Origin of the sequence: Ciceribacter azotifigens (assembly GCF_048159625.1) — a bacterium.
GTDB classification, from domain to species: Bacteria; Pseudomonadota; Alphaproteobacteria; order Rhizobiales; family Rhizobiaceae; genus Allorhizobium; species Allorhizobium azotifigens.
The window spans coordinates 57672-112477 of sequence record NZ_JBLQTA010000012.1 but is presented as its reverse complement, the minus strand read 5'-3'; the positions used below and the strand labels follow the sequence as shown (position 1 = coordinate 112477).

Here is a 54806-nt window from a genome sequence, read left to right as displayed (position 1 = left end):
TGGGCAGCCAGGTCTCGTAATACCGCGCGAGGTTCTTTGCCGGATGGACGTCCTTGAATGCGTCCGGATAAAGCTGCTTTGCCATGTACTGGACGTAGACGTAGTCGGAGAGCGTCCGCGTGCCGCCGTGATAGATGGCATGGACGTTGCCGGAGACGACCGCCGGCAATTCCGACCAGCCTGGCCGGCCGAGATAAGCCTTCATCCTTTCGCGTGTGACGACCGGATCTGCACCGAAGCCGACCAAGACGGCCTGCGGCTTGTTCAGCCATTCCGAACCGGCAAGAAAGATGATGTCGGGTTTCTGGGTCAGCACGTATTCCGGGCTGAGCGGTCCCCAGTTCTCGACCTGTCCCTTGGCGATGTTGAGGCCGCCGAGGGAGTCGACCAGTGTGCCCCACATGCCCTTGCCGTAACTGTTGCCGACTTCGGATGCTCCTTTCTGCGCGAGCTCCACATAGACTCTCTTGTTCGACGGGCCGGCAGCCTTGATCCGCGCTGCGATGTCGTCCATCGCTTCCTTGTAGTTGGCGACGAGCTTTTCGGCCCTGTCCTCCGAACCCATGACCTTGCCGAGAATGAGCGTCGACTGGATGTGCTTTTCGAGTGTCTGGGCGTTGTAGTCCAGTGTCACCACCGGAATACCAGCCTGCTCGATCTGCCGCACGGTGTCGCCCATGGCATCATAGGTCCAAGCTCCAAGAATCACGAGGTCGGGCTTGGCGGCGATGACCTTCTCCGCCGAAAAGGTTCCGTTCTCGGCATCACCCACGTCCGGGATGTCGGCGATCGCAGGAATGGCCTCGAGATACTTCTCGAATTGTTTCGGGCGCCAGTCTTTCCAGGTGGAAAGCGAAAGCGCCACGACCTTGTCCATCGCACCCGGCCCGACGACGGCGAGATAGTCCTCGTAGTAGAAATTGAGAACGACGCGTTTCGCCGGTGCGGCGAGCGTCACCTCGCGGCCCTTGACGTCCGTCACCTTGATCTCGGCCAGCGCAGGCCCGGCAAGGATCATCGCCAGCCCGGCGATTGCGCATTTGAGCAATGTCTTCATCAGAATAGTCCCCTGTGTTCGAAGTAGTGACAGGCACCGGTTTGATCCCGTTCCCCAACGGCGCTTCCCGCGTGCCGGATGGCGTTCTTGCTTTCGGCTATGTTCACATCGAGCGGCACGTGCTGCCGGCGTCGGCGGCCTCCATCAGCGCGTCCCGATCCAGGATCGTGACGATTTCCGGATGATCGAAATCGATCAGCCCCCCGCGTTTGAGCTGGTTGAGGCAGCGGCTGACCGTCTCGACCGTCAGCCCCAGCCAGTCGGCGAGATCGGCCCGGGTGAGATAGAGCGTGAAGGTCACGCGACGGCGTTTCGGCGATCTCGACGCTCGCGCGAACTGGCAGGAAAGATCGAGCACCGCGGAGGAGACCTTTTCCATGGCCGTCTTTCGACCGAGGAGAGTGGCGTGCGCCTGCGCCCGCCGCAGCATGAGGTGTATCTCCTGCTGGGCCTCGGCCGGTTCCAGATGCTCGTCCAGCTGTTCGATGTGGCTGTAGGTCAGGCTTTCTGCCGAGCAGGGATTGCTGTCGCCGAGGGAGAGGCCGAAGAGACGGCCGGGACCCAGAATGTCGACGATCTGCCGGCGACCGTCGCGCAGTGCCTGCGATATCGCCACGCAACCGTCGACGAGGCGGTATGCGGGCGAACGGCGAAAACCTTCAAAATAGATCGTCGTGCCGGGCGAAATGACCCGGCTTTGGGTGGAGCGAGCCTGCCGCGAGAACGGCATGACAAGTTCGGGCGGTGCCACGTGGGCCGCGTCCTTGGGAATGGAAATGTTGAGCATGGTGGTGATTCCGGTCTTGGCCGGTCACCGTTCTTTCCGCCCATGCGGAGTCTTGGGGATCGCCGGCCATGTTGATGAAATCCGGGCGCAAGCGCCGCGGCGTTCAGACAACGAGACCGGCAGGGGGTGCTCTTGGAGCTGCGTTTGGCGGATAGATCTGGCGATAGAACGCCTCGTACCGGACGGGAAGAACTGCGTCTCCGACCTGCCGCGACGGCTGGCCTGCGACATCGGTCGGCAGGGGCAGGATGATCGAGGCACTGATGATACAAGCCTCGCAGCCGCTGCCGATGACTGTGTCATGGTCATTACCGTCGCCGTCCGTGGATGGCAGGCAAAGATCGGGAAGTGAGCCGTCCGGCAAGGCATAGGCGGCCAGTTCCTGCGGCGAAGGGCTGCCGAGGACCGCGGGGGGCTTGTGCGCAAATCCGACGAACAACAGCGCGAGCGTGCACAGAACGTGCAGTAGCCCGCGTGTCATCTTGTGCCGGTTCGCCATCGCCCGTGAATCCTCGGTTCCGGTCAGGGATACCTCATAGACGGCCCCGAAGGCAACGGTGCTGCCTGCGGCGGTTTGTTCCACCTGGCGAGGTGGTCTCGGACTGTATGTGCGCCGTATGAGCCCCGCTAGCCGGTGACTTCCGGATAAAGGCGATCGAAGAAGGGCAGGCACTGCGCCCCGCGACGGCGCAGAAAGTCCTGGAACGCCGCCATGGCGGGCGAGAGGGTTCTGTCCGTGCGCATGACCGAAAACCACTGACGGCGGATCGGCATGCCGATGACGTCGAGCATCGTGAGCTTGCCGTATTCCAGCTCCATCGCGATCGTGTGGGCGGATATGAACGCGACACCCAGTCCCGCCATCACGGCTTGCTTGATCGTCTCGTTCGAGGCCATCTCGGTGCCGAGGTCGTCCAGTTTGCCCGGAATTTCGCTCAGGAATATCTCGAGTGAGATGCGGGTGCCGGAGCCCCGTTCGCGAATCAGGAAATGCTCCCGGGCGATCTCTTCCTTGGTAATGCCGCGCTTCTCGGCAAGCGGGTGATCCGGCGCCGCGACCATCACGAGGGGATGGTCGCCGAAGATCGACGAACTCAGCGGCAGGTCCTTCGGGGGGCGCCCCATCAGGGCGATATCGATCTCGTGGTTCTTGAGGCTCGAGATGACCTCCGCCCGGTTTCCGATCGAAAGCGTGATCGAGATGTCCGGATGCTCTTTCTTGAAAGTCGCCATCAGGTGAGGCGCGAAGTACTTCGCCGTCGATACGCAGCCGAGCGTCAGGGTACCTGCCCTCAGTCCCTTGATGGCATCGAGTTCGTCATCGAGAAGGCGCAGACGTTCTTCGATGGTCCGAGCCGCATCGACGAAGGCGTATCCGGCCGCGGTCGGGCGCAGTCCCTCATTCGTGCGGTCGAAGAGGAGCAGGCCCGCCTCCTCTTCGACCTGTTTCAATTGGATGGTGATCGCCGACGGCGTCAGACCGATCGCGTTCGCGGCACCGGCGATCGTGCCGTGCTTCAAGACGGCCTCTATGGCCCGTAGGTTCTTAAGGGTTAGATTGCGCATAACAAGGTAACTTAATTTTTCTTAGCTACTACGTAAATATAATAAATTTTACTCAGCGCAACATCTCTGTTTCGATACCTCCATGCCCGACAAGAGGAGTGGGCGGGAGGGACAGGACAATGGTTTCGGCGACCTTAGACGCCTTTCTGAGTTCCTACATTTCAAGCGAAGACCCTCTGAGGATCGCGGTCTCCCAGACGGTTCGGCAGCTTGCCCTGACCGCCGTAAGCATGCGCAAGACCATCAACCAGGGCGCGCTTGGCAGCGCGTTCGCCGGGCATCGCGGGCGCTCCAACAGCGACGGCGACGCCCAGAAGGACCTGGACGTCCATGCCGACGACATGTTCATCGAGGCGATGCGGCAGGCGCCGGTCTGCCTCTACGGTTCGGAAGAACTGGAACACCCCGTCGTCCTCGATCCGGGTGCACCGATTGCCGTGGCGATCGACCCGCTCGACGGCTCCTCGAATATCGACACAAACGTCTCGATCGGCACGATCTTCTCGATCCTCCCTGTGGTCGGTGAACCGGTCAGCGAGCGACACGCCTCCTTCTTCCAACCGGGAGGCGCCCAGCTCGCTGCCGGCTTTTTCATCTACGGTCCGCAGCTCGCGCTGGTGCTGACGGTCGGTAACGGTACGCACGTCTTCGTCTTCTCCTCGCGGCTTGGGACCTTCATGCAGGCCTATGAGAGCGTGGTGCTCGCGCCCAGAACCCAGGAATTTGCGATCAATGCGGCCAACTATCGGCACTGGGACGAGGCCGTCCGGCTCTACGTCGATGATTGCCTCAAGGGAGCGGAGGGCCCCCGGGAAAAGGAGTTCAACATGCGCTGGATCGCTTCTCTCGTTGCCGAAACCTATCGCATTCTGATGCGTGGCGGCGTGTTTCTCTACCCCGGCGATAGACGCAAGGGCTACGGCGAGGGCCGGATCCGGCTGGTCTACGAGGCCAATCCGATCGCCTTCCTGATTGAGCAGGCAGGTGGTGCGGCGACAGATACGGTCAGCCGGATCATGGATCTGACGCCGCAGAGCATGCATCAGCGCGTGCCGCTGGTGTTCGGCTCGGCGCGCGAAGTGCACCGGATCGCCCGCTACCACACGGAGCCGAGCTCCATCGGGGAGCGCGCGCCTCTCTTCAACAATCGCGGCCTGTTCAGGGCCTGACGGGAGGCGATGCGGATGTCGACCAAACACCCGATCATCTCGATCACCGGCTCCTCCGGTGCCGGCACGACCTCGGTGAAGCGGATTTTCGAGCAGATCTTCCGTCGGGAGAACATCGAAGCTGCCTTCATCGAAGGCGACGCCTTCCACCGCTACGACCGCCAGGCCATGAAAGTAAAGGTTGCCGAGGAGCAGGCGAACGGCAATCCCAACTTCACCCACTTCAACGCCGAGGCGAACGAGCTCGAAATTCTTGAGCAGGTCTTTGACGAATATTCCCGCCGCGGCTCGGGTCGGACCCGAACCTACATCCACGACGACGAGGAGGCCGCCCAATACAATGCGCCGGCCGGCACGTTCACGGACTGGCGGGAGTTCGGCCCGAGCGACCTCCTCTTCTACGAAGGACTGCACGGCTGCGCAGTAACGGAGAAGGTCAATCTCGCGCGCTTCGGAGACCTGAAGATCGGAGTCGTCCCTGTCATCAACCTCGAATGGATCCAGAAGATCCACCGGGATCGGGCGACCCGCGGCTATTCGACCGAGGCGGTCATGGACGTGATCCTGAGGCGGATGCCGGACTATGTACGCTACATCACACCGCAATTCACGCAGACGGATATCAACTTCCAGCGTGTACCGATCGTCGACACCTCCAACCCATTCGTGGCGCGCTGGATACCGACGGCTGACGAATCGATGCTCGTCATCCGCTTCGCGAAGCCGCGGGGAATCGACTTCCCGTATCTGCTTTCGATGATCCACGACTCTTTCATGTCGCGTGCCAATTCGATCGTCGTGCCCGGCAACAAGCTCGATCTCGCCATGCAGCTCATCCTGACGCCGCTCATCCTGCAACTGATCGAGCGCCGCAATCGCGCATCCTGAGGAGGAACCCATGCAAGAACGAGCCATGAAGACAAGCCTTGAGCCCTTGGAGGTGAGTGATCGCGACATGGCGAATGCCGTTCGTGCGCTGGCCATGGATGGTGTGCAGCGGGCGAATTCCGGTCATCCGGGAATGCCGATGGGCATGGCGGACGTTGCGACGGTTCTCTTTACCCGCTTTCTCAAGATCGACCCTGCTCATCCCGACTGGCCGGATCGCGATCGCTTCGTCCTGTCGGCGGGGCATGGCTCGATGCTGCAGTATGCGCTGCATTATCTCGTTGGCTATCCGGACATGACCATCGAGGAGCTCAGACGCTTCCGGCAGCTCGGTGCGCGGACGGCAGGCCATCCGGAATACGGTCATGCCCGAGGCATCGAGACGACCACAGGTCCTCTCGGGCAAGGCATCTCGACTGCCGTCGGAATGGCGATCGCCGAACGCCTCGCCAATGCCCGTTTCGGCGACGCTCTGGTCGATCACTACACCTATGTGATCGCCGGCGACGGATGCCTTCAGGAGGGGATCAGCCACGAGGCGATCGATCTCGCCGGTCATCTTCGGCTGTCGCGTCTGATCGTGCTCTGGGACAACAACTCGATCTCGATCGACGGCCCGACGAGCCTCTCCACGTCGATGGATCAGCTTGCGCGCTTCACAGCCGCCGGTTTCGATGTGCAGGAAGTCGACGGGCACGACTTCGAGGCGGTTGAACGGGCGATCGCGCGTGCGCGGCAATCCGATCGGCCATCGCTCATCTCCTGCCGAACGGTGATCGGCAAGGGCGCTCCGAACCTGCAGGGTTCGGAGAAGACCCACGGCGCGCCGCTCGGCGAGGCCGAGATTGGTGCCGCCCGCGAGGCACTTCAGTGGCCGCATGCGCCCTTCGAGGTGCCGGAAGCGATACTCGATCGCTGGAGCGAGGTCGCCGAACGCGGCGGCGAGGCCCGGCGGCGTTGGACAGCGCGGCTCGAAGCCTCGCCGGAGGCCGAGGCGTTCCAGCGAACGATTCGGAAGGAACTGCCGCAGACATTGTTCGAGGCGCTCGACGGCTTTCGCCGGGAGCATGTCGAGAAAGCGACCAAGGTTGCCACCCGCAAGGCTTCGGAGATGGTGCTTGGCGTTGTCAATGGCCTCACGGACCTGACGATCGGCGGCTCTGCGGATCTCACGCATTCCAACCTGACGGTCACCAAGGGAATGGAGGATGTGACGGCGAAGGACTTCTCCGGTCGCTACATCCACTACGGCATCCGCGAGCACGGCATGGCAGCGGCCATGAACGGCCTGGCGCTCCATGGCGGGTTCATCCCCTATGGCGGCACCTTCCTGGTCTTTTCCGATTACGCCCGCGGGGCCATGCGCCTTTCGGCACTCATGGGCCAGCAGGTCATCTATGTGATGACCCACGATTCCATCGGGTTGGGCGAAGACGGCCCCACCCACCAGCCGATCGAGCATCTCGCGATGTTGCGGGCGACACCCAATATCACCGTCTTTCGGCCCTGCGACATCGTCGAGACGGCCGAATGCTGGGAAATCGCACTGAGGCAACAGGACCGGCCGAGCGTGCTGGTATTGTCCCGCCAGAACCTGCCTATGCTGCGGCTCGGCCACAGCTTGACGGCCCTGTCTGTGCGCGGCGCCTACGTGTTGAGGGAGCCGGCAACGGCGCGGGACGTCACCCTGCTTGCGACCGGATCGGAGGTCGAGATCGCCTGCGCCGCAGCCGAGCGGCTTCTGGCCGATGACGGGATTGCCGCCGCCGTCGTGTCGATGCCTTCCTGGGAGCTCTTCGAGGAGCAGACGCCCGAATACCGCCGCTCGGTGCTCGGGACGGCGCCCCGCGTGGCGATCGAGGCGGCGTGCCGCCTCGGCTGGGATCGCTACATCGGCGAAGCCGGCGCTTTCATCGGGATGAACGGCTTCGGCGCGAGTGCGCCGGCGCCGGAGCTCTACCGTCATTTCGGCATCACCGCCGAGGCCGCGGTGGAGGCGGCTCGCAGGCTGGTGCGCTAGCCGATCGTCGCGCCGGCGCGTGCGTCGGCAGTTGAAACTCGCGTGAAAAGGATCACGAACCCATGGCAAGGATTACACTGCGACAATTGCTCGATCATGCGGCGGAATACGGCTACGGCGTGCCCGCTTTCAACATCAACAACATGGAACAGGGGCTTGCGGTCATGGAGGCGGCTGCCGCTTGCGACGCGCCGGTGATCCTGCAGGCGTCGAAGGGCGCCAGGTCCTATGCGCATGACGTGATGCTCGCGCGGATGATCGACGCGCTCGTTGAGATGTTCCCCGCAATCCCCGTCTGCATGCATCAGGATCACGGCAGCGACGAGGCGACCTGCATGAGCGCGATCCGCCACGGCTTTACGTCGGTGATGATGGACGGCTCTCTCGAAGCGGATGCAAAGACGCCTGCATCCTACGAATACAACGTCGCGATCACCGAGCGGGTCACCCGCATGGCCCATTGGGTCGGCGTCTCGGTCGAGGGAGAGCTCGGTGTGCTCGGCTCGCTCGAGACCGGCGAGGCGGAGGCAGAGGACGGGCACGGCGCAAGCGGCACTCTCAGTCATGACCAACTGCTGACCGACCCGAACCAGGCGGTCGATTTCGTGACTCGCACCGGGGTCGATGCCCTGGCGATCGCATGCGGGACTTCTCACGGCGCATACAAGTTCTCCCGCGCACCCGATGGCGACATTCTGGCCATGGGGGTGATCGAGGAAATCCACCGCAAGCTGCCGAACACGCATCTCGTGATGCATGGCTCGTCCTCCGTTCCGCAAGAGCTGCAGGAGATCATCAACCGCTTTGGCGGGAGCATGCCGCAGACCTATGGCGTGCCCGTCGAGGAAATCGAGCGCGGCATCCGCCACGGGGTGCGCAAGGTCAACATCGATACGGACTGCCGCATGGCCATGACCGGGCAGTTCCGGCGGATCGCCATGGAACATCCCGAGGAATTCGATCCCCGCAAGTTCCTGAAACCGGCGATGGACGCGATGCGCAAGCTCTGCCGCGACCGTTTCGAGCGTTTCGGGACAGCCGGGAACGCCTCTCGCATCAAGGTGGTCGGGCTCGACGACATGGCGCGCCGCTACGCAAGCGGGGCACTCGACCCGCGCATCGCTACTGCCAAGGCTGCCTAGTGCAGTCCCAGAATTCAAACCGGAAAGGAGGCTATCATGCCGCACAGGTCAGAAACGGTTACCGGTAAGGAACGCTACAAATCCGGAGTCATGGAATACAAGAAGATGGGGTACTGGGAGCCCGACTACGAGCCCAAGGACACCGACATCATCGCGGTCTTTCGTATAACGCCGCAGGACGGGGTGGATCCGATCGAGGCGGCTGCCGCGGTTGCCGGCGAGTCCTCGACCGCCACCTGGACGGTCGTCTGGACGGACCGACTGACGGCAAGCGAGAAGTATCGCGGCAAGGCTTACCGTGTCGATCCCGTGCCAAACGGCGAAGGCCAGTATTTCGCCTACATCGCCTACGACCTCGACCTCTTCGAGCCGGGCTCCATCGCCAATCTCAGCGCGTCGATCATCGGCAACGTCTTCGGGTTCAAGCCGCTGAAGGCACTGCGTCTGGAGGACATGCGTTTCCCGGTCGCCTATGTGAAGACGTTCCAGGGTCCGGCGACCGGCATCGTTGTCGAACGGGAGCGGCTCGACAAGTTCGGGCGGCCGTTGCTCGGCGCGACGGTCAAGCCGAAGCTCGGTCTTTCCGGCCGCAATTACGGTCGCGTCGTCTACGAAGCGCTCAAGGGCGGGCTCGACTTCACCAAGGACGACGAGAACATCAACTCGCAGCCCTTCATGCACTGGCGAGAGCGCTTCCTCTACTGCATGGAGGCGGTCAACAAGGCGCAGGCAGAGTCCGGGGAGATCAAGGGAACGTACCTCAACGTCACTGCGGCGACGATGGAGGACATGTATGAGCGTGCGGAATTCGCCAAGGAGCTCGGTTCGAACATCGTGATGATCGACTTGGTGATCGGTTACACCGCCATCCAGTCGATGGCGAAGTGGGCGCGCCGCAACGACATGATCCTGCATCTGCACCGGGCCGGCCACTCGACCTACACCCGGCAGAAGAGCCACGGCGTCTCCTTCCGCGTCATCGCCAAATGGATGCGGCTCGCCGGCGTCGACCACATCCATGCCGGCACCGTGGTCGGAAAGCTCGAGGGCGACCCGGCAACGACGCGCGGCTACTACGACGTCTGCCGCGAAGACTTCAATCCGATGCGGCTTGAGAACGGCATCTTCTTCGACCAGCATTGGGCGTCGCTCAACAAGCTGATGCCGGTCGCTTCCGGCGGCATCCATGCCGGACAGATGCACCAGCTCCTCGACCTTCTCGGCGAGGACGTCGTCCTGCAGTTCGGCGGGGGGACGATCGGCCACCCTATGGGGATCGCCGCCGGCGCCACCGCGAACCGTGTCGCACTCGAATGCATGGTGCTCGCCCGCAACGAGGGCCGGGACATCCTGCGCGAGGGGCCGGAAATCCTGAGAGCCGCCGCGCGTCACTGCCAGCCGCTCCAGCAGGCGCTCGACGTCTGGAAGGACGTCACCTTCAACTACACCTCGACGGACTCGCCGGACTTCGTTCCGACCGCGACCGCAGCCGAATAGGAGAACCGACATGTACATCACTCAAGGCGCCTTCTCTTTCCTGCCGCCGCTGACGGACGAACAGATCGCGAAACAGGCGCAATACTGCATTGACAAGGGCTGGGCGATCAGCCTCGAATTCACCGACGACCCGCATCCGCGCAACACCTACTGGGACATGTGGGGGCACCCGATGTTCGACAATCCGGACGCGGCGGCACTCCTGATGGAACTGCGGGAATGCCGGAAGGTCTATGGCGACCGCTACATCCGCTTCGTCGCGTTCGACAGCGGTCATGGATGGGAGTCGGTGAAGCTCTCCTTCATCGTCAACCGGCCGACGGAGGAGCCGGGCTTCCGCCTCGAAAGACAGGAATCCGCCGGACGTGTCATTTGCTACACGACCCGTCCTTATGCAACCGAACGGCCGGCGGGGCAGCGCTATGGTTGACCTTGTTCCGAACGACAATGCAGCCGATGGCGGTCTTCCGCCAACGGCCGTCGACCTGAAGGTCGAATACCAGCAGTCGGGCGTCAAAGACATTCTCGATGAGCTCGATCGTGAGCTCGTCGGTCTTGGCCCGGTCAAGCAACGGATTCGCGAAACGGCCGCCCTGCTGCTGGTGGAACGTGCGCGAAAACGCCTCGGACTGGCGCACGAGACGCCGACGCTCCACATGAGCTTTACCGGCAATCCAGGCACCGGCAAGACGACCGTTGCCCTTCGGATGGCCAATCTCCTGCATCGGCTGGGATACATCCGCAAGGGGCACCTGGTGTCCGTAACGCGCGATGATCTCGTCGGCCAGTACATCGGCCATACCGCGCCAAAGACCAAGGAGATCCTCAAGAAGGCGATGGGTGGCGTGCTGTTCATCGACGAGGCCTACTATCTCTATCGCCAGGAGAACGAGCGGGACTACGGCCAGGAGGCGATCGAGATCCTGCTGCAGGTGATGGAAAACCAGCGCGATGACCTCGTGGTGATTCTCGCAGGGTATGCGGACCGGATGGACCGTTTCTTCGAAAGCAATCCGGGATTTCGTTCCCGCATCGCTCATCACATCGACTTCCCCGACTACACGGATGACGAGCTGCTGACGATTGCGGAGATGATGTTGTCCGACCAGAACTACGGTCTGGACACGGAAGCACGCCGGGTGATGGCGCAGTACATTACGGCCCGCCGGCGCCAGCCGCACTTCGCCAATGCGCGCTCGATCCGCAATGCGCTCGACCGGGCGCGATTGCGGCAGGCGAACAGGCTGCTGGATGCCTCGGACGGTCCGTCGTCCGCTGCGGAATTATCCACGATCACAGCGGCAGATATCCGGACAAGCCGTGTCCTCGCGGCCGTTGCTGGCATGAAGGAACAGGCATCATGAAGAGGAAGACGATCATCGCTCCCTCCGTGCTTTCGGCCGACTTCTCCCGTCTCGGGGACGAGGTCGAAGCCGTCGTGCAGGCGGGCGCGGACTGGATTCACCTGGACATCATGGATGGGCACTTCGTGCCGAACATCACCTTCGGCCCACCGGTCATCAAGGCGATCCGCGACCGCACCGATGCGGTGTTCGACTGTCATCTGATGATCGCACCTGCCGATCCGTATCTCCAAGCTTTTGCCGAGGCCGGATGTGACGTCATCACCGTCCATGCCGAAGCAGGCCCGCATCTCGACCGCTCACTGCAGGCGATCAGGGCGCTCGGGAAGAAGGCCGGTGTTTCGCTGAACCCGTCCACGCCCGAAAGCGTCATCGAATACGTGCTCGACCGCGTCGATCTCATCCTCCTGATGACGGTCAATCCCGGTTTCGGCGGCCAGGCCTTCATTCCGGCGGTGGTCGAGAAGGTGCGTCGTGTGCGGGCGATGATCGGCAACCGGCCGATCCACATCGAGATCGATGGCGGGGTTACGCCTGCGACCGCTCCACTGGTGGCGGCGGCCGGCGCTGACGTACTGGTGGCCGGCTCGGCGGTCTTTAAGGGGGGTGACAAGGAGGCGTATCGGGAGAATATTAGTGTGATCCGGGCCACTGCGGATGCAGCGCTCGGGCAGAAAGCCGCCTGATCAAATCTCGATACTTTGTGAGGAGGCAAAATGGCTGCGACCGCTCCCCTTTGCGACTTCGGCTGGAAGGCTGTCGATGCGCGACTGCCCGGTGTCGATGGCCGCACTTCGTCCATCCTTGATCACGCAGGCCCGAGAGGGCTCGTCGTCGCCTTCATCTGCAATCATTGCCCGTATGTGAAGGCGGTGATCGCCCGCATCGTCCGCGACGCGCGCGATCTTGCCGGCGCGGGCATCGGATTCGTCGCGATCAACTCCAATGACGCGCTCACCTATCCGGAGGATTCCTTCGAAGACATGCAGCGCTTCTCCGCCGGGCATGCGCTGCCCTTTCCCTATCTGTACGACGAGGACCAATCCGTCGCACGGACTTACGGCGCCGTCTGCACACCGGATTTCTTCGGCTTCAATGCCGCTGGCGAGCTGCAGTATCGCGGACGTCTCGATGCGTCGCGGAAGGAGGCCGTCGATCAAGGCCTGCGCCGCGATCTCTACGAGGCGATGCTCGAGGTCGCGAGGACCGGGCGCGGTCCGGCGGAACAACATGCGTCGATCGGCTGTTCGATAAAATGGAAATCGCCGTCGTGAGGCGCCGCCGACCTTTCGGGTCGGCCCTGGTCGGTCGGCACCGCCCCCGTAGGACAATTGACGGGGGAACCGGATGCCTTTAACTTCGTCTCAGTTTCTTATCCGGGCACCGTGAGAAATCTGACGTGATGGCGACGGCCCTCTTCCGCGGGAGAGGTGACGGAGTTTGCCGTCGGGACGGAAGGTGCGACATGGATATCATCAATCTTGTTCTGACGATCTGCCTCGTAGCTTCGCCTGACGAATGCCGCGAACAGAGCTTGCACTTCGAGGCCTCCGGCGGTCTGCTGAATTGCCTGTTTCTCGCGCCGACGCATATCGCGAAATGGTCGGAGGAGCATCCAAACATGCGTGTCGTGAAGTGGCGGTGCGCCTATCCTTCACAGGACATCAACATCTAGCAACGGAAGTCTGTCTACTTGCTGGACAACAAGGGGTGAGGGGGGAATGCGGAATATGCTTTGCTGGTGCCGTCTGTGGCTGCTTGGCGCCCTGTTGCTCGTCGGTTTTATTCCATTCGCCGACGCAAGCGCTACCGAAACCGTGAGGGTCGGCGTCCTCAAGTTCGGAACGGTGAACTGGGAACTCGACACCATCAAGCACCATAAGATCGACGAAAAGCATGGTGTGAATGTCGACATCCGCTTTTTCGCCGGCGAGGATGCGACGAACGTCGCCCTGATGGCCGGCGAGGTGGACTTCATCGTCTCAGACTGGCTTTGGGTTTCTAGGCAGCGGGCGTCCGGCGAGGACCTGACGATGTTTCCGTACTCGACCTCTGTCGGCGCCCTGATGGTTCCGGCCGCGTCGCCGATCAAGACGCTTGCGGATCTCAAGGGGAAGAAGATCGGTGTCGCCGGAGGCCCCATCGACAAGAGCTGGCTGCTCCTGCAGGGACTTGCCCGGAAAGAGAAGACCGGTGATCTCGCCGCCGACAACGACATCGCATACGGCGCGCCCCCGCTGCTTGCGGAAAAGGCGCAGCAAGGTGAACTCGATGCCGTGCTGAATTTCTGGCACTACTGTGCCCGACTGGAAGCTGCCGGTTTCCGGCGGCTGGTGAGTGCGAACGATGCTGCCGAGGCGCTCGGAGCGTCCGGGCCGGTATCCGCCCTCGGCTATATTTTCCATGAAGGCTGGGCGAACGACCACCCGGACGCGGTCGCCGGTTTCATGGCGGCAAGCACGGAAGCCAAGGTGCTGCTCGGCAGCTCGGATGAAGAATGGGTGCGGCTTGCTCCTGTCATAAAGGCGGAGGGCCAGGCACTCACGGTGCTGCGCGATCGCTATCGCGAAGGCATCCCGAACCGGGCGATCGAAGATGAGGAGAAGGACGCCGCTGCGCTCTATGCGGTCCTTGCGGACCTCGGCGGAGAGAAGCTCGTCGGCTCGTCGAAGACACTGATGCCCGGCACGTACTGGAGAGCGAAATGACGATGGTGCCGGACGGGGCGACAGCTTCCTCGTCGGGGCGCACGGCAGGCCGGCGCCGCGGCTTCGGCGCCCCGATGATGACGGTCGTGATCTCCTTCGCGAGCCTTGTCCTCGTCTGGCATCTGACTGCAACGATCTGGCCGAGCCGGTCGCTGCCGCTTCCGGCCGACGTCATGGCGGCGTTTCTGCGCGAGATGGAAACCGGTGAACTGCCTCACCATCTCGGCATCACGCTCTGGCGGGTCGTGGCTTCCTTTTCACTCGCGATGGTGATCGGATCGGCGATCGGCATCTATCTCGGCGGCCACCGACGGGTCGACGAGTTCCTCCAGCCCTGGGTGATCCTCTTCCTCAATATTCCGGCGCTGGTCATCATCGTCCTTGCCTATATCTGGTTCGGCCTCACCGAGGCGGCTGCGATCGGCGCCGTTGCGGTCAACAAGATTCCGAATGTTATCGTCACCATGCGCGAGGGAACGCGCGCGCTCGACCTGCGCTATTCGGAGATGGCGCAAGTATACCGCTTCAGTGCATTCGACCGGTTTCGACACGTCCTGCTTCCGCAGTTGCAGCCCTATCTCGCCGCCGCCGGGCGTTCGGGCATCTCGCTGATCTGGAAGATCGTCCTCGTCGTCGAACTGCTGGGACGCTCGGATGGGGTCGGCTTCCAGATCAACCTCTATTTCCAGCTTTTCGACGTCGCGACGATTCTCGCTTACACGCTGGCCTTCGTCGCCGTCATGCTCTTCATCGAATTGGTGGTGGTACAGCCCATTGAACATGCATCCATCCGTTGGCGCCGGCGCACGGCTTGAGATCGACATACAGCGAAAGACATTCCGTGCCGCCTCCGGTGAGACGCTGGAGGTGCTGCGCGACCTGCACATCGAGGTGGAGGAGAACGAATTCGCCTGCGTGATCGGCCCCTCCGGCTGCGGAAAGACCACCACACTCAGGGTGCTGCTGGGCCTCGACCGCGACTTTGAGGGCAGCATTCGCTTGCCTCGCGCCGGGGATCCGCGCGTGGGTGTCGTGTTCCAGGAACCCCTGCTACTCCCCTGGCGGACGGTCGAGACGAACGTGCGGCTCGCACTGCCCAAGGCGCTGCGCGACAAGAATCTCGATCAGTTGTTCTCCCTGCTCGGCCTTTCGACGATGCGGTCGTTCTTTCCGGGCGAGCTTTCCCTCGGCCTTGCCCGGCGGGCGGCGATCGCGCGGGCACTGGCGATCGAGCCGGATCTGCTGGTGTTGGACGAACCCTTTGTCTCCCTCGACGAGGCTACCGCGAACCAGCTGCGTTACATGCTGGCGGCGGCGTGGTCGGAGCGGCCGATGACGACGCTGATGGTAACCCATAACTTGCAGGAAGCGATCCTGCTCGCAGATCGGATCATTGTTCTCTCGTCTCGTCCCTCGCGGGTCGCCGGGGTGTTCCTGGTCCGTATTCCGAGGGAGATGCGCGGTGAACAGGTCAGAAGTGACCTGTTGCGTTCGTTTCGGGAGAAGTTCCCCGATTATAGGTGAGGAGCGGACCAATGGCGAAACTGCCCAACCGGCGAAGGGTCCTCAGGACGGGGCTCTTTCTCGGTCTGTCGCCGTTTCTGCCCGCCGCGCGACTTGATGCGGCCGGAACGGTCCTGCCGATGCGTGAGGTCGCGGAAGGCATTTACGTCTTCGGCGGCAAGCACGAATTGATGGACGCCTCCAATCAGGGGGAGATCTGCAATGTCGGGTTTGTCGTCGGAAATGATGCCGTCGCGGTGGTCGACAGTGGTGGAAGCGTCGTCGAGGGGCGTGCGCTGATCGCGGCGGTGCGCGCCGTCACCGACCGACCGATCCGCTATCTGGTCAACACTCATATGCATCCCGACCATATTTTCGGAAACACGGCGTTTGCGGACATCGGGACTCAGATCGTCGGCCATCGGAATTTGCCGAGGGCGCTCGCCAACCGGGGGGCGTTCTATTTGTCGAGCTACCGGGAGGCGATGGGGCGTGATCTCATGCGGGACATCCGTATCGTGCCGCCAGACGTGCTGGTGGAGACCGAGCGAGAACTTGAGCTCGGTGGCAGATCCCTGGTCCTCAAGGCCTGGAAGCCGGCGCACACGGACAACGACCTCACCGTCTTTGACGGGGCGACGCGGACACTCTTTGCCGGCGATCTCTGCTTCATGGAACATCTGCCGACGCTTGACGGCTCCATCCGTGGCTGGATCGAGCAGCTTCAGCCCCTTGCCGCGATCGGTGCAGACCAAGCTGTACCGGGACACGGGCCGGTGGCGGCAAAATGGCCGGACGCACTACAGGACGAGCGACGCTATTTCGAGGCGGTCGTCAGGGACGTCCGTAAAGCCATTGCCGGCGGCGTACCGATGGCCGAGGCGGTCGACGGGATTGCCCCGGAAGAGCGCGGTCGGTGGAGGCTATTCGACGAGCATCACCTTCGTAATGCCACGGCCGCCTTTGCGGAGCTGGAATGGGAGTAGCAGTCGCGGCTGCGCGGGCCGCCGAGCCGTTTGCAGAACGGTGATTTGCCACCAGGTGGGCGCTGGTGGTATTATCGGCGTTGCCGGGCACCGCCAGTTTTTGTGGTGGAGGCAGACATGACTGAACATGGTTCTGACTTGCTGACGCGACGCCAGGTCGCCACGGTGTTCTTCGTCCTATCGCTCTGTGTAGCCGGCAATGTGCCGGCGCGGGCACAATCGCCCGTCTCGACCGCGACATGGGACACTCTCAAGGCGGACATCTTCGGAGACCGGGCGATAGAGGCGGCCGACGGCATCGTCACGATCGACGCGCCGGCACGGGCCGAGGACGCGGCCATCGTGCCGATCGACCTGCATTTCTCGGGCCGAACCGGGAGCGCAGCGATCAAGGCGGTGACTCTCGTGATCGACGAGAATCCGTCTCCCGTCGCCGCCACCTTCACCTTCGGCAAGGATGCTGGCATCACGCACCTTGCGACCCGCATCCGCGTCGACTCATACTCTTACGTGCGGGCGATAGCGGAAACGGAAGACGGTAAGCTTTACATGACGCAAGCTTTCGTCAAGGCTTCTGGCGGCTGTGGCGCTCCGGCGAGCAAGAACCAGGACGAGGCGATGGCCTCGCTCGGCAAGATGAAGCTCCGGATATTCCCGCCCCAATCGGGCGGCGCCGACTTCTCGAAGGCGGCGGATGTACAGCTGATGATCCGCCACCCGAACAATTCAGGCCTGCAGATGGATCAGATCACCCGGTATTACATCCCCGCGCATTTCGTTCACGACCTGACGATTTCGCAAGGGGACAGACTGATCCTGAAGATGGAGGGCGGCATTTCGATCTCTGAAGATCCGAACTTCCGCTTCCAGTTTGCGGCGAAGCCGGGCGAGGAGATCAAAGTCGAGGCGACCGACACGGAGGGCCAAGTGTTCAAGGGGCACTGGCCGCTTGATCCCGCCTGAACATTCCGGAGGCTAGAAACAGCGGATGTCGGCCTCTGCCTGCGCCCGCTTCAGTTCGGTCATAGCGGCCTTGGCGGGCGCCGTCTCGCGGAAGAGCGTACCCTTTTCACCGGCGACGAGGCCCATGCCCTTGAACGTCTCTGCTGTCACATAGTGTTCGTAGGGAATGATGGAGGCGATGACGTCGATGGAGCAGGAGCAGCGATCAAGCATCTCGCGGTTCTCGCCGTTTGCCTTCATGCAACCGTAGACATATTCGGCGACTGTTGGCGTCGGATACCCGGCGGCCCCCATTGCTGCCGCGGTCGAGCCGGTCGCGACGACAATTGCGAAAATCGAAGCTCGAATGACATCTGGCGCGTTCATGGGGTGTCCTCATGCTGCAGAGCAGTAAAGTGTAAAAAAGAATAGCAGTAGAATTCGATGGATGGCAAACGCTAAAAGCATTTGTCGGGCAAGCTTACAGCCACCCTCGTTCCTTTCGCGAATAAACCAGTTAAAATCCATGGTATACTGCATCGCGGAATAGATATATTGCACTGCAGTAGACATTAATTCACAAACCGCTTGCGCATTTGATTTCGATAACCTATCGTCTCCTTGTTTCCGGCTTCAAGGACGTTGCCGTCAAGGGAGTGGTGACAGTCTTCGCAGGCCAAAGCGGGGTGGGCGGTAACGGTGCCCTCCGCTCGCCTTGGCTTCGGTCGTGACACGCTGCCGGAAATACTTCCCATTTACGTGAGCTGATGGCGCGGTGAGGCCTTCCGAGGCGGATACCGCCGAGCTCGTCCGTTTTGGACTTAGGGAGGACTCGATATGCGTGCACGGAAACCTGCAAGAACTGTAATGAACGTGGCTCTGGCCACCACTGCTCTGTCGTTTGCCCTGGCTGGAGGAGCCGCGGCGAATGACGATCTTCAAGGCATGATGTCCGATTCGAAAAACTGGGTGATCCAGACCGGGGATTATGCCAATACGCGATACTCGCAACTCGACCAGATCAACAAGGACAACGTGAAGGATCTCCAGGTCGCCTGGAGCTTCTCGACCGGCGTTCTTCGCGGACATGAAGGAGGTCCGCTCATCATCGGCGACGTGATGTACGTTCATACGCCGTTTCCGAATACGGTCTTTGCTCTCGACCTGAACAACGACGGCAAGATTCTCTGGAAGTATACTCCTAAACAGGACTCGAACGTCATTCCGATCATGTGCTGCGACACGGTGAACCGTGGCGTCGCCTATGCTGATGGGAAGATCTTCCTCTATCAGGCAGACACCACGCTCGTGGCGCTCGACGCAAAGACGGGCGAGCCCGTCTGGTCGGTCAAGAACGGCTCGACCGCCGACGGCAGCACCGGGGAATCCGGCACGTCTGCCCCGATGGTGGTCAAGGACAAGGTCGTCGTCGGCATTTCCGGCGGCGAGTTCGGCGTTCGCGGTCACCTGACGGCCTACAACATCAAGGACGGCTCTCTCGCCTGGCGGGCCTATTCGATGGGTTCCGACGAGGAAATGCTCATCGACCCGGAAAAGACCACCCATCTTGGAAAGCCGGTCGGTGCCAGCTCGAGCACGAAAACGTGGGAAGGCGATCAGTGGAAGATCGGTGGCGGAACCACCTGGGGCTGGTACTCCTATGATCCCAAGCTCAACCTGATCTTCTACGGGACGGGCAATCCTTCGACGTGGAACCCGAGTCAACGTCCGGGTGACAACCGCTGGTCGATGACCATCATGGCGCGTGATGCCGACACCGGTGTCGCCAAGTGGCTCTACCAGATGACGCCCCATGACGAGTGGGACTATGACGGTGTCAACGAAATGATCCTGGCCGACGGCGTCGAGATCGACGGCAAGCCACGGGATATCCTGTTCCATCCGGACCGCAACGGTTTCGCCTACACGCTTGACCGCGCGACCGGCGAACTGTTGGTGGCCAAGAAGTACGATCCGGCGGTCAACTGGGCCACGGAAGTGGTCATGGACAAGAACAGCCCCGACTACGGCCGGCCGATCGTGGTGGACAAATATTCCACCCACAAGAACGGTGAGGACGTGAACACCACCGGCGTTTGCCCGGCGGCTCTCGGTACGAAAGACCAGCAGCCGGCGGCCTATTCGCCGAAGACCAAGCTGTTCTACATCCCGACCAACCATGTCTGCATGGACTACGAACCGTACCGGGTCAGTTACACGGCAGGCCAGCCCTATATCGGGGCGACGCTTTCCATGTATCCGGCGCCGAACAGTCATGGCGGCATGGGTAACTTCATCGCCTGGGATGCCGGAAAGGGCGAGATCGTCTGGTCAAAGCCGGAACAGTTCTCGGTCTGGTCGGGAGCACTCGCCACCGCTGGTGATGTCGTGTTCTATGGCACACTCGAAGGCTATATCAAGGCGGTCGACCTGCAGGGTAACGAACTCTACAAGTTCAAGACACCCTCGGGCATCATCGGTAACGTCACCACCTACGAACATGGCGGCAAGCAGTACATAGCTGTACTGTCCGGCGTGGGCGGCTGGGCCGGCATCGGTCTTGCTGCGGGTCTGACGAAGGGAACGGACGGCCTCGGTGCCGTCGGCGGCTATGCCGGCCTTTCCGATTACACGACCCTTGGTGGCCAGCTGACGGTGTTCGCGCTGCCCGGCAAGTAAGCCGAGGACGCGAGACATAACTTCGAATGACCTCCTGAGCAGGATGAACCCGGTCGCCCGACCGCGGACCGGGTTCATCGTCTCTCGACTTCACGACTTTTCCAGGTCTTCGGGTGGCGGCGCTGGCTTGCCGCCGGAGCCGAACACGAGGTGCCTATGCCTTCTACCTTCAAGTATGTTCCGCTTGTGCTCGCGTTGCTGCTTCCGGCGGGCGTGCCTTCGGCCTTCGCCGACGACAAGGCCGCCGCGGCGGCCGTCACCAACGAGGATGGGAAGTATTTCGACGCTGAAGGGTCGCCGACCTTCAAGATCGCCGAAGACGGTACCGTCGACTGGTACACCTACAGCGGCTACCGGCGGTTCAATTCGGAGTGCTTTGTCTGCCACGGCGCGGACGGTGCCGGTTCGTCATTCGCGCCCGTTCTTGCCGATTCCCTGAAAGTTCTGACTTACGGAGAGTTCCTCCAGATCGTCGCCGAGGGGAGAAAGAACCTGGCTGCAGGCAAGGAGAGCGTGATGCCATCCTTTGGCAACAATAAGAACGTCTACTGCTATCTCGACGACATCTACGTCTACCTTCGGGCAAGGGCCGTCGGCGATCTGCCGAGAGGTCGTCCCGCCAAGAAAGAGGAGAAGCCGCAGGCCGCAAAGGACCACGAAACGTCCTGCATGGGTGGATGACATGGCAAGAGGCATCTTTCGTTCGAGCGTTGTCGCGGCAATGGCAATTCTGGCGTTGCCGGTTTCGGGCTTCTCCCAGGGCGCTGGGCTCGGCGCGGCGGGAGAACTGGTCGATCCCGACATACTGCGTGTCTGCGCCGATCCGTCAGACATGCCGTTCAGCGATGAAAGCGGCGGCGGCTTTGAAAACAAGCTGGCGGAACTCGTCGCGGCAAAGACCGGTCGGAAATCCGTCGCCTATACCTGGTATCCGATGGCGACGGGCTTCGTGCGCAACACGCTGCGCGCCAATCTCTGTGATGTCGTCATAGGATATGCGCAAGGCGATGAGCTCGTGCAGAACACCAATGCTTACTATAAGTCGACCTATGTGATCGTGCATCGGAAGGGCGATGGCCTGGATGGTATCGACACGCTGTCCGATCCGCGGCTTGCAGGCAAGAAGATCGGGATTGTTGCCGGCACGCCGCCCGCGGCGACGCTTGCGCGCTTAGGCCTTATGCGGACCGTCAAACCCTATCCGTTGATGGTCGATACGCGTTTTGCTCCCTCCATGGCCGAGGTGATGCTCAAGGAGATGGAGGCCGGCAAGATCGAGGTGGCGATCCTCTGGGGGCCGATGGCAGGCTACTACGCGAAGCAGGTCGGCAGCGACCTCGTCGTCGTGCCTCTTCTGAAGGAAAAGCCGGATCACATGTCCTATCGCATCACCATGGGCGTTCGGCCTTCGGACCAGGAGTGGAAGCGGACCTTGAACAAGGTCATTCGAGAAAATCAGAAGGAGATCAACCGGATACTGCTGGACTACAACGTTCCGCTGGTGGACGAGAACAGTCGGCCGATTACCGAGTAGGCGGACACGGGGAGGAGCACGCGACGGCCATGCGAATGCGCGAACTTGCACTAGCCGCAGCGACTGTCCTCCTACCGGCGATGGATGCCGTCGCAGGGCCGGTCCCGGAGCCGTCGGGGTACAGGACGGAGAACTACCGTGCCGAAGTGCCAGACACTCTGAACGGCGCCCGGGTCGTCGACACGCCGGAAGTCGTGACGCTCTGGAAAGAGCATGTGGCAGTCTTCATCGACGTTCTGCCCCATACGCCGAAGCCGCCGGAGCTTCCGGCGGGGACGGTCTGGAAGGACAAGGTAAGAGAGGACATTCCCGGCAGTGTGTGGCTCGCAAATGTCGGCTACGGCGTGCTCAACGAGGAGATGGAAGCGTTTTTCCGCACCAACCTGGAAAGGCTCGCCGGCCGCAATCGTCAGAAGGTACTGCTCTTCTATTGCCAGGAAAAGTGCTGGATGTCCTGGAACGCCGCAAGGCGCGCAGTTGAATGGGGGTACCGGCAGGTTCTCTGGTACCCGCATGGAACGGACGGATGGATCGCCGCCGGGCAGCCGGTCGAAAAGGCGGTGCCCCTGCAACCCGAGATCTTACGCCGATGAGGCGTATGATGCCCAGCAAGACCATTTTCGGTCTTAAAGAGAAGGAGGAGTTGATGAAGAAAACCTGGACGAAACCGACCATGTGCACTGTCGCCGCGGGCATGGAAATGTCGCGGTATTTCCCGGCACAGTTGAAGAAATAAGACACTCGGTCGCCCCGCCCGTGTCGGGCGGGGCGGCTCCTTCGATGCATTGCTGGAGGACGATCGGTCGGATGCTGTTGAAAGTCCTGGGATCCGCTGCAGGCGGAGGGTTTCCGCAGTGGAACTGCAATTATCGGCTGAGCAGGGCGGCCCGCAGCGGTGAAGAGGGATTTCGCCCGCGGACCCAATCGAGCCTTGCAGCATGCGCGAACGGCCGGGACTGGGTGCTGTTCAACGCTTCGCCGGACATTCGCTCGCAGATCGACGCCACGCCGGAACTGCAGCCGCCGCGAGAGGGCAAGCTTCGCGGGACGCCTATTCGCGCTGTCGTGCTGACGAATGCGGACGTCGACCATATCGCCGGACTGCTGAGCCTCAGGGAGCGCGAACGCTTCGTGATCTACGCGACCGATCGGGTCCTCAAGGTCCTCGAGCAAAATGCGATCTTCAATGTGCTCGATCCGAATTACGTCGAACGGCGCCTTCTGCCCCTTGCGGGCGTGATACCGATCGCCGACAGCGACGGACAACCGACCGACATCCTGGTCGAGACGTTTTCTGTTCCCGGCAAGATTGCGCTTTTCCTCGAGGATGCCGATCGCGCCGCCGACGGCTTCGGTACCGAAGAGGGTGATACCGTGGGCTTGCGGATCTTCGAGCCGGAGGTCGCGTCTTCGGCATTTTACATTCCCGGCTGCGCTGCGGTCGACAGGAATCTCAAGGCTCGCCTGTCCGGTGCTGCCTGCCTGTTCTTCGACGGCACCGTTTTCACCGACGACGAGATGCCCACCGCCGGGGTGGGCTCCAAGACCGGCAAACGCATGGGACATCTGCAGATATCAGGGCCACAGGGCTCGATGGCGCTTCTCGCCGACGTGCCGGTCGCAAGACGCATCTATGTGCACATCAACAACACCAATCCGATCCTCGATGAGGGTTCGCCCGAACACCACGGTGTCCGTGCGAACGGCTGGGAGATCGGTCATGATGGAATGGAGATCAGACTATGACCAGATTTTCCAGTGCTGCGAAAAATGGACTGACACCGGCCGCGCTCGAAGCGCTCCTGCGAGAGGTGGGGGCGGCGCGCTATCACAATCGCCATCCGCTGCACCACAAGATGGTATCCGGCGCGCTGAGTAAGGCGCAGCTCCAGGCCTGGGCCCTCAACCGCTATTGCTATCAGGCGGTCATTCCGCGGAAGGACGCAATGATCCTGGCACGGGCGGAAGATCCTGCCTTCCGTGCCGAATGGCGCAAACGTATCGAAGATCATGACGGAACCAACGGCTGGGACGGCGGCATTGCGCGCTGGGTGAAGCTGGCGACAGGCCTCGGCCTCGACGAAGACATGGTCAAGAGCGAGCGTCTGGCGCTTCCGGCGACCCGTTTCGCGGTCGGAGCCTATCTTTCGTTCTGTACCGAACGCAGTCTTCTGGAAGCGGTCGCCTCCTCGCTGACCGAGCTCTTTTCACCGGTCATCATCGGCGAACGCGTACCGGCCATGCTCGCCCAATACGACTATGTAACCGAGGATATCCTCGCCTACTTCAAGCCGCGCCCCGTGCAGGCGTCGAGAGATGCGGAGTTCGCGCTGGCTTATGTGCTGAAGCACGCCGACAGTCCCCGGAAGCAGCAGGCGGCCATCGACGCGCTCGTTTTCAAATGCGATATTCTCTGGTCGATGCTGGACGCGCTCGAACACGCCTATGGCGAGAACGGGCACATCCCGCCCGGCGCCTTCGATCCGGGGGCGGCATGATGACCCTCGTCAGGGAACGTGTCGTTCTTTCGACGTCGTCCAGACCGATGCTGAAGCGGTACTGCCGGCTGCAGTTCGACCCAGTCCGGGACGCCTGGGCTCTGCTGGCACCGGAGCGGGTCTATTGGCCGAACGAGATCAGTCTCGAGATTCTGCGGCTGTGCGACGGACAGCGATCTGTCGGTGAAGTCGTAGACCGGTTGGCTGAGCAGTACGAAACCCCGGCCGAGGACATCGCCGAGGATGTCGAAGACTTTCTCCAGGAGTGGGCGGACAGGCTGGTGGTGGCGTTATGAGCGAGATTCTTCCACCGCTTGGCATGCTCGCCGAACTCACGTATCGGTGCCCGCTGCAATGCGTCTATTGTTCGAACCCGCTGGAGCTTCTGAAGGCCGACCGGGAACTGTCGACGGAAAGCTGGTTGTCTCTCTTCGAAGAGGCCGCTGATCTCGGCGTCCTGCAGGTTCACCTCTCCGGTGGCGAGCCGACGCTTCGGCCGGATCTTGAAGAATTGATCGCCTGTCTCGCCCGCCGCGGGGTCTATTCCAACCTCATCACCGCCGGGGTCGGCATACCCGAAGGGCGCATGCAGGCCATGGCGGATGCCGGCCTCGACCACGTTCAGCTGAGTTTCCAGGGCGTCAACGCTGCGACAACCGAGCTGATCGGCAATCACAAGGGCGCGCAGGAAAAGAAGCTCGAGACCGCTCGCCAGGTGCGTTCCGCCGGCCTCCCACTTACGATCAATGCGCCCATTCATCGGCACAACATGCACGAAGTGCCTGCCTTCATCGAACTCGCCCTGTCGCTCGGGGCGGAGCGGCTCGAAATCGCTAACGTCCAGTATGCAGGTTGGGCGCTTCTCAACCGCAACTCCCTGATGCCCGACAGGGCCGATGTCGAACGGCAGGTCGAGATCGTCGAGGCGGCACAGGAGCGGCTGCACGGGGTGATGGCGATCGACTTCGTGACCCCGGATTATTTTGCCGTCTATCCGAAGCCGTGCATGGGTGGCTGGGCGCGGGATGCCCTTGTCGTCACCCCCGACGGGATGGTGCTGCCGTGCCATGCTGCGGCGACCATCCCCTCTCTGACGTTCGAAAGGTTCGGTCAGCACACTCTTACGGATATCTGGTATCGGTCCGATGCGTTCAACGCCTTCCGTGGCACCGCCTGGATGCCCGAGCCGTGCCGCAGTTGCGATCGTCAGGAAATCGACTGGGGCGGCTGTCGCTGTCAGGCTCTGGCGATTGCCGGAGACGCAGCCGCCACCGATCCTGCCTGCATCAAGTCGCCATTCCATCATCGCATGGCGGAACTGGCAGAAGAGCAGGTCGTCGGGCCGGCTGGCCTCCAGTACAGACGGATCGGGCGTGTCGCACCGTCAGCTCTTCGGGATGAGCTGGCCGATGAATTTTGACAGGCCATAAAGCCTCTGCTCGATGATTGTCGGCACCTCGCAGACGTAGCTTAGTGACTGCACGCGCTCCTCGAAAACGCGCGTTTCCCATTTCAGCTGGTCACTCTGCTTTTCCAGTTCGGTGGGATTGGCATTCGCATCGCGCCTGAGCTTGTCGACATCCGATGCCTTCTTGCGGAGATCGGCCGCCAGTTGCCGCTGTTTGCCGGCATAGCGGGCAATGCCGGAGATGACCTGTTCCCGTTCCCGGTTGAGCTTGTCGAACAGGCCCTGAAAGACCTGCCCAAGCTTCTCGTCGGCCTGGTCGGCGGGCAGCGTCGCCACGAATGCCTCGAGTTGCTTTTGTGCCGCATCCATCGGAGTACGTCGCGCTGCGAGTTCGTCGACGAGTTGCGCGACGGCCGCGTCCTTGTTCCAGTCCTTGGCCGCTTCGGGAAGCGCGTCGCCTGTCCACACCTGGGCGACCGAGAGTTCCGGCACCTTGCGCTGGACACAGGGCCAGTCCGGATCGGTGTTGCCGGCGGCCGCCGCCAGCCCCGGCAATATGCTGATCCCGGCAGCGACCACGGCAATGATCGAGGTTCTCATGTGTTTCCTCCCGTGTCTTGCTTGCGGGTCGTCAGGCCCAGGCTCGGATTGTAGGCGAGAATGGCGCCCGCCAGGAACAGAAATGTGACGGCTGCAACCACCAGAAGGGAAGCCCATTCGATCTGACCATAGAAAGCGAAACGGACCAGTTCGACGGCGTAGGTAAACGGGTTCAGCAGGCAGATCCGATAGAGCAGGGGGGAGGCTTCCTGCACGCGCCACAGCGGATAGAGCGCGGAGGATGCGAAATACATCGGGAAGATCACGAAATTCATGATCCCGGCGAAGTTTTCGAGCTGCCGGATTAGGGATGACAGGAGCATGCCGAGAGCACCCAGCATCAGGCCTGAAAGGAACAGTGCCGGCAGCACCAGAAAGTAGCCTACTACAGGCGCCTTCACATCCCAGAACCAGGCGATCGCCAGGAAGACATAGACCTGCACGATCGACACTGCGACGCCGGCAAGAAGCTTCGAAACCAGCAGGAACCAACGCGGGAAGGGGCTGACGAGAAGGATCCGCATGTTGCCCATCTCTCGGTCGTAGACCATCGAAAGGGAAGACTGCATGCCGCTGAAGAGGAGGATCATCCCGCAGAGGCCGGGTGTGATGTAGACTTCGTACAGCACATAAGTCTGGTAAGGTGGGATGATCGAGACGCCGAGAACCTGACGGAACCCCGCCGCGAAGATGAACAGCCAGAGCAGTGGCCGCACGAGCGAAGAGATGAAGCGTTCCCGCTGGTTCAGGTAGCGCAGGCCCTCGCGTTTCAGAATACCCTTCAGGCAGACGAGATATTCCAGGGGCCCGAACCGCTCGCGAGGCGCCCAATGCGACATTGATCCATCATGTCTTGCGATATCGGTCATGGACGCGCGCCTCCTCCGCGAATGTCGACGATGCCGGTGAGCCTGGAGAATGCCTGATGCAGCGTCGTCGATCCCGTCTGTCGGATCACATCGGCCACGGCGCCTTCAGCGACGACCTTCCCGGTGTTCAGAACCACGACCTGGTCCGCCTGGTTGACTTCATCGATCAGGTGGGTGGCCCAGAGAACACTGGTACCTTCCTGCGCTACGAGGTGTCGGATATCGGCGAGGATCGCCGCCCTTGACTTGATGTCGAGCCCGACGGTCGCCTCGTCCAGCAGCAGCAACGACGGACGATGGAGCAGTGCACGGACGATTTCCACCCGCCGCATCTGCCCTCCGGAGAGGCTGCGCGCCTTGTCATGCAGCCGGTCGCCCATGTCGATCGAGGCAAGCAGTTCCCGGATACGATCCCGCGCCGCGCCCGAGCCGATCCCGTGGAGAGAGGCGTGATAGGCGAGGTTCTGCTGGACGGTGAGATCGAGATCGAGAGTGCGTGCCTGGAAGACGATGCCGAGGCGGCAAAGGGCACCTCCGGCCTTGCGACGTATGTCGTGACCGAAGATGCGGATCGTGCCGGTCTGTGGCGAAAACAGGTGGCTGATCAGCGAAAAAAGTGTGGTTTTGCCCGCGCCGTTTAGACCGAGCAGCACCGCAAACCTGCCGGCCTCGATCGAAAATGAGACGTCGTCGAGGACCTTGCGGGTTCCGTAGCTGTAGCTGACCGAACTCAGTTCCAGCGGAGGTAGTGCCGCATCCTGCTTCGGCTTCGTATTCACGTCTTCGGGCAATCCGGCTTTGATCATTGGAGGTTCCCCTTCCCGCGGGTGGCCGTACGCAGCCACCCGCTCCTGTGTTGCACGGAAAGTGGGCAGTCACTTGATGATGATCTTGCCCTTCATGCCCTTGTCGGCGAGATCAGGCACGGACCAGGTGTATTCTCCCGGCCTGACGGTCGTGAACTGAACGTTGATCGTTCCCTCGGCGTCGAATTCCAGCCAGGCGGGAGCACCGTTCATGTGCACTTCCAGATCATCGATGACGATCTGGTTCATCCAGACGTTCCGGAAGAGGTCGGTCGCGAACTTGTATTCGAGGCCCGCCGCCGACGTGATCTTCCAGCGATAACCCTGGCCAGCGACGAGTTCGAAGTCTTTCTGGTTGACGGCGTAGACATCCTCCTTCGAGCCGAGGATCAGTTCCGGCAGATTCTTGCTGGCGCGTGTAACCTTCGGCTGGTCGTTGTCATCCTCCTCCTGGGCGGCTGCGTAAGGCTGGATTGAAAGCAGGCTTATGATGGCTGCACAGGCGACGAGCTTGAGTTTGGACATTCGTTTCCTCCCGTTTTTCTCGATGCAGATCAGTTTGGTGCCACCGTCACGCCCCATGGCAGGGCGCCGACCGTCACCGATTTGACCGGCTCGTCGGATTGCGTGTCGATGAAGGTGATGTCGTTCGAAAGTCCGTTCGTGCTGATGATGTGTTTGCCGTCCGGTGTGAACGCGAGCTGCCAGACGCGCTGGCCGACCAGGACGTATTTCTCCACCTCGTAGGTCTCTGCATTGACGACCGCGACACGGTTGGCGGGGCCGAGGGCGACATAAGCCTTCTTGCCATCGGCGGTGATGCGAACGCCGACGGGCTGAATGGCTTCGGACCGCAGCCCCTGGATCTCGAAGCTGATCTTGTGTTTGACCTCACGGCTAGCATTGTCGATCACCGAAACCGTTCCGCCGATCTCCGCACTGACCCAGACCTCCGAGCCGTCAGGCTTGAATTCCGCGAAACGCGGGCGTGCGTCGACCAGCACGTTGGAAACAATCTCGTGGGTCGCCGTGTCGATGAAGTGGGCCATGTTGGTCGTCTCGGACGTGTTCACCATGATTTTTCCGTCGGGACTTATGCCCATCCCCTCGGGCTCCACGCCGACCGGGATTTCGGCAAGCACGGTCTTCTGCTCGACATCGATCACGGTGACGAGGTTGTCGTCTTCGTTGGCGACGTAGAGCGTCTTGCCGTCAGGCGAGAGGACGAAAAGCTCCGGGTCCGGACCCGATGGCAGGCTGCCGACGATCTCGTGCGTCGTCGTGTCGATGATCTCGACGGTGTCGTCGTCGCTGGCGCAGACATAGAGGAACTTGCCGTCGCGGGAGACGGTGATGCCGCGGGGGCGCTGCCCGACATTGATCGTCTTGACCGGTTCCATCGTGCCGGAGTCGACGATGGTCACCGTGTTGTCCTTTTCATTGGACACGTAGACCGCATTCGCCCAAGCGGGCTGGGCGATGACCGTCGCCACGGCGGCGCAACAAAGCTGCCTGAGAAGTCGCTGCATTCCTCTTCTCCCACTCTTCCTATTTCAGCTTGCACTTGGTTTCGGGCCGGTCGACGCCGAGCGTGTCGAGCTCCGAGAATTGATGAAGAAAACCCTCCTGGGGGGAGGTCGAGACGACTCCGCGGCCGTCGCCCAACAGGATCGGCTGGCGCAACTGCCAGTTCCAGGTGCGGAAGGTGACCTTCTGCCCCTTGAACGCCGCGATCGAGAAATCGTCCGACTTTATGAAGGCTTCGATCTTCTCCGGATCGTTGCCCTGCGTGCGGGTCGCGGCTTCGCCGAGGATGCGCACGGCGGTCCATGCCTGCATGTCCTTGGACAGCATGCGCCTGCCAGTTGCCTTGGAGAAGCGGTTCTGGATCTGCGATCCACCCCATTGTTCACTGGCGGGATGCCAGCTTGAAGGGATGAGCCCGGCGGTGCCGGCGACCGGACGTGGTGTCCAGGTGCGGTACGGGACGTAGCTGCCGAACACTTCGCTTTCGTCGGCAACGATGACGACGTCGTGCTCCGGGAGGTTCTGGGTGAAGACGGGCATCTGGCGTTGCACCTGGATGACGCCCGTATCCGTGCGGCGGGCCGAGCCCGTATCCTTGTAGAGACGCTCCTCGACGATCGTCGCGCCGAAGCGCGTGGCAGCGCGCCGGATTGCGTCGGCGTAGAGTTGGTCGCGCTCGTGCGAGCCGTAGAGCAGCACCCATTTGCGCCACTGCTTCCACACGAGATACTGCGCGAGACCATCGGCCAGCATGCTTCGGGTCGGCGCCGTATGGAAGACGTTCGAGCGGCATTCTTCCTCGCGCAGCACATCGTCGGTGGCGCCAACGTTGAAGAGCAGAACGCCGTTTTCGCGCGCGAGGTCGGCGATCGAGAGCAATTGCGCAGCCGAGATGTCGGTCAGCACGAACTTGTCGCCGCGTGCCAGCATCTCCTTGAATGTAGCGACTACGTCCGCCTCGAATTTGACCTCCACGACGTCGAGACTGAAGGATTGACCGAGGAACTTGCCCGTCGTGTTGTTGTCGTTGATCGCGACCGTCGCGCCGGCTACGCCCTCGTCACGCGGGGGGACGTCGAGGATGGACAGCGCCAGTTGCGGTTCGTAGGCGCGCAGGTAACCGATGCTGACTTCGGTCGGCGCCGGCGACGCGGCGGCATCCTGCGCACGAAGGTTCGCCGCATTGACGAGCAGCAAAAAAAAGCCCAATAAAAACGCGAGAGTTTCAGGCACCGTGCTCTCCGCAGGAAAACCACTTCCCACGCCGTCACACGAGTGACGACGGCTGACGCAGTAAAGGTGCCCAAGTTGTTTTTATACAACCTACCCGCAATCTCAAGTCTCGATTTACGCTTTTCTCGTCGCCCCGGAGACGCTAACCCTTTCGTGCGAGGAGAATTTTGATGACCAAGATGCTGGCAAGTGTTCGGAACCGGCAGGAAGCGGAAGTCGCCCTGCAGATCGGTGCCGATATCATCGATCTCAAGGAACCCGCGCGCGGTGCGCTCGGCGCCGTGGATACGAAAGACATCGCCGACATCGTCGCCGTCGTGAATGGTCGCCGGCCCACCAGCGCCGCGTCGGGTGACCTGCCGATGGAAGCGGAAGTGGTGCGCGCAAAGGTCGAAGAGTTGGCGACGACCGGTGTTGATTTCGTCAAGATCGGCTTCTTTCCGTCGGAGCGTCTGGCGGAGTGTGCTGCGGCGGTTTCCGGCATTGCGGCACACCAAAAGCTCGTGGCGGTTCTCTTCGCCGATCATGTGTACCCCGAGAATGTGCTCGACGTATTCGCACAGGCCGGATTCCACGGTGTGATGATCGACACTGCGGACAAGACGAAGGGTCGCTTGCTGCAGCATCTGAGCACCGACCGTCTCGGCATCTTCGTCGCTGATTGTCATGCCCGCGGGCTCACAGCCGGTCTGGCCGGGTCGCTAGAGGCGCCGGACGTTCCGCGGCTTCTTGCCTATAATCCCGATTTCATCGGCTTTCGGGGCGCGCTGTGCAGCAATCTGGATCGCGGCGCAGCGATCGATCGCGACGCGGCGCTGAAGGTGCGGGCGCTGATCCCCGAGGAACAGCCGGCGGGCACGCAATCGCGCGTCGACTACAAGCTTCTGGCGGCGCGCGGGTACTTTCCGGATGCATCCGAACTCGGCCTCGGTACCGACAAGATCTTTGTTCGGGATTTCGTTCTTCCGGTGGAAATCGGTGCCTACAGCTTCGAGCATGGCAAGACACAGCGGATGCGCTTCGACGTGACGGCGGACGTCTTGCGGGTCACCCGGAACCCCGAGGATATGCGGCACGTCGTTTCCTACGACATCATCATGGACGGCATCCGCTCGCTCGTTGCGCGCGGCCATGTCGAACTGGTCGAAACGCTGGCCGAGCAGATCGCCGCGTTCGTGCTCGAAAATCCGCGCGTGACCAATGTCGTCGTGCGGGCTGAAAAGCTGGAGCTCGGCCCGGGCGGGGTCGGGGTCATCATCGAGCGCAAGCAGGACCGGCAGAGTGCGGCCGGGGCCGGGGCGCGATCCGGCGGGCATGCGGTCGCCCGGCAGGGGCAGGGGGGCCTGCCATCATGAAGCCGCTGGTCGTGAAGCTGGGAGGAAGCACGGCCGGCAGTAACGAGATGCAGCAATGGATCGATCTCCTCGCGGAGGCTTCCTTGCCGTTGGTCCTGGTGCCCGGAGGCGGTCCCTTTGCAGACCATGTCCGCGCGATGCAGAAGCCGCTCGGCTATTCCGACGAGGCTGCTCATGACATGGCGATTCTTGCCATGGACCAGTTCGGTCTTGTCGTCGCCGAGCGGAGCGAACGGCTTCGACCAAGTATGACGATCCGCGACATGGAGCAGGCCTGGAACGCCGGGCTCGTGCCGGTTTGGCTGCCGTCGACAATGACGCGCGGAGCTCCCGACATCCTGCGGTCATGGCGTGTAACTTCCGACTCACTGGCTGCCTGGCTGGCCGCTCGCCTTGGGGCGGAAAGGCTTCTCCTGATCAAGCAAGCAGCGATTGATCCCGACGAGATGGTGCTGGATACGCTTGTGGCAAGGCAAGTGATCGATGATTACCTGCCGCGTGCGCTGAGCCGCGAAACGGAGCTTTACGTAGCAGGACCGGAGAGTCTCGAGAGTGCGCGGGACGTTCTTGCCGCGTCGGACATCCCGGGTCGTCTCGTTGTCCGCAAGGCGCTTGAGGAGGTTCACGGGTCATGACGCGTCTTGAAACGCCGCGCTGGGCCTGGGTGCTGACCGGCTCCGGACACTTCTTCGTCGAAAGCTTCGAGCTCATCCATACACTCACGCACTGCGATGTCTTCGTGTCGAAGGCCGCGGCCGAAGTGCTGCGGATGTACAAGCTGAAGCTCGATTTTCCCGATACGATGCGCGTGCTGCACGACAAGACGGCGAGTTCGGTTCCTGTCGGCGGCTTCTATCACGGCGTCTATCACACCGTCGTCATTGCGCCGGCAACCTCCAATACTGTCGCAAAATGCGTCGTCGGTATTTCGGACACCTTGGCGACGAACGTCTATGCGCAGGCCGGCAAATGCCGTGTACCGTCGATCGTCTTTGCCTGCGACACCGCGCCGGAGCTGGAGACCATGGCGCCGGGCGGACTGGTGAAGGTCTATCCGCGGCGGGTCGATCTCGAGAATACTGCGAAGCTCAAGACGTTCGAGCGCACACAGGTCGTCGAGTCGCTGGCCGAGCTCAGACTCGCGATTGCACATCGCAGGGAGGCGCTTGCCGGCGATGGTTGAACATCTCGTCTTTTTGACCGGACATCTGGCAAAGACCAGGCTCGAGAATGTTCTCGCCGGGATGGAGAACAGGGATTTCACCTATGACATTGTCGATATCGGCGTCAAAGTCGCGGCCCTGATGACGGAAGAGATCATCAAGCGGCGGTTCAAATGTCCTTCCGCGGTGGGTCGCGTCATTCTTCCCGGTCGTTTCCGGGGAGATATCGAGCGACTGACGGCGGAATTCGGCGTCCGCTTTGTTCGGGGACCCGATGAGATCGCGGATCTGCCGGCCTTCCTCGGACGCAAGGGGAGGGCCGTCGATCTCTCACGCCACGACCTGCGTATATTCGCCGAGATCGTCGATGCGTCGGCGCTACCGATCGACCTGCTGCTGGAGCGTGCCCGCGCGCTGGCCGAAGCGGGGGCAGATGTCATCGATCTTGGATGTCTGCCGGATACGCCTTTCGGTCATTTGCGCGATGCCATTCGGCGCCTGAAGGCGGAGGGGCTGGCCGTCAGCGTCGATTCCGCCGATCTCGCCGAACTGGAGGTGGCGGCGGAGGCGGGGGCGGACTTTCTCCTGAGCCTCACCGAACACACGCTTGACCTTGCCACCCGTTACAAGGTCACACCGGTTCTGATCCCTGCTGTTCCCGGTGATCTCGATTCTCTCGGGCGTGTCATCGACATGGCGCGCGAGGCGGGCATCGACTTCATCGTCGATCCGGTCCTCGATCCCATCCATTTCGGTTTTGCAGCTTCGCTCGGCCGCTTTATCGAGGCGCGCCGGCGCTGGCCGGACGTCCCGGTGCTGATGGGCACGGGAAACCTGACCGAACTCACGGATGCCGATTCCTCCGGCGTTACGGCCGTGCTCCTGGGCGTCTGTTCCGAGCTCTCGATTGGGAATGTACTGGTCGTCAATGTCAGCCCGCACACCGGGCGGACGGTGGAAGAGCATGATCGTGCGCGCCGGATCATGTATGCTGCCAAGCAGGACGGTGCGCTGCCGAAGGGCTACGATCCGGGACTGCTGCAGGTGCATGACCGCAAGCCGTTCCCCTATTCGCACGACGATATCGCGGCTCTGGCGAGCACTGTCCGCGACGCCAACTTCCGGATCATGACGGCACCCGACGGTGTGCATGTCTTCAATGCGCGGGGTCACCGGACCGGACAGGATGCTTTCGCCTTTTTCCCGGATCTCGACGTTGCGGCCGACGGTGCGCACGCCTTCTATCTCGGTGCGGAGCTCACCAAGGCGGAGATCGCCTGGAGACTCGGCAAACGTTACGTGCAGGACGAGCCGCTCGCCTGGGGGGTTGCCGTCCCGGAGAAGACAGATGACCGGACGCGGCTCGTCGAAGCGGGCCACACGCTGCGTGCCAAGAAGGGGGGCCAGTGAGCTACATTCGCGAAGTGATCGTGACCACTGTCGATGCCGCCGGCAAGCCGCATATTGCGCCGCTCGGCATCATTGCCGAGGGCGACGGCTGGGTGATCGCGCCCTTTCGGCCCTCCCGAACGCTCGACAATCTCGCTGCGGTGCCGTCCGCCGTGGCAAACTACACGGATGACATGTTGGTTTTCGCGGGTTGCCTGACCGGACGGAAGGACTGGCCGCTCGTACCCGTCGCCGACTGGCCGGTGCCGCGGTTGCAGTCGGCGCTCAGCCATTCATTGCTGCAGGTGGTGTCAGTCGACGACGACGGCGTGCGTCCGCGACATTTCTGCAAGGTCGTCGGCGAGGCAACGCATGCGCCTTTCACCGGGCTCAACAGAGCCAAGGCCGCCGTGCTGGAACTCGCCATTCTGGTGAGCCGGTTGCACATGCTGCCAAAGGATAAGGTCGAGCGGGAGATCGACTACCTGAAGATCGCCGTCGACAAGACGTCCGGCCCTGACGAGCAGCAGGCCTGGAACTGGCTCATGGAACGGGTCGAGCAGCACCGGACAGCAGGCTAGCCTGCTTCCGCAGGCTTACTGATCTCCGCGTCCGCGAGCAAAGCCACAGCGGCGGCCGACGCCGCCTTGCAGGCGGCGTTGCGGACGGGCTCGAGGGCGTTGATCAACGTTCCGAAGTCGACAAACGGCCGTTCCAGCCTTGCGGCAAGTCTCTTGATCTGTGGTCGGCCGATGCCGGCGCCGACCACAGGAGCTCCACGGACAAGCCGATGATCGGCCGCGACGCGGAAAGCGCCGTCGTGCATCATCCGTAATTGATGCTCGCTGAACCAGAGTGCAATGCCGCTCCATTCGTCGGGCGAAAGGTCCGGACCGTCCCGACCGATCATCCGGGCCAGCCGGCCGATCGATCCGGTCACTGTCTTTTCCCGCCGGTCGGCTGAGGGATACTGGTCATCCGCCTCGTCGAGCATGCCTAGAATTCGGGCGATGTCGGCTGTGTTGGCGAAGTACTCATTCATCAGCGGCGTCATTGTGCCACAGACAGGCACGCGTTCGGCGATGCCGATCAGCGCCGATCGCGTGAAGCCGGTATAGACCAGTTCGCCGGAGAGCAGGCGTCCCGCGTCGGAATAGCCCGTGTTTGCAACCACGCCGTCCCGCAGCGCGAGGATGTCGGTCGTCGTTGAACCCATGTCGACGAACAGGGCTTCTCCGACCACGCTTGCGGCGAGCGCGGCCGTCGCGTGCCAGTTGGCGGACGCGATGTCGGGCGCAAGGCCGCGTGCGCTCACGGTATCGGTGAAGCCGGCGCGACCGGCGTAGGTACGCGTGTTCTCCGTACCGAACTCTTCTTCGATCAACGATAGAATGCCCTCTACACCTTCGCTCCGATCGGCAAATCCGTCGGAAAGCTCGGCCGTCATGGTGAAGGCATTTGCGGCGCTCGCCGGCACTTCCGCCCGCAAGGACTCGAGGCCCCGCCGGACCTCATCGATGCCGAGCCACATCGATGTCTTCAGCGTGGCCGCATGCGTGATGACACCATTCTCGCAGAGCGCCATCTTCAGATGAGCGCCGCCGATGTCCCATCCGGCGACAAAGCGCTTTCCTTCTGCGGAATTCCGGTCTTCCATGGAGTGGTTCGTCCTTCTTTGGGGTTCTGCTCGTGCTTATCATTCCGGTTCTCGACATCAAAGATGCTCTCGTCGTCCATGCCCGCCGCGGCGAACGGCAGTCGTATCGCCCGATCGAGACGCCGTTGAGCATCCGGCCCGCCCTGGAAGACGTCGCAGAAGGCTTACGCAGTGTCTACCCCTTTCCCATCTTCTATGTCGCGGATCTCGACGCGATCGGAGGCCACACGGGCGACTGTTCCGCCGCCCTCCGTCTTGGGCGCCTGACACCGGCGCCGGGACTCTGGCTCGATGCCGGTTTTCCGAGTTCGGAAAGCCTTGCGCGTGCACACGCCTTGCCTGGCGTGGCGCCGGTCATCGGATCGGAATCGCTTCTGGATGCGGATTTCCTCACGCACTTTTCAGCCTATCCCCGCGCCATTCTCTCTCTCGACTTCCGAGGTGAGGCGTTTGCCGGACCGGAGGAGGTGCTGGCCCGCTCTGACCTCTGGCCCTCCCGCGTCATCGTCATGACCCTCGCTCGTGTCGGTTCGGAGACCGGCCCCGACTTCGCCCGTCTCGCGGAGATCAAACTGCGCGCGGGCACGCGGCAGGTCATCGCCGCAGGCGGCGTTCGCAACGCTACCGACCTGCGGAGGCTTGAGGACATGGGCATTTCGGCCGCGCTCGTCGCCACGTCGATTCACAACGGGACGCTGACGCGTGAGGCCATTGCCGGAATGATGGAAGGAACGGACACCGTCGCGCAGGACCGTTGAGTGACTGGAAAGAGGGATTTCTCCCTCTTTCCATGCTTCAGAATCCGAAGATCTTAGCCAACCGGCGCAACAGGCCATCCGAATTCACAGAGGGCGTGCTCTGTGCGGGGTTGTCTCGTGTCTATGCACCGAACGGATGCTTGACCTGATCGCGTTGTGCGGTCGCTTCGGCCGCCGTCGGCTTGCCGGCAACGGCACGCTGAATGGCTTCCTTGGTCGCCCTGTAGTTGAAGTCCTGGATCTTGGCGTCGTCGGAGGCTTCCCAGTGGATGAAGACGCCGACGCAGATGAAGACGTCGTCCGCTTCGTCTGCAGGAATGGTGCCGTCCGCGACGCTGTCCTGTACCGCCTTGGCGACGCCATACTGGGCGGGACCGAACATCTGAACGGCCTGTTTGGCCCCTTTGATGGTCACCTTGTTGAACATCACGGTGTTGGGCTTGCAAGGCAGATTGGGGGCAATAACTGCAAGGAGGGAGGTAAATCCGTCCTTGTTGTTCGTCAGGGCATTACAGAATGCAGACTCGACCGCACTTCCGCGCGGGCCGATGAGAAGGTCGATGTGGGCGACTTCGTTACCGTCGCCAACAAGAGATTCGCCAACCAGAACTTTATTGATTTTTGCCACGGCCATGTACCTCCCTGTACCGTTCCAAAATGGTTTGTCCAAAGATGCCGTACCTTCGAGACACGACGCTCGATGGACAGCTATCCTTGTTCACAGCACCCATTGTACTCGGGTCGGTTGGCCAGATAGCAGCAGAAGCCCAATCTTCCGCCGGAGAAATTCAAGCATTTACCTGCGAATTATGCAAGACGAAGTTGAGCCTCTCGGCGAAAACTGTCGCGACTGTCAGGTCCGCCGAGGTGCCGGGGTTGATGCCTGCGGCTTTCAACCTTCGGTCGAAATCGGAGAGCAGCCGCAGTCGTTCCGCTTCATCCGCGATTCGGCCTGCTTTGTTCGTGACCGAAATCGCCTCCAGACGGACGTTCTCAGCCGTTGCGGTGCCATGCTTGCGGGCCACGTGGCTGTCGGGGAATTCCGAGAGGAAATGCAGATAGGTAAAGACGGTTGGCCACATGCCCTCTTCTCCGCGGCTTGCGGCATTATAGGCGGCAAGCCCGCCTGAGAAGATATCGGCAAAGTCGCTCACGTATTGCCGGGCGATCAGATCGCGGTCGGCGGCTTCGCCCATCGCGACAAGGAGTGGCACTCTCGGCGGTTCCGCGACGTCGTTTTCCGCCTCGCCAAGCCCTCCGGGGTTGGCAAGCGTGATCGCCCGAAAGACGTCCTGCGCGTCACCGTCATCCATCGCGCCTAGGACGGTTGCTAGCTCCTTCTGAAGGTCGTCTCCTCCCGCTTCCGCAGCCTTGGCCAGCGGAGCGCAAAGCAGCACAATCCCGAGGTTGGTATTGGTGCCGACGGCTTCCTGCGTCGCGCGGATGGCGTCGAGGATTCGTCGCCCGACCGGCCATCCAGGATGACAGACCGCGGACGCCGATACCTCCGCGCTGTCCAGAAACTGTTGCGCCGACATGCGGTGCCCGTCGGCGAAGCGATGCACGTTTCCAGGCTTCAGCGCCTCGATTTCCATCCGGCAGGCCTGGCGATAGGCTCGATCGATTTCCGCGGGTTTCGGCATCAGGCGGCGGGCCTCTCTCCTTCCGCGGGGGCGATGTGGGACACCAGTGCTTCCGCGATACACTCCGCGACCCGGACCGGGATCACCGACTGCAGTCCCGTCCATGCGGGCATGCTGTTGACCTCGAGAAGCTGGAGCCTGCCGTCTGCCGCCGGGATGATATCGATCCCCGAAAAGTCCGTTCCGATTACCGCGGCGGCGGAAAGCGCGAGTGTTTCCAGTGCCGGACGAAGCGGTCCCGTCACAGGTTCCGCGCGCGCGCCTCTCGCGATGTTGGTCACCCATCCGTCCGCGCGACGTGCGATCATGCCGAGGACCGTGCCGTTGCAGGTGAACACCCGGTAGTCGCAAAAGGTCGTTCCGGGTCTGGCGACGTAGCGCTGCAGATAGTAGACGTCGTCGACCTCCAGCCCGTCCGGCAACTGCTCGACCGTCTCGATCAGCCGCACGCCGCGACCTTGGGAGCCGAAGAGCGGTTTCAGGACCAGCGGACCCTTCGGCAGCTCGCGTTCGGCGATGGCGCGGGCATTGGCGATCGACTCGACAGCGAAAGTTTCCGGCACCGGAAGGCCGGCGCGAGCCATGAGAAATGTCGTCGTCGACTTGTCGACGCAGCGTTCGATCGCCTTTGCCGAATTCCACACCGGCACGCCGAGATGGCCGAACGCATGCAGGATCCCGAGCCGACGCGTGACGGCTTCGAAGCTGCCGGAGGAGATCGAGCGAACGATGACCGCCGCCGGCAGCGCTCCGTCGAATCCCGGAATGGCGATGCCGGACACGTGGCGGGAATCGAAGGCGATATCGGCCAGCCGCAGGAAGACGGCGTCCATGCCAAGCCGCGCGAAGGCGGCGCTCAGCTGTTGCACCTGGCTGTCGGTACGGTCGGAGGTAATCAGTATCTTGTCCCGCAGGACAGGCGGTGTCATGTCAGCCAAGGGACTGCTCCAGCATGTCGATATTCGTCTTTCCGGCACGGAAGGTCTCACCGGTCTCGATCGCCGTAACGATCACCTCGGCCGGGCTGAAGAGGTGCGGGTCGATGGCGTAGAAGTCGCCGTTGAACTTGCGGAAGATTTCCGCGAAGGGCTGGCCGTAGTCGCGTGATCCCTCGCTTGTCAGGTGTTCGGCAAGATCGCGGGCAGCCGCCGAGGAACCCCGGACGAACAGCTGGACGAGGCCGCCATAGATGATCGCATCGTTCGTGCGCCCCATCGCCTTCAGGAAGTCGGGATGCGGTGCCGGGATCGGCGCCTTTCCGATGCCGTCGACAATGGCATCCAGCGGGAACTTCAGGTCGTGCGCCTTGTGCAGCGCCACCTCCAGCACGCGGCCGACAATCTGGACGCAGCCGGCGATGCTCTGCGTCGGCGCATAGACGAAGGTGAGCCGGTCCGGTGTGAGCCCGGTGGCCTTGGCCACTTTCTCGACGATGGCCGTGGGCGGCGGCGTTGCCGTCTCTAAAACGACGACCGAGCTTTCGGCGTTGGGCTCCTTGTAGCTGATCTCCTGGAACAGCGGCTCGACACGCGCGAGCGCACGCACCGGCCCTGATCCCATGGCGAAGTATTTCTCGTGGCTCAGTTGCCATCCGGCGTATTGGCTGGCGAGGCAGGCAAGGACCGCTTGGGACGAGCGGACGTCGATCGAAAGCGGCCAACGCGACGTATGCCGGTCGAGACTTACCGATACGCTGCCGAGTCCGCCCATGCAGATATCGACCATGCGAAGCCCGGCTTCGAGGGAGCCCGGGCTTCTCGCTCCGGCGTCAATGAGGTGTTCTCCGAGGTTGCCGCGGCTATGGCTGATGCCGAGCCGTTCGGCTTCGGTGACCATGCGGTCAACGATCTGTTGGGCGCTTCTGTTCAGGAAGGCTTCTCCGTCCTTCATCCTGTAATCTCCTCCCAATGGGGTGCCAGTTCGCTGATCCGTTTCATCACGGCCTTTTCAGCCGCAGCAGCGGAGCGGGCCTGCGCGAGCACCGTGCAGACCGGATCGCCCGCGTCGAGCTCGGAGCCGGGGCGCTGATGGTCCGCAGTCAGCGGCGGCCAGTCCAGATCGGGGAAGCTGGGAATCGGCCCCGCGGCATAGGCCACCGCCGACGCCATCACCCCTGTGAAACGGGGGATGTCGATATTCTCGCCGCGAACCGCGCGAAGATGTTGGGTCAGCAACGGCGTGTCTTCCCCGTCGAAAATGTCGAGTGTCGCGCCCGGACGCGGGTTGATCTCCAGAAGGAACGTTCCTTCCGGCCCGTCAATGAAATCCGCGCTGCAGAGGCCGATCAGCCCCGTCCGGGCAACGAGACCGTTCAGCCAGTGGCTGATCTTCTCTCCTTTTTCCCGCGGAAGACGTGGGAGGCGAACGGCGCCGCCGTAGCGGAACGGGCTCGTGGCCGTGGGCGAGGACCACTGGCGGCTGTAGCCGACGACGCGTGCACGACCTCGCCCGGCGAGGAACAGGGCGGAGATACCCACCCCCGGAACGTGCCGCTGGAAATAGCTGCCCGACGGAGAGGAACCGAAAGACGTGGCCGGTCGCACATGGGAGCCGCCGGCGCCACCGGGAACCTTTGTCAGCCAGCCTCGTCGATCGTCCGGCGCATCGAAGCGGACTTCCGGATGGGGGATACCTATTTCGGCGCAGAGCGACGCCAGCGACAGGGGATCCTTCACCCGCCTGATCGCACCCGCGCTGTTACCGGCAAGCGGAAAAGTCTCCGCCAGCATGTCGACGATCTCCGGCCTGCGTTCAAAGCCCGAGCCGTAGACGAGTGCCTCCGGCCGGTCCTCTCCGACAAGTCTCCGGAGGCTCGGGAGGATCTCCCTGCCATCGATTCCGTCGTGCAGGCTGCCCGGCAGGATCGTCGCCCGTTGCGCCATCCGGCAGGTGTCGGTGTCGTTGAAGAGATCAGCCACCAGCACGCGATACCCCGCCCGGCGCGCCGCCGTGGCGAGCGACCGCCCGGAAATTGCCACCACCAGGATCATGGGGCTATTTGGCGAGACTGCGGGCAAGGGTGAAGGCATCCTGGAAATCAAAGATCACGGGTTTTTCAGCGGAGATCATCTGCGCAAAGAGACCCGCCTGGGTCTTGTACTTGACGTTGCCGATCGACAGGGGACCGATGCCGATCGCCTGCCCATGGAGGGGCTCGCCGTTGGCATTGACCTTGAGACCTTCGATGCCTGCTGGCGGAACGGCGTTCACGTCCGCGGCGACGAGGAGTTTTCCGGCCGATCTCATTTGTTCTGACGAGATCACCTGTACGCCCGCCTTCGCGGCCGTCAACAGGATTTCCGCCCTCGCAAGTATTGCCGCCTTGCTGTCTTCCGTGGAGCCGTCGACGGCCTCGATATTCATGCCGAAGCGGTCCTTCACCGATTGGGCAATGTGCCGGACGCGTTCGACGCCGTCATGGCCGACGATGGTGACGATCGCGCCTTCCTTTGCCGCGATGACAGCGGTGCAGTAGCCAACGACGCCTGTCGCACCGAAGATCGCGACCTTTGCTCCGTTCAGGTCGCGACCATGATGTTTCGCCAGCGCCTTCTCGACCTTCGCCACCATCGCGGCCGCTGTCGTGAAGGACCCGGCAGGATCGGCGAACACCGAAACCTCGAACGGTGGGACCATGGCCATCCTTGCTGCGTCGAGCATGTCGAGCGCCAGTGCCGCGTCCTTCCCGGCAAGAAAGATCCCCGTTGCCACCCCCGCATCCGGAGGCCGCGAGAAGATCGCGTCCTGCACGAGATTGCCGACGTCGGCGAGCGTTACGTCGGTATAGGGGATGACGTGGTCATATCCGGCATCGAGCGCCATGTTGACGTCGAATGGGCTCATCTGCTTCAGCGGCGTGAGCATGTGGAGAATGGTCTTGCGGCTCAAGGTTCTCGTTCCTCCTCAGTGAAAGCGCCCTTGTCTCAGACCGAACTGCGGCGGCATCACCGTCTGGGTGATTTTCGCGCCGAGATTTCGTGCGGGCACGATGCGGGTACTGAGGCCCGGTTGATCGATGCCGGCGTCGTCGACGATCTGTTCTGCCGCCTCCTGCGACTCGGTGAAGGCAAAGCCGGTCGGGCCCCAGGAGCTCTGTCCGATGCCGACCGCGCCGTGAACCGCGAGCTTGCGCACGGCGGTTTCGACCGCCTTGCTGGTGAAGAGGCCTCCCTGTGCGGGGGCAAAATAGCGGCCGATCTCGTATTGGATCGTCTCTACAGCCTTTCCGAAGGTTGCGAGATCGCCTTCGATCAGAGAGGGCATCAGCGCCATCAGCGTCGTGCGGCAGATGGTCGACGAGCTCGTCTCGGCAAACGGTGGCAGAGCGCGGAAGGCGGTGATTTCGGCCTCTCCGTGGATACCTTCATGGCGATGGTCGAACACGAGGATGATGCGCCAGTTCTCGGGAAAGGGAATTCGCGAGATCACGGTCGGAGCCTGGTCGTCCTGCCCCTTGCCAGCGTCGATGATCAGTCCGCCACGATCGAATGCCGCAATGCCGATGCCGGAGCGCGTGCCGCGGCCGAGGAAGACGGCGTCGTCGCGAATGGCGAACGGGAGTTGATGAAGCGTCCTGAGCGCCGCGGAGACCGCAAGGGCGAGCTGCGTTCCCGATCCGAGGCCGGAGTGACTCGGGATCGTGCGGTGCACGATCACCTTGTGATGGCCGTCGATCCCGAGATGGGCGCTTAGTTTGGCGATATGCGCGCGAATGCGCGCCTGTTCCCCGCCCTCGACGCTGGTTTCTCGCGCCCTGGCGACCGTCAGGACGGTGGAGATCGTCTCGAGGGGAAGACCTATGCTGCCGAAACGCCCGCTCGTCTTGCCCGGAATGTCGAGGAAACCGAGATGCAAGCGTGCAGGGACTTGAATGGTGACGGAGTCCGACATTTGATGTAATTCTAACAATCTAGAATATCGGGCCCGCGGATATGATATCGTCTTTTGGTCGCAGCGCAAGCGGCGTGCTCAAAGAATGAGGGAGGCCACATCGATGAACGACCGCACTGATGCCGCCGGCAAGGCGGACCGTGTCTACTCCGAAGCCGAGATCCTCGAGAGGCTGAAGCGTGAACTGCCGCATTGGCGTTACGAGGATGGCTGGCTGCGACGCAAGTACAAGACCCACAGCTGGAAATCGACGCTGATGGTCATCAACACGGTCGGCCACCTGGCTGAAGCCGCATGGCATCACCCTGACCTCAAAGCTTCCTACGCCTGGGTCGAAGTCAAACTGATGACCCATGTGGCCAAAGGAATCACCGACAAGGACTTCGAACTCGCCCGCAAGATCGAAGAGGTTGTCCAGTGGCAACCCGGCAGGGAAGGCGGAGCTCTGGAAGGTACCCCACGGACGGATCAGCGGTTCGCCTACTTGAAGTACGACGACTGATCGGCGATTTTGATTCCGGGCGGGGGTTCACTTTCTCAGAGAATTGGCTAGAATCTGGACCGGCACCAGAAAGTTGTGGGGTATGTCGGTTGCGTGGATAGGCAACCAGGCAGTTTCATTGACAGCCGCTATTCAGGAGACGGCAAAGCTTCTGGTGTCGTGCCGCTGCCCGGTTATTTCAGTCGATTCGGATATTCATGGTTGTCGAAGTGTGATCGCTCTGGCCGAACTGGTCGGGGCGGCTTACGATCACGTTCGCGGATACGAACTCGCCGAAGAGGCGGCGCTCTTTACCGACCATGGCGGCTTCTTCACGACCCCGCTCGAGACCCGCCGGCGGGCTGACCTGATCGTTCTGGTCGGTGAAATCCCGGCGGCTCATCACGAACTTCTCCTCTCTTGGCATAACGCGCGCCCGGATCTGGCTCCTTCGCATAAACGGCGCTGGTTCCACATATCGGGTGCAGGACGCCAGGATACCGCATCCGAGATCTCCGCCGTGCTGAAACGGGTGAAGGCGAGTGTCGTCAAGGCGCCCGGCCAACCTCTGGCCGCCGTTCTCGCCTCCGTGCGAGCCGGGCTCGGCGGCAGGAAGAGCGTCGGTGCCGTCGAGGGGGTTGAGGAACTCAACGTGGCGATCGAAAAGGCCGCATTCCCCGTCTTTGTTTTCTCCGGCCGGCAGCAGGGAATTTTCACGCTTGCCATGCTGCAAGGACTGGTCGGTGATCTCAATCGCAGCCGCCGTGCCACCAGCCTTTTCCTGCCTTCCGACGATCGTGCCTGGGGTCTCGCGCTCGCATCCGTCTGGATGACAGGCTTTCCGCCGAGGACCGGCTTCGGTACCGGCAAGCCGATCTACGATCCGCAGCTATCGGACGTGACGCGGATAATCGCCGAGCGCGAGGCGGACCTGCATCTCTGGATTTCGGAGGGAGAGGGCGATCCGCCGGCGCCGCGCCGCGGCCTGCCGCTCGTTGCCTTCGTTCCCGACGAGGGTGCGGTTTCCGGGGCTGCGGTAACGATCACCGTCGGACGGGCCGGTGTCGACCACGACGGCGTCTTCTACTCAAGCCGTATCGGGACGCTGTCGGCCGTGCAGGCGTCTGCCCCCTCCGATCGTCCGCGTGTTTCCGGGGTTCTTCGCGAACTGGCGGATGCCCTGCCGGAAAGGGAGGCGCTGCCGTGCTGATCCGACTGGCGGGAGGAGAGGTCGTCGATCCTGTAAACGGTGAGAGCCGACGACGGGACGTGTGGATGCGAGATGGCTTGATTGTCGAAAGGCCGGAAGGCCGGCGTGCCGACAAGACCTTCGATGTTTCCGGTTGCGTGGTGATGGCCGGAGCAATCGACATCCATTCGCATGTCGGCGGCGGCAACGTGAACACGGCGCGTCTGCTGCTGCCGGAGCATCATCGAGCCCATCAGGCCCGCCCGTTGCACACCCCGCTCTCGAACGCCGGCTGGTCGACCTTCCGGACCGGGACGCTCTATGCGCAGATGGGTTTCACCACGGTGGTCGAGCCGGCGATGAACCCGCTCAACGCGCTCCACACTCATCTGGAACTCTCCGACATCCCGATTATCGACAAGGCGACGCTTGCGATCCTCGGCAACGACGATTTCCTTCTCTCGATGATCCGGGACAACGAGCCTGCGGCGATGATCGACGATTACGTCGCCTGGACCGTGTCGTCCTCACGGTCGCTGGGGGTGAAGGTGATCAATGCCGGCGGTGCGGCGGCTTTCAAGGAAAACGTTCGCGCCTTCTCCTTCGACGATGTGGTGCCGGCCTATGGGGTCAGTTCTCGCAGGATCGTCAAGACCCTGCAGGCAGCCGTCGGCCGTGTCGGTATTCCGCATCCGCTCCACGTTCATGCCAACAATCTCGGCATACCCGGGAATGCCGCGACGGCGGCGGAAACCATCAGCGCGGCCGAGGGGGAAAGGCTCCACCTCGCACACTTGCAGTTCTATGGGTACGGGACGGAGGGGAAACGTGGTTTCTCCTCGCAGGCGGCTCATCTCGCCGAACTCGTCAACGGAACTCCCGAGGTCACGATCGATGTCGGGCAGGTGATGTTCGGCCAGACGGTGACGATCTCTGCGGACGTTATTCGCCAGTTCTCGGCCATCGGCCACGCGAGCCCGCGCAAATCCGTCATCTATGACGGCGATGCGAACGGAGGGGGGATCGTTCCCTACCGCTACAAGCAGGATTATTACGGCTCGCTGCAATGGGCGATTGGGCTCGAACTCTTCCTGCTGATCACCGATCCCTGGCGCGTCTTTTTCACGACGGATCATCCGAACGGTGCACCGTTCACCACCTATCCGGAGCTTTTCGAACTCCTGATGAGCCGCGAGGCGCGGGATCTCCAATCGGAGAAGCTCAACCAGGCGGCGCTGAAGCACTCGACGCTTTCTTCGATCGCGCGTGAATACACGCTCGACGAGATTGCCATCATGACCCGCGCCGCCCCGGCGAGGCTCCTCGGGCTCAAGGATCGTGGTCATCTCGGTGCGGGTGCGATCGCCGACGTTGCGGTCTACAGGCGGGGCAAGGACATCGCCCGGATGTTCCGCGAGGCGGCGCTGGTCTTCAAGAACGGTGATCTCGTGGTTCAGGACGGTGCCGTCACTCATTACCGGTGGGGCAAGGCGCTACGCCTCGATCCGCCGCAGGACAGGGCTATGTCCCGCCGGCTCAGCGACTATTTCGAAAGCCGCTACGGGCTCGGCCTCGACTGGTTTACATTTCCGGAGACGGCAATCACCCGCGCCGACGCTTTTGCGGAGGTCCCATGCAACAGTTGATCCGCAACGGCGTCACCGTCGACGACACGTTTGCCGAAGCCTTCGGCATGCGGGCGACCGCCATCATCATCACCGCTCCGACACTCAAATGGGCCCGTCAGGCGGCGATCACCATGACCGGCTTTGCCACCTCCGTCATCGGCTGCGGATGTGAGGCGGGCATCGATATGGACGTGCCGGAGAGTGAGACGCCGGACGGTCGTCCCGGCTGTCGGGTCATGCTGTTTGCTATGGGAACGGACGAACTGCAGAAACAGCTGAAGACGCGCCTGGGACAGTGTGTGCTGACCTCGCCCGGCAGCGCCTGTTTTGCCGGCCTGGAAGGTACTGCGCCGCTCGACCTCGGTTCGGCGCTCCGCTACTTCGGCGACGGCTGGCAGATATCCAAGAAATTCGGCGGCAAGCACTATTGGCGTGTTCCGGTGATGGACGGAGAGTTCCTCTGTGAGGCGACGACGGGCCTGACCAAGCAGGCGGTGGGCGGCGGCAACATGCTGCTTCTCGCGGCCGACTGGGCAAAGGCGCTCAAGGCAGCCGAGACCGCAGTTGCCGCCATTGAGAAGGTTCCGGGGGTCATCATGCCCTTCCCGGGCGGGATCGTGCGCTCCGGCTCGAAGGTCGGCGGCAAATACAAGGGGATGATGGCGTCGACCAACGACGCCTTTGCACCGACGCTCAAGGGGGCCGTGAACACGGCGCTTGATGCCGGCACCAATGCGGTGCTGGAGATCGTTATCGACGGCGAGACCAGTGATGCCGTCGCGGACGCGATGCGTGCCGGCCTCAAGGCCGTCGTCAAGCTCGGGCCGAAGCAGGGTGCGCTTAGGATCAGCGCCGGCAATTACGGTGGCAAGCTCGGCAAGTTCCATTACCACCTCAAGGAGCTGCTGCCATGAAGCCGCTGACCTTCAAGCTCCTCGCCGAACCCGAAGAGAGGCTCGATCTGTCGGCGCTCGTTCCAGACCGCCTGTCAGGTCAAGGGGTTTCGGATATCGCCGCTCTCCCGATCGGAACGACGCGGACCGGCCTCAAGGTCGGCGACCTGTTCAAAGTGACGGGCAAGGACGCATTCTCCATTGTTTTTGAAGGAGGGTCGCGGCGCTTCGATCAGGTCGGCGTGGGCATGGTGTCCGGCAGTATCCGGGTCGTCGGGGATGTCGGCTTCAGGGCGGGCCGGGCAATGGGCGGCGGTACGCTGGTCATTGAAGGCAATGCCGGCGAGGAACTCGGGTCCGGCCTCTCGGGTGGTCGCATCGAAGTGACGGGCAATGTCGGTGATCGCCTCGGTGCTCCGTTGGCAGGTGAGCTGCAGGGTGTGAGCGGCGGGACGATCGTCGTGCGTGGCAAAGCGGGGCATCGCGCCGGCGAAAGGATGCGGCGCGGACTGATCGCGGTGCTCAAAGGATGTGACGATCATCTCGGGCTCGGCATGATCGCCGGAACGATCGTGGTAACGGGACGGGTCGGAGCCATGCCCGGCTATCTGATGAAACGTGGCTCACTGCTCCTCGACCGGCGGCCGGAGGCACTCTCGCCGACATTCGTCGATTGCGGCAATGCGGATATCGCCTTTTCCGGTCTGTTCGACCGCTTCCTGATCGCGGAGAAGATCCTCGACAAGCCGTTGCTGGGGACCTCACCAACCCGCATCTGTGGTGACAATGCCGTGTTCGGCAAAGGCGAGATCCTCTTTCGCCGCGGACGATGAGCTTTCCGCATCCGAACCTCTTGCTTGACTTGTTGCGTCGTTCGATCAATGGCCTTTGCCTGTCGTGATCCGTCACGGCGACAAGTCGAACAACTCGAACCGTTGCGGAAAACCACTCGTGGCAAGATCGGCAAAAGGCGGAACAGGCAACCGGGTGACGATCACCCGCGCGCTTTCCAAGCTCGGCTATTGCTCCCGCACGCAGGCGGAACGGTTGCTGGCGGAAGGGCGGATTTCGGTCGGAGGTAAGCCCGTCACCGATTTTGAGACTTGGGTGGATATCCGCTCGGATCGCATCGAAGTCGATGGCCTGGCGGTCGCCGCGGAGGAAAAGGTCTACGTTATGCTGAACAAGCCGCGCGGTCTCGTCACCACCAGGGACGATCCGGAGGGCAGGGAGACCGTCTTTTCCTGTCTCGAGGGAACCGAGTTCGGCTTTCTTTCCCCTGTCGGGCGGCTTGACAAGGCGAGCGAAGGCCTGCTGCTTTTCACCAATGATACGGTTTTCGCCCAGCGCCTTCTGGACCCGGCGACCCACGTGCCGAAGATCTACCACGTGCAGGTCGGCGGGCGCCTCGATGACCGCCAGGTTAGGCAGCTGGAGACGGGCGTGCCGGTGGAAGGCGAGACATGGCGTGCCGCTTCCGTCCGGATCATCCGTCAGGGGGAAAAGAACACCTGGCTCGAGATGACGCTGGAGGAAGGACGCAACCGTCAGATCCGCCGGATGCTGGAAGCGATTGGCGTCGAGTGCCTGCGCCTTGTCCGTGTGGCGCTCGGCGACATCGAACTCGGCGATCTTCCGAAGGGTGGTGTCCGGCGCCTGACGACCAGCGAGATCGCGATCCTGCGCAAGGCGACAGGGTTTGGTGATCGATAAGGGAGTGCCACCAAGCCGTCCAGTGGTCCCGATGGCCTTGCGGTGTCAGCGGCGCCTTGATTGCCGTCTGCGCACAAAATGGGCAACTCTGTCTCTGACGCATCCTTTTCTCCGGGAAGCCATGCATCCGGCGGGACGCACCAAAAAAGGTCGCGCTGTCATCGATTTGCCCAAAAATCAGAAATTTCTGAATTAAATCAGCTACGTCCGATACTCCGCGCCGGCGATCCGAGCCTTTGCGTGCGCGGATTGGCCAATTTCAGTTCCTTCTTTCATAGCGTATTTTGAAATCGATGAAGGGAGTGCTGGATTGCGAGCTGGTCGTCCCCATCTTTTGCCGCGGCGCAACTCTTCGGACTGTTTGGACAGGAATGAATACGGTCATTGTTTTAGACAGGCGTGCGCTTGCACAATTTCGAGCTGATCATCCCTGGCTGCACCTCTCAGACGACATCACCGAGGTTTCTCTCTATCTAGACGACAACGGGGCCCCTCTGCGTCTTGCCGGGAAACGGCTGCACGACGGTCTCTTCGAGGAGGTCGATTGTGACTGCTGGCCGGCTGCGATAGCCTTCGCCATCGTGCGCTGCGCGCCCGCGTTCGGGAAAGCGAGGGCATGGACGCCTGCCGGCGAGCAGGATGTCTGGCGTATTTTGCAGGAACTGATCGATATGCCGTTCGAGGCCGTACCCGCGGCCGGCGCGAACAGGATCCGGTACGACCTGCTCGACGAGGGCTACCGGATTGCCCGGCAGCTGACGTTCGACGTCTTGAATTCTCGCGCCACAAAGACGGAAGAGCCGGCGGAACGTCTGCGCTTGTGTCGCGCGGCCGGCTCCGTGCCGAAGACGCTGGCTGATGTCCGAGAAACGAGCAAGCCCGTTTTTCTGGAGGCAGATACCTGGAGGATGGTGGCCGTTCTCCTGGACGAGTTTCTGCTCCCGATAGCAAGAACCATCTGACTGCGGCCGCGATTCCGGGGAATGGAAAGCCGGGGATTCCCGCGGGCTTGCAGAAAGTCATCGACGAGGCCCCCTTCGAAACCGCGCCCGTGGCCTTTTCGGTCGGAATGCGCCCGTGCCGGTCGGCGCCGGGAACGTCGTGCGCCTGCCGCATCCCGCCAACTGATCGCGTGGGAGAAGGTTCTAGGCTGCGGGCCTGTCCGGAAACTTCCGACTCAGGAAGGGCGAACCCATGACACCGAATCGCCAGGGCCGGTCGACTGCCTTGGTGATGCCTATTCGCCTGCCGACCGCGACCGGAGGGTCCATCGCTGGCAGAGCGAAGCCGAAGGGTAGCGAAAGCAGGGGCAACCCGTCGTGTGCCCGCGTGACCGCCAATGCCTCGGTCAGGCGGCCCGGCCCCGAACAAAGCGTCTTCAGGTCGGTGCGACTGCGCCGGTTCTGCATCTTTTCGAGTTCCCACACCGGCTCGATCGCGCGGACCAGAACAGCGCTTGCCGTGCGGCAGACCACGTTCAGGCACCAGTGGATCCCGTAGGATCGATAGACATAGACGTGACCGGCCGGGCCGAACATCGAACGGTTGCGTGGGGTCTGTCCGCCGAAGCTGTGCGACGCCGGATCATCTGCTTCGTAGGCCTCCGTTTCCACGATGATGCCGCCGACACCCTCCAGCGTGAGCTTCGCCCCGATGAGATCCCGTGCAACATCGACCGCGCTGCGGTCGAAGAAGCCGTCGAGGGGACCTCCATCCAGCGGCGGATCAAAAGTCGGGGAAGATGTCTCTGACATAGCGCCTGACGATTGTGAGGCTTCTGTCCGGTTCAATGCGGTAGACCTCGATGACGGTCCGGCCGAACCGGTCCTGGAAGCGATGTTCGAACGTGCTGCCGACCGGGGCCTTGGTCAGCTTGGTGCGGGGCTGCCCGCCATAGGTGATGCTGCCCGGCACGGGCTCCAGTCGCGGGCCGCCGAGGTGTGGCGTCGCCGTACAGGATGAAAGCACGACCGCGATCGCGACGGCAATGGTCCTTCGCATCACTGTTCTCCTTGAACGATAGTCCTAGATACCGCGCGCAACGGCATCCCGGCAAGGATGTTCCGCGGCTGGCGGAGCGTGCCCCGCCGGGCCATGTGTCTACACGCGAAGCGTACCTTGCTTCCCGAATTGACTGATGTCTTCTTTTGAATTATGAATGACGAAATATGAAAAACGTCACACGTAATTTCAAGGCAAAGCAGATGTCCGAAGCCGCCGACAACATGGCAGAGCACACCCGACAAGAGAACATCACCCGCATCCTCGACGCGGCAGAGCGGCTGTTCCGCCACTACGGCTACTACAAGACCAATGTCGCCGACATCGCGAAGGACCTCGGCATGTCGCCGGCAAACGTCTACCGGTTCTTTTCATCGAAGGCCGAAATTCACCAGGCGCTGGCGCAGCGCATGCTGGATGCGGGCTACGAGGCGGCCCTGGCGATTGCCCGCTTGCCGGTCAGTGCCGAGGAGAGGCTCCGCCGGTACGGACATGCGATGCACAATATGACCGTCGAGACGATGCTCGATCAGGAGAAGGTCCATGAGATGGTCGTTGTCGCCATCGAGCAGGAGTGGCCGGTCATCGATGCACACGTGACCCGCCTCGACCAGGTGATTACCTCGATCATCAGGGACGGGATCGAGGCCGGCGAATTTCCTCCGCAAGATGCAGAGAGCGCCGGACGCTGCTTCAGCGCATGTCTTGCCATCCTCATTCATCCGCAGATGGTGACCCAATGCCTGATGAAGCTGAACCGTCCGGGCGCTGAAGAGCTGATCGAATTCGCCCTGAAGGCCGTGAAGAACTAGACCGGCGGCAGAGGCCGCCTCGCCAATGTGACACATCAGGAGCGTAGCATGAGGTCGAGTATGAACGGACTCGCGGGTAGGCTGCTGATCGGCCTTTCCCTGTTGATGACGGCGGTTTTGGCCTCCGGGTGCAGCGACGAGGAAAGCAAAGCGGAAGCCGTTGTTCGCCCCGTCAAGGTGATCGAGGTGGCGGCCGGCGAGAGCGGGCGCAAGCTAGAATATTCGGGCGCGGTCAAGGCTCGCTATGAGATCAATCTCGCTTTCCGTGTCAACGGCAAGATCACCGAGCGTGCGGTTGACATCGGCGACAGGGTGCGGCCGGGGGACCTTCTGGCTCGACTTGACGCTGCCGACTACGAGCTTGCGGTCACCCGCGCGGAGGCCGATCTTCGCTCGGCCGTCAAACAGGTGGGCACGCTCAAGCTGTTCAAGCAGCGTGCTGAGACGCTTTACGCAAAGAATGCTGCGTCGAAAGCCGAACTCGACCAGCGCACGCTTGCCTACGACCAGGCTCTCTCGACCGAGCAGTCGGCCATATCCGCTTTGGAACAGGCAAAGAACCAGCTCGCCTATACGAGGCTTCACGCCGACATGGCCGGCATAGTCACGGCCGTCAATGGCGAGCCCGGCCAGGTGGTCGGATCGGGCACGCCGGTCGTTACAGTCGCGATGGATGGAGAAAAGGAGGTCCAGGTTGCCGTACCGGAGACCGAGATCACGAACTTCGTGGCGGGTGCCGCAGTGAAGATTCGGTTCTGGTCGCAGCAGGGCATGGTGCTGGACGGCACCGTCCGGGAGGTCGCCGGCAGCGCCGATCCTCGTTCTCGAACCTTTTCCGTACGGGTTCGCATCCCCGACGATCCGCGGGTGCTGCTTGGAATGACTGCAACGGTCGAAACACAGGTCGGTGGCGGGCCTGCGGGATTTAACATTCCCGTGAGCGCGCTTGCAGAGAAGGATGGTAATCCTGTGGTTTGGGTGGTCGAGCGGGGTTCCGACACCGTTCGTCCGCGCTCCGTCCGGCTCGGCGAGTTCTCTGATGACGGCGTGGTGGTGAGCGAAGGACTCTCCCCCGGCGAGATGGTTGTCTCTGCTGGCACGCAATTCATGCGAGATGGCATGAAAGTGAAAGTTTCCACAGCGGATGCACAGACGGCCGTGAATGCCGCACCCGCCACCGTCGTAGCGCGCTGACGCCCACTCCTGAAAACGTCTCCACCAGAGGGCCCCTCATGAGCACGTCCGACCGAGAAAAGACGCCGTTCAACCTGTCGCGCTGGGCGATCGCTCACGGCAGTCTTGCGCGTTTCCTCTTCGCGGTGATCATCGTGGCGGGCGCGCTCGCGATCGCCAACATGGGACAGAAGGAAGACCCCGACTTTACGTTCCGGGTCATGGTCGTCCAGACCGTCTGGCCCGGCGCCAGTATCGAGGAAATGCAGGACCAGGTCGTCAACAAGATCGAACGGAAGCTGCAGGAAACGCCGCACCTCGACTATATCCACTCCTATACCCGTGCCGGGATGGCGATCACGACCATCAACATCAAGGGCGACACCGACGCCGCGGAGGTGAAGGATGCCTTTTACCAGGTTCGCAAGAAGGTCGGGGACATCGAGCAGGAACTGCCCGAAGGCCTGATGGGGCCGTATTTCAACGATGAATTCGGCGACACCTTCGTCACCATGCATGCGCTGTCCGGCGACGGTTACAGCTTCCCGGAACTCAAGGATTTCGCCATCCGTGCGCGTGACATGCTGCTTGCCACCCCCGGCGTCGAAAAGGCGGTGATCCTCGGTGATCAGCCGCGGCAGATCCACATCGACATCTCCTCCAAGGTGCTCGCCGAGCGCGGGCTGACGCTCGGCGACCTCCAGGCGGCTCTTTCCGGGCAGAACAATGTCGACTCGGCAGGCTCGGTCGAATCCTCCGCTCGATCCGTGCGCGTCTCCGTGGAAGGAGACGTCCGCTCGGAGGATGACGTGCGCGAGTTGCGGATCAAGGCCGGTGGTGAGGTCATTCGTCTCGGTGACATTGCCTATGTCTCATCGGGTCACGCCGAACCGTATACCCGGAAGTTCCGTTTCAACGGTCGTGACAGCGTTCAGATCGGCGTCGTGATGGCGCCCGGCTTCAAGGTGACGGATGTCGGCAAGGCGATCGAGGCGACCTACGAGCGTTTCACCGCATCAATGCCGGTTGGCGTGTCCGTCGACCAGATTTCCAATCAGCCGGAGGTGGTGCACGAGGCAATCGGCGAATTTTCCCAGGCGCTCATGGAAGCGTTGGTCATAGTGCTTGTGGTTTCGCTTCTGTCGATCGGTTGGCGATCGGGCATGGTCATCGCAGTCACCATACCGCTGGTGCTCGCCGCCACCCTGGCCATCATGTACCAGTTCGGGATCGAGTTGCAGCGCATATCGCTCGGCGCTCTGATCATCGCGCTCGGGC

61 protein-coding genes (2 of these 61 cut by a window edge) are annotated in these 54806 nt (G+C 62.2%); 40 read left to right on the top strand and 21 right to left on the bottom strand.

Features of this window, described 5'->3' with window-relative positions:
• From ACM6UT_RS16865 to ACM6UT_RS16850, 4 genes are all read right to left on the bottom strand, one after another.
• Positions 1–1057, bottom strand: the 5' portion of a protein-coding gene (locus tag ACM6UT_RS16865) for an ABC transporter substrate-binding protein (protein WP_416798505.1). 50 nt of this gene lie to the left of the window's left edge; only the first 1057 of its 1107 coding nucleotides appear in the window; its start codon is at positions 1055–1057; the stop codon falls past the left edge of the window.
• Between the two features lie 103 nt (positions 1058–1160).
• Positions 1161–1844, bottom strand: a complete 684-nt coding sequence (locus tag ACM6UT_RS16860; RefSeq protein ID WP_416798504.1) for a helix-turn-helix domain-containing protein — start codon at positions 1842–1844, stop codon at positions 1161–1163.
• Positions 1845–1947: 103 nt separating this feature from the next.
• Complete coding sequence (locus tag ACM6UT_RS16855; protein ID WP_416798503.1) at positions 1948–2343, bottom strand: hypothetical protein; 396 nt, start codon at positions 2341–2343, stop codon at positions 1948–1950.
• 128 nt (positions 2344–2471) lie between these two features.
• Complete coding sequence (locus ACM6UT_RS16850; RefSeq protein WP_416798502.1) at positions 2472–3410, bottom strand: LysR family transcriptional regulator; 939 nt, start codon at positions 3408–3410, stop codon at positions 2472–2474.
• Positions 3411–3529: 119 nt separating this feature from the next.
• Between ACM6UT_RS16850 and ACM6UT_RS16845 the strand changes: the two genes are divergently transcribed.
• The 15 genes from ACM6UT_RS16845 to ACM6UT_RS16775 all read left to right on the top strand — a co-directional run bounded on the left by ACM6UT_RS16845 (position 3530) and on the right by ACM6UT_RS16775 (position 17650).
• Complete coding sequence (locus tag ACM6UT_RS16845) at positions 3530–4579, top strand: class 1 fructose-bisphosphatase (protein WP_416798501.1); 1050 nt, start codon at positions 3530–3532, stop codon at positions 4577–4579.
• Positions 4580–4594: 15 nt separating this feature from the next.
• Positions 4595–5467 (top strand): phosphoribulokinase, encoded by an 873-nt coding sequence (locus ACM6UT_RS16840; RefSeq protein WP_416798500.1) that lies wholly within the window; start codon positions 4595–4597, stop codon positions 5465–5467.
• Positions 5468–5477: 10 nt separating this feature from the next.
• The gene (gene tkt, locus ACM6UT_RS16835) at positions 5478–7487 is read left to right on the top strand and encodes a transketolase (protein WP_416798499.1); all 2010 of its coding nucleotides are present in this window, start codon (positions 5478–5480) and stop codon (positions 7485–7487) included.
• A gap of 62 nt (positions 7488–7549) precedes the next feature.
• The gene (gene fba, locus ACM6UT_RS16830) at positions 7550–8629 is read left to right on the top strand and encodes a class II fructose-bisphosphate aldolase (RefSeq protein ID WP_416798498.1); all 1080 of its coding nucleotides are present in this window, start codon (positions 7550–7552) and stop codon (positions 8627–8629) included.
• Between the two features lie 36 nt (positions 8630–8665).
• Positions 8666–10126, top strand: a complete 1461-nt coding sequence (locus ACM6UT_RS16825) for a form I ribulose bisphosphate carboxylase large subunit (RefSeq protein WP_416798497.1) — start codon at positions 8666–8668, stop codon at positions 10124–10126.
• 10 nt (positions 10127–10136) lie between these two features.
• Positions 10137–10556 (top strand): ribulose bisphosphate carboxylase small subunit, encoded by a 420-nt coding sequence (locus ACM6UT_RS16820; protein WP_416798496.1) that lies wholly within the window; start codon positions 10137–10139, stop codon positions 10554–10556.
• Positions 10549–11490, top strand: coding sequence for a CbbX protein (cbbX, locus tag ACM6UT_RS16815; protein WP_416798495.1), 942 nt, complete (start codon positions 10549–10551; stop codon positions 11488–11490). The genes ACM6UT_RS16820 and cbbX overlap by 8 nt, the downstream gene beginning before the upstream one ends.
• A complete protein-coding gene (gene rpe, locus ACM6UT_RS16810) occupies positions 11487–12176 on the top strand; it encodes a ribulose-phosphate 3-epimerase (protein WP_416798494.1) in 690 nt (229 codons plus the stop codon). Before cbbX ends, rpe begins: the two co-directional genes overlap by 4 nt.
• Positions 12177–12206: 30 nt before the next feature.
• Entirely contained in the window at positions 12207–12764 is a 558-nt protein-coding gene (locus ACM6UT_RS16805; protein ID WP_416798493.1) for a thioredoxin family protein, read from the top strand.
• 191 nt (positions 12765–12955) lie between these two features.
• Positions 12956–13165, top strand: coding sequence for a hypothetical protein (locus ACM6UT_RS16800; protein ID WP_416798492.1), 210 nt, complete (start codon positions 12956–12958; stop codon positions 13163–13165).
• A 46-nt stretch (positions 13166–13211) separates the two neighbouring features.
• A complete protein-coding gene (locus tag ACM6UT_RS16795; RefSeq protein ID WP_416798491.1) occupies positions 13212–14198 on the top strand; it encodes an ABC transporter substrate-binding protein in 987 nt (328 codons plus the stop codon).
• Entirely contained in the window at positions 14195–15013 is an 819-nt protein-coding gene (locus ACM6UT_RS16790) for an ABC transporter permease (RefSeq protein ID WP_416798490.1), read from the top strand. Before ACM6UT_RS16795 ends, ACM6UT_RS16790 begins: the two co-directional genes overlap by 4 nt.
• Positions 14979–15722: an ABC transporter ATP-binding protein gene (locus tag ACM6UT_RS16785; RefSeq protein ID WP_416798489.1), complete on the top strand. Its 744-nt coding sequence runs from the start codon at positions 14979–14981 to the stop codon at positions 15720–15722. The genes ACM6UT_RS16790 and ACM6UT_RS16785 overlap by 35 nt, the downstream gene beginning before the upstream one ends.
• 11 nt (positions 15723–15733) lie before the next feature.
• Positions 15734–16687 (top strand): quinoprotein relay system zinc metallohydrolase 2, encoded by a 954-nt coding sequence (locus tag ACM6UT_RS16780; RefSeq protein ID WP_416798488.1) that lies wholly within the window; start codon positions 15734–15736, stop codon positions 16685–16687.
• A gap of 117 nt (positions 16688–16804) precedes the next feature.
• Positions 16805–17650: a quinoprotein dehydrogenase-associated SoxYZ-like carrier gene (locus tag ACM6UT_RS16775; RefSeq protein WP_416798487.1), complete on the top strand. Its 846-nt coding sequence runs from the start codon at positions 16805–16807 to the stop codon at positions 17648–17650.
• A 12-nt stretch (positions 17651–17662) separates the two neighbouring features.
• Here ACM6UT_RS16775 and ACM6UT_RS16770 read toward each other — a convergent pair whose 3' ends face one another.
• On the bottom strand, positions 17663–18016 hold the full coding sequence (locus tag ACM6UT_RS16770; RefSeq protein ID WP_416798486.1) for a hypothetical protein: 354 nt from the start codon (positions 18014–18016) through the stop codon (positions 17663–17665).
• 480 nt (positions 18017–18496) lie between these two features.
• On the opposite strand from ACM6UT_RS16770, the gene ACM6UT_RS16765 reads away from it, so the two are divergent.
• From ACM6UT_RS16765 to pqqE, 9 genes are all read left to right on the top strand, one after another.
• The gene (locus ACM6UT_RS16765; RefSeq protein ID WP_416798485.1) at positions 18497–20308 is read left to right on the top strand and encodes a methanol/ethanol family PQQ-dependent dehydrogenase; all 1812 of its coding nucleotides are present in this window, start codon (positions 18497–18499) and stop codon (positions 20306–20308) included.
• A gap of 156 nt (positions 20309–20464) precedes the next feature.
• Complete coding sequence (locus ACM6UT_RS16760; protein ID WP_416798484.1) at positions 20465–20989, top strand: c-type cytochrome, methanol metabolism-related; 525 nt, start codon at positions 20465–20467, stop codon at positions 20987–20989.
• 1 nt (position 20990) lies between these two features.
• Positions 20991–21842, top strand: coding sequence for a substrate-binding domain-containing protein (locus ACM6UT_RS16755; protein WP_416798483.1), 852 nt, complete (start codon positions 20991–20993; stop codon positions 21840–21842).
• Between the two features lie 29 nt (positions 21843–21871).
• Positions 21872–22435 carry a PQQ-dependent catabolism-associated CXXCW motif protein gene (locus ACM6UT_RS16750; protein WP_416798482.1) on the top strand — a complete coding sequence of 188 codons (564 nt, stop codon included), beginning with the start codon at positions 21872–21874 and terminating at the stop codon, positions 22433–22435.
• Positions 22436–22443: 8 nt separating this feature from the next.
• A complete protein-coding gene (locus tag ACM6UT_RS16745; RefSeq protein ID WP_416798481.1) occupies positions 22444–22578 on the top strand; it encodes a hypothetical protein in 135 nt (44 codons plus the stop codon).
• A 71-nt stretch (positions 22579–22649) separates the two neighbouring features.
• Entirely contained in the window at positions 22650–23588 is a 939-nt protein-coding gene (gene pqqB / locus ACM6UT_RS16740) for a pyrroloquinoline quinone biosynthesis protein PqqB (protein ID WP_416798480.1), read from the top strand.
• On the top strand, positions 23585–24340 hold the full coding sequence (gene pqqC, locus ACM6UT_RS16735; RefSeq protein WP_416798479.1) for a pyrroloquinoline-quinone synthase PqqC: 756 nt from the start codon (positions 23585–23587) through the stop codon (positions 24338–24340). Before pqqB ends, pqqC begins: the two co-directional genes overlap by 4 nt.
• Complete coding sequence (gene pqqD / locus ACM6UT_RS16730; protein ID WP_416798478.1) at positions 24340–24636, top strand: pyrroloquinoline quinone biosynthesis peptide chaperone PqqD; 297 nt, start codon at positions 24340–24342, stop codon at positions 24634–24636. Before pqqC ends, pqqD begins: the two co-directional genes overlap by 1 nt.
• The gene (gene pqqE, locus ACM6UT_RS16725) at positions 24633–25760 is read left to right on the top strand and encodes a pyrroloquinoline quinone biosynthesis protein PqqE (protein ID WP_416798477.1); all 1128 of its coding nucleotides are present in this window, start codon (positions 24633–24635) and stop codon (positions 25758–25760) included. The genes pqqD and pqqE overlap by 4 nt, the downstream gene beginning before the upstream one ends.
• On the opposite strand, the gene ACM6UT_RS16720 is transcribed toward pqqE, so the two are convergent.
• The 6 genes from ACM6UT_RS16720 to ACM6UT_RS16695 form a co-directional block, all read right to left on the bottom strand.
• The gene (locus ACM6UT_RS16720) at positions 25725–26348 is read right to left on the bottom strand and encodes a hypothetical protein (RefSeq protein ID WP_416798476.1); all 624 of its coding nucleotides are present in this window, start codon (positions 26346–26348) and stop codon (positions 25725–25727) included. The genes pqqE and ACM6UT_RS16720 overlap by 36 nt on opposite strands.
• The gene (locus tag ACM6UT_RS16715) at positions 26345–27217 is read right to left on the bottom strand and encodes an ABC transporter permease (RefSeq protein ID WP_416798475.1); all 873 of its coding nucleotides are present in this window, start codon (positions 27215–27217) and stop codon (positions 26345–26347) included. Before ACM6UT_RS16715 ends, ACM6UT_RS16720 begins: the two co-directional genes overlap by 4 nt.
• Positions 27214–28023, bottom strand: a complete 810-nt coding sequence (locus ACM6UT_RS16710; RefSeq protein ID WP_416798474.1) for an ABC transporter ATP-binding protein — start codon at positions 28021–28023, stop codon at positions 27214–27216. Before ACM6UT_RS16710 ends, ACM6UT_RS16715 begins: the two co-directional genes overlap by 4 nt.
• A gap of 69 nt (positions 28024–28092) precedes the next feature.
• Positions 28093–28548, bottom strand: a complete 456-nt coding sequence (locus ACM6UT_RS16705) for a cupredoxin domain-containing protein (RefSeq protein WP_416798473.1) — start codon at positions 28546–28548, stop codon at positions 28093–28095.
• Positions 28549–28577: 29 nt separating this feature from the next.
• Entirely contained in the window at positions 28578–29552 is a 975-nt protein-coding gene (locus ACM6UT_RS16700) for a YVTN family beta-propeller repeat protein (RefSeq protein ID WP_416798472.1), read from the bottom strand.
• 19 nt (positions 29553–29571) lie between these two features.
• Positions 29572–30747, bottom strand: coding sequence for an ABC transporter substrate-binding protein (locus ACM6UT_RS16695; protein WP_416798529.1), 1176 nt, complete (start codon positions 30745–30747; stop codon positions 29572–29574).
• A 206-nt stretch (positions 30748–30953) separates the two neighbouring features.
• Here ACM6UT_RS16695 and ACM6UT_RS16690 point away from each other — a divergent pair, with 206 nt between their 5' ends.
• The 5 genes from ACM6UT_RS16690 to ACM6UT_RS16670 are packed head-to-tail and all read left to right on the top strand — an operon-like array spanning position 30954 to position 35271.
• Entirely contained in the window at positions 30954–32138 is a 1185-nt protein-coding gene (locus tag ACM6UT_RS16690) for a (5-formylfuran-3-yl)methyl phosphate synthase (protein WP_416798471.1), read from the top strand.
• Complete coding sequence (locus tag ACM6UT_RS16685) at positions 32135–32773, top strand: amino acid kinase family protein (RefSeq protein ID WP_416798470.1); 639 nt, start codon at positions 32135–32137, stop codon at positions 32771–32773. Before ACM6UT_RS16690 ends, ACM6UT_RS16685 begins: the two co-directional genes overlap by 4 nt.
• The gene (locus ACM6UT_RS16680; protein ID WP_416798469.1) at positions 32770–33321 is read left to right on the top strand and encodes a flavoprotein; all 552 of its coding nucleotides are present in this window, start codon (positions 32770–32772) and stop codon (positions 33319–33321) included. Before ACM6UT_RS16685 ends, ACM6UT_RS16680 begins: the two co-directional genes overlap by 4 nt.
• The gene (locus ACM6UT_RS16675; RefSeq protein ID WP_416798468.1) at positions 33314–34711 is read left to right on the top strand and encodes a DUF6513 domain-containing protein; all 1398 of its coding nucleotides are present in this window, start codon (positions 33314–33316) and stop codon (positions 34709–34711) included. Before ACM6UT_RS16680 ends, ACM6UT_RS16675 begins: the two co-directional genes overlap by 8 nt.
• Positions 34708–35271 (top strand): DUF447 domain-containing protein, encoded by a 564-nt coding sequence (locus ACM6UT_RS16670; RefSeq protein WP_416798467.1) that lies wholly within the window; start codon positions 34708–34710, stop codon positions 35269–35271. The genes ACM6UT_RS16675 and ACM6UT_RS16670 overlap by 4 nt, the downstream gene beginning before the upstream one ends.
• On the opposite strand, the gene ACM6UT_RS16665 is transcribed toward ACM6UT_RS16670, so the two are convergent.
• On the bottom strand, positions 35268–36347 hold the full coding sequence (locus ACM6UT_RS16665) for a hydantoinase/oxoprolinase family protein (RefSeq protein WP_416798466.1): 1080 nt from the start codon (positions 36345–36347) through the stop codon (positions 35268–35270). The genes ACM6UT_RS16670 and ACM6UT_RS16665 overlap by 4 nt on opposite strands.
• 32 nt (positions 36348–36379) lie before the next feature.
• On the opposite strand from ACM6UT_RS16665, the gene ACM6UT_RS16660 reads away from it, so the two are divergent.
• Positions 36380–37105 (top strand): HisA/HisF-related TIM barrel protein, encoded by a 726-nt coding sequence (locus tag ACM6UT_RS16660; RefSeq protein ID WP_416798465.1) that lies wholly within the window; start codon positions 36380–36382, stop codon positions 37103–37105.
• Between the two features lie 121 nt (positions 37106–37226).
• Here ACM6UT_RS16660 and fae read toward each other — a convergent pair whose 3' ends face one another.
• The 7 genes from fae to ACM6UT_RS16625 all read right to left on the bottom strand — a co-directional run bounded on the left by fae (position 37227) and on the right by ACM6UT_RS16625 (position 43638).
• A complete protein-coding gene (fae, locus tag ACM6UT_RS16655) occupies positions 37227–37733 on the bottom strand; it encodes a formaldehyde-activating enzyme (RefSeq protein WP_416798528.1) in 507 nt (168 codons plus the stop codon).
• A 160-nt stretch (positions 37734–37893) separates the two neighbouring features.
• Positions 37894–38748, bottom strand: a complete 855-nt coding sequence (locus ACM6UT_RS16650) for a triphosphoribosyl-dephospho-CoA synthase (RefSeq protein WP_416798464.1) — start codon at positions 38746–38748, stop codon at positions 37894–37896.
• Positions 38748–39677: an ATP-grasp domain-containing protein gene (locus ACM6UT_RS16645; protein WP_416798527.1), complete on the bottom strand. Its 930-nt coding sequence runs from the start codon at positions 39675–39677 to the stop codon at positions 38748–38750. The genes ACM6UT_RS16650 and ACM6UT_RS16645 overlap by 1 nt, the downstream gene beginning before the upstream one ends.
• 1 nt (position 39678) lies before the next feature.
• Positions 39679–40638, bottom strand: a complete 960-nt coding sequence (gene mch, locus ACM6UT_RS16640; protein WP_416798463.1) for a methenyltetrahydromethanopterin cyclohydrolase — start codon at positions 40636–40638, stop codon at positions 39679–39681.
• Positions 40635–41738: an ATP-grasp domain-containing protein gene (locus tag ACM6UT_RS16635; RefSeq protein WP_416798462.1), complete on the bottom strand. Its 1104-nt coding sequence runs from the start codon at positions 41736–41738 to the stop codon at positions 40635–40637. Before ACM6UT_RS16635 ends, mch begins: the two co-directional genes overlap by 4 nt.
• A 4-nt stretch (positions 41739–41742) precedes the next feature.
• Entirely contained in the window at positions 41743–42636 is an 894-nt protein-coding gene (locus tag ACM6UT_RS16630; RefSeq protein WP_416798461.1) for an NAD(P)-dependent methylenetetrahydromethanopterin dehydrogenase, read from the bottom strand.
• Positions 42637–42651: 15 nt separating this feature from the next.
• Complete coding sequence (locus ACM6UT_RS16625) at positions 42652–43638, bottom strand: beta-ribofuranosylaminobenzene 5'-phosphate synthase family protein (RefSeq protein ID WP_416798460.1); 987 nt, start codon at positions 43636–43638, stop codon at positions 42652–42654.
• Between the two features lie 103 nt (positions 43639–43741).
• Between ACM6UT_RS16625 and ACM6UT_RS16620 the strand changes: the two genes are divergently transcribed.
• From ACM6UT_RS16620 to ACM6UT_RS16590, 7 genes are all read left to right on the top strand, one after another.
• Complete coding sequence (locus tag ACM6UT_RS16620) at positions 43742–44140, top strand: 4a-hydroxytetrahydrobiopterin dehydratase (protein ID WP_148177567.1); 399 nt, start codon at positions 43742–43744, stop codon at positions 44138–44140.
• A gap of 211 nt (positions 44141–44351) precedes the next feature.
• Positions 44352–45329, top strand: coding sequence for a molybdopterin-binding domain-containing protein (locus tag ACM6UT_RS16615; protein ID WP_416798459.1), 978 nt, complete (start codon positions 44352–44354; stop codon positions 45327–45329).
• Positions 45323–46954, top strand: coding sequence for a formylmethanofuran dehydrogenase subunit A (locus ACM6UT_RS16610; protein ID WP_416798458.1), 1632 nt, complete (start codon positions 45323–45325; stop codon positions 46952–46954). The genes ACM6UT_RS16615 and ACM6UT_RS16610 overlap by 7 nt, the downstream gene beginning before the upstream one ends.
• A complete protein-coding gene (gene fhcD, locus ACM6UT_RS16605; RefSeq protein ID WP_416798457.1) occupies positions 46942–47850 on the top strand; it encodes a formylmethanofuran--tetrahydromethanopterin N-formyltransferase in 909 nt (302 codons plus the stop codon). Before ACM6UT_RS16610 ends, fhcD begins: the two co-directional genes overlap by 13 nt.
• Positions 47847–48662 carry a formylmethanofuran dehydrogenase subunit C gene (locus ACM6UT_RS16600; protein ID WP_416798456.1) on the top strand — a complete coding sequence of 272 codons (816 nt, stop codon included), beginning with the start codon at positions 47847–47849 and terminating at the stop codon, positions 48660–48662. Before fhcD ends, ACM6UT_RS16600 begins: the two co-directional genes overlap by 4 nt.
• A 118-nt stretch (positions 48663–48780) precedes the next feature.
• Positions 48781–49542 (top strand): pseudouridine synthase, encoded by a 762-nt coding sequence (locus ACM6UT_RS16595; protein ID WP_416798455.1) that lies wholly within the window; start codon positions 48781–48783, stop codon positions 49540–49542.
• 371 nt (positions 49543–49913) lie between these two features.
• Complete coding sequence (locus ACM6UT_RS16590; RefSeq protein ID WP_416798454.1) at positions 49914–50504, top strand: hypothetical protein; 591 nt, start codon at positions 49914–49916, stop codon at positions 50502–50504.
• 183 nt (positions 50505–50687) lie between these two features.
• On the opposite strand, the gene ACM6UT_RS16585 is transcribed toward ACM6UT_RS16590, so the two are convergent.
• Positions 50688–51296 carry a DNA-3-methyladenine glycosylase gene (locus ACM6UT_RS16585; protein ID WP_416798453.1) on the bottom strand — a complete coding sequence of 203 codons (609 nt, stop codon included), beginning with the start codon at positions 51294–51296 and terminating at the stop codon, positions 50688–50690.
• A complete protein-coding gene (locus tag ACM6UT_RS16580; RefSeq protein ID WP_416798452.1) occupies positions 51268–51543 on the bottom strand; it encodes a hypothetical protein in 276 nt (91 codons plus the stop codon). The genes ACM6UT_RS16585 and ACM6UT_RS16580 overlap by 29 nt, the downstream gene beginning before the upstream one ends.
• A 203-nt stretch (positions 51544–51746) precedes the next feature.
• Between ACM6UT_RS16580 and ACM6UT_RS16575 the strand changes: the two genes are divergently transcribed.
• The 3 genes in view from ACM6UT_RS16575 to ACM6UT_RS16565 are tightly spaced (at most 60 nt apart) and all read left to right on the top strand, a layout consistent with a single transcriptional unit that may run on beyond the window.
• Positions 51747–52355, top strand: coding sequence for a TetR/AcrR family transcriptional regulator (locus ACM6UT_RS16575; protein WP_416798526.1), 609 nt, complete (start codon positions 51747–51749; stop codon positions 52353–52355).
• A 60-nt stretch (positions 52356–52415) separates the two neighbouring features.
• Positions 52416–53549 (top strand): efflux RND transporter periplasmic adaptor subunit, encoded by a 1134-nt coding sequence (locus ACM6UT_RS16570; RefSeq protein ID WP_416798451.1) that lies wholly within the window; start codon positions 52416–52418, stop codon positions 53547–53549.
• A gap of 38 nt (positions 53550–53587) precedes the next feature.
• Positions 53588–54806, top strand: partial view of an efflux RND transporter permease subunit gene (locus ACM6UT_RS16565; RefSeq protein ID WP_416798450.1) — the beginning only. Its footprint extends 1919 nt past the window's final position; only the first 1219 of its 3138 coding nucleotides appear in the window; its start codon is at positions 53588–53590; its stop codon lies off the right edge, out of view.

Coding starts and splice junctions, on each gene's coding strand:
- ACM6UT_RS16600 (WP_416798456.1), top strand. CDS start 47,847: ATGAAGCCGCTGACCTTCAAGCTCCTCGCCGAACCCGAAGAGAGGCTC.
- ACM6UT_RS16665 (WP_416798466.1), bottom strand. CDS start 36,347: ATGGAAGACCGGAATTCCGCAGAAGGAAAGCGCTTTGTCGCCGGATGG.
- ACM6UT_RS16765 (WP_416798485.1), top strand. CDS start 18,497: ATGAACGTGGCTCTGGCCACCACTGCTCTGTCGTTTGCCCTGGCTGGA.
- ACM6UT_RS16570 (WP_416798451.1), top strand. CDS start 52,416: ATGAACGGACTCGCGGGTAGGCTGCTGATCGGCCTTTCCCTGTTGATG.
- ACM6UT_RS16755 (WP_416798483.1), top strand. CDS start 20,991: ATGGCAAGAGGCATCTTTCGTTCGAGCGTTGTCGCGGCAATGGCAATT.
- ACM6UT_RS16645 (WP_416798527.1), bottom strand. CDS start 39,677: ATGACACCGCCTGTCCTGCGGGACAAGATACTGATTACCTCCGACCGT.
- pqqE (WP_416798477.1), top strand. CDS start 24,633: ATGAGCGAGATTCTTCCACCGCTTGGCATGCTCGCCGAACTCACGTAT.
- ACM6UT_RS16805 (WP_416798493.1), top strand. CDS start 12,207: ATGGCTGCGACCGCTCCCCTTTGCGACTTCGGCTGGAAGGCTGTCGAT.
- ACM6UT_RS16770 (WP_416798486.1), bottom strand. CDS start 18,016: ATGAACGCGCCAGATGTCATTCGAGCTTCGATTTTCGCAATTGTCGTC.
- ACM6UT_RS16580 (WP_416798452.1), bottom strand. CDS start 51,543: ATGCGAAGGACCATTGCCGTCGCGATCGCGGTCGTGCTTTCATCCTGT.
- fba (WP_416798498.1), top strand. CDS start 7,550: ATGGCAAGGATTACACTGCGACAATTGCTCGATCATGCGGCGGAATAC.
- ACM6UT_RS16715 (WP_416798475.1), bottom strand. CDS start 27,217: ATGACCGATATCGCAAGACATGATGGATCAATGTCGCATTGGGCGCCT.
- ACM6UT_RS16635 (WP_416798462.1), bottom strand. CDS start 41,738: ATGATCCTGGTGGTGGCAATTTCCGGGCGGTCGCTCGCCACGGCGGCG.
- ACM6UT_RS16585 (WP_416798453.1), bottom strand. CDS start 51,296: ATGTCAGAGACATCTTCCCCGACTTTTGATCCGCCGCTGGATGGAGGT.
- ACM6UT_RS16845 (WP_416798501.1), top strand. CDS start 3,530: ATGGTTTCGGCGACCTTAGACGCCTTTCTGAGTTCCTACATTTCAAGC.
- ACM6UT_RS16790 (WP_416798490.1), top strand. CDS start 14,195: ATGACGATGGTGCCGGACGGGGCGACAGCTTCCTCGTCGGGGCGCACG.
- ACM6UT_RS16775 (WP_416798487.1), top strand. CDS start 16,805: ATGACTGAACATGGTTCTGACTTGCTGACGCGACGCCAGGTCGCCACG.
- ACM6UT_RS16620 (WP_148177567.1), top strand. CDS start 43,742: ATGAACGACCGCACTGATGCCGCCGGCAAGGCGGACCGTGTCTACTCC.
- ACM6UT_RS16850 (WP_416798502.1), bottom strand. CDS start 3,410: ATGCGCAATCTAACCCTTAAGAACCTACGGGCCATAGAGGCCGTCTTG.
- ACM6UT_RS16650 (WP_416798464.1), bottom strand. CDS start 38,748: ATGCCGAAACCCGCGGAAATCGATCGAGCCTATCGCCAGGCCTGCCGG.
- ACM6UT_RS16825 (WP_416798497.1), top strand. CDS start 8,666: ATGCCGCACAGGTCAGAAACGGTTACCGGTAAGGAACGCTACAAATCC.
- pqqD (WP_416798478.1), top strand. CDS start 24,340: ATGACCCTCGTCAGGGAACGTGTCGTTCTTTCGACGTCGTCCAGACCG.
- rpe (WP_416798494.1), top strand. CDS start 11,487: ATGAAGAGGAAGACGATCATCGCTCCCTCCGTGCTTTCGGCCGACTTC.
- ACM6UT_RS16800 (WP_416798492.1), top strand. CDS start 12,956: ATGGATATCATCAATCTTGTTCTGACGATCTGCCTCGTAGCTTCGCCT.
- ACM6UT_RS16680 (WP_416798469.1), top strand. CDS start 32,770: ATGACGCGTCTTGAAACGCCGCGCTGGGCCTGGGTGCTGACCGGCTCC.
- ACM6UT_RS16860 (WP_416798504.1), bottom strand. CDS start 1,844: ATGCTCAACATTTCCATTCCCAAGGACGCGGCCCACGTGGCACCGCCC.
- ACM6UT_RS16700 (WP_416798472.1), bottom strand. CDS start 29,552: ATGCAGCGACTTCTCAGGCAGCTTTGTTGCGCCGCCGTGGCGACGGTC.
- ACM6UT_RS16795 (WP_416798491.1), top strand. CDS start 13,212: ATGCGGAATATGCTTTGCTGGTGCCGTCTGTGGCTGCTTGGCGCCCTG.
- ACM6UT_RS16675 (WP_416798468.1), top strand. CDS start 33,314: ATGGTTGAACATCTCGTCTTTTTGACCGGACATCTGGCAAAGACCAGG.
- cbbX (WP_416798495.1), top strand. CDS start 10,549: ATGGTTGACCTTGTTCCGAACGACAATGCAGCCGATGGCGGTCTTCCG.
- ACM6UT_RS16590 (WP_416798454.1), top strand. CDS start 49,914: ATGAATACGGTCATTGTTTTAGACAGGCGTGCGCTTGCACAATTTCGA.
- ACM6UT_RS16575 (WP_416798526.1), top strand. CDS start 51,747: ATGTCCGAAGCCGCCGACAACATGGCAGAGCACACCCGACAAGAGAAC.
- ACM6UT_RS16690 (WP_416798471.1), top strand. CDS start 30,954: ATGACCAAGATGCTGGCAAGTGTTCGGAACCGGCAGGAAGCGGAAGTC.
- ACM6UT_RS16820 (WP_416798496.1), top strand. CDS start 10,137: ATGTACATCACTCAAGGCGCCTTCTCTTTCCTGCCGCCGCTGACGGAC.
- ACM6UT_RS16750 (WP_416798482.1), top strand. CDS start 21,872: ATGCGAATGCGCGAACTTGCACTAGCCGCAGCGACTGTCCTCCTACCG.
- tkt (WP_416798499.1), top strand. CDS start 5,478: ATGCAAGAACGAGCCATGAAGACAAGCCTTGAGCCCTTGGAGGTGAGT.
- ACM6UT_RS16720 (WP_416798476.1), bottom strand. CDS start 26,348: ATGAGAACCTCGATCATTGCCGTGGTCGCTGCCGGGATCAGCATATTG.
- ACM6UT_RS16685 (WP_416798470.1), top strand. CDS start 32,135: ATGAAGCCGCTGGTCGTGAAGCTGGGAGGAAGCACGGCCGGCAGTAAC.
- fhcD (WP_416798457.1), top strand. CDS start 46,942: ATGCAACAGTTGATCCGCAACGGCGTCACCGTCGACGACACGTTTGCC.
- ACM6UT_RS16840 (WP_416798500.1), top strand. CDS start 4,595: ATGTCGACCAAACACCCGATCATCTCGATCACCGGCTCCTCCGGTGCC.
- ACM6UT_RS16780 (WP_416798488.1), top strand. CDS start 15,734: ATGGCGAAACTGCCCAACCGGCGAAGGGTCCTCAGGACGGGGCTCTTT.
- pqqB (WP_416798480.1), top strand. CDS start 22,650: ATGCTGTTGAAAGTCCTGGGATCCGCTGCAGGCGGAGGGTTTCCGCAG.
- ACM6UT_RS16785 (WP_416798489.1), top strand. CDS start 14,979: ATGCATCCATCCGTTGGCGCCGGCGCACGGCTTGAGATCGACATACAG.
- pqqC (WP_416798479.1), top strand. CDS start 23,585: ATGACCAGATTTTCCAGTGCTGCGAAAAATGGACTGACACCGGCCGCG.
- ACM6UT_RS16855 (WP_416798503.1), bottom strand. CDS start 2,343: ATGGCGAACCGGCACAAGATGACACGCGGGCTACTGCACGTTCTGTGC.
- ACM6UT_RS16705 (WP_416798473.1), bottom strand. CDS start 28,548: ATGTCCAAACTCAAGCTCGTCGCCTGTGCAGCCATCATAAGCCTGCTT.
- ACM6UT_RS16710 (WP_416798474.1), bottom strand. CDS start 28,023: ATGATCAAAGCCGGATTGCCCGAAGACGTGAATACGAAGCCGAAGCAG.
- ACM6UT_RS16625 (WP_416798460.1), bottom strand. CDS start 43,638: ATGTCGGACTCCGTCACCATTCAAGTCCCTGCACGCTTGCATCTCGGT.
- ACM6UT_RS16760 (WP_416798484.1), top strand. CDS start 20,465: ATGCCTTCTACCTTCAAGTATGTTCCGCTTGTGCTCGCGTTGCTGCTT.
- mch (WP_416798463.1), bottom strand. CDS start 40,638: ATGAAGGACGGAGAAGCCTTCCTGAACAGAAGCGCCCAACAGATCGTT.
- ACM6UT_RS16745 (WP_416798481.1), top strand. CDS start 22,444: ATGCCCAGCAAGACCATTTTCGGTCTTAAAGAGAAGGAGGAGTTGATG.